Genomic DNA, 56,086 nt, shown 5'->3' with positions numbered 1-56,086 from the left:
ACGTGCAGCGGGTCCACTCGACCAACGTGCTCGGCGTCGTGAGGGTCACGCACGCCTTCCTGCCGTTGCTGCTGCGGTCGTCCTCGCCGGCCGTCGTCAACGTCAGCAGCGGTCTCGGCTCGTTCGCCGTCATGACGGACGCCGCCTCGCCGTGGTCGGCCTGGAAGGGCCTCAGCTACGCATCGTCGAAGGCCGCGCTGAACATGCTCACCGTGCAGTACGCGAAGAACTTCCCGCAGGTCGTCGTCGCCATGGCCACCGCCGGTGCGGACGGTCCCACGGGCGGGTTCTTCGACGCGAGCGGCAGGGCCCCTGGTGACGGGCGGACCCGCCGCGGGGCGCGCTCAGGCGGCACGGTCTTCAGGCGAGGTCGACGGCTTGCCCGGCCTGCTGAGGTGTGCTGTGGGCAGCGGTGATCTGCTGGTCGTGTAGGCGCGGCCCAGCGGTGTGCGATGGACGAGGGTGCCGTCGGGCGCTCTCGTCACGGTCCATGCGAACCATGTCTTGACGTTGTGGTCCCTCCGGCACCGTGGTGCGAGGTTGACGGCGGTCGTCGCGCCTCCGCGCTCCGGTCGGTCGTGGTCGAAGGGTTGGATGTGGTCGAGGTCGCAGTCGGTCGCCGGTCGGCTGCAGCCGGGATGGCTGCAGTGCTGGTCGGCGGCGACGACGTAAGCGCGCAGGCGTGCGCCCGGTCGGTAGGTGTGCGGGCTGAGGTCGACCAGCGTGCCGGTCAGGGGATCGGTGACGAGCCGTCGCCAGGCCCCGTCTGCCGCGAGGGCGCGGGCCATCGGCGCAGGGACGGGACCGTAGCCGGCGAGCTCGCCCGGCGCGTCGCTCAGCCCGAGCAGCGTCTCGAGGCTGACCGTGACGTGCACCGCGGGCTGCGCGGGCGTGCTGCGCACGAGCGACGGCAGCACGTCGGGGTCGTCGAGCGCCGTCATGAGCAGCGCGAGGGCGTCGGCCCGCAGCCGCCGCCTCGGCAGCCCGGAGGTGTGCTCACCTGGCCCGGCGAGCAGCGGGTGCAGGCCGTCAGCGCTGCCGGGCTCCGACGTGTCGCCGGGCCGGGCGCCGCCGGTCAGCTGCTCGGCCAGCAGCCCGTCGACCAGCCGGTCGAGCCCGGCCATGACCGCCTGCCCGGCGGGGGCGGGCAGCACCGCGGTGATCTGGACGAGCGCGTCCGGCAGCCGGACGAGGCTGACCCCGACCGACTCGCTGACCGCGAGCTCGTGCCGCTCGGCCTCACCGTCAGGGTCGAGCCGGGCCACCGCGCGCCGGGTCGCCCGGCGCAGCTCGGGCGCCGTCTGCTCGGGCGCCTTCCGCAGGACCGTGGACTCCACGGCCGCGACGAGAGCGGGGTCGGTGAGGACGGCGCACTCCTCGCGCACGGCCCGTGCGTGCCCGGGCGAGACGAGCCCCTCGCGGAGCAGCCACGCGGTGCCGGGGTGCGCCTCGAGCAGCCGCTCGGCTCGGTTGACCTCACCGGCGATCGACCGCGGAGAGATGCGCAGGGCGGCCGCCAGCTCCGCTGCCGCCGCTCCTTCGCCCTGCCAGCGGGCGGCGAGCGCCGGCGGGAGCATCGTCTCGACCGCGACGGCCGCGCGGGCCAGTGCCGCCTCCCGGCGCGCGGTCACCCATGCGAGCGCTCTGTCCCACGCCTGGGCGAGGCCGACCTCGAGCTCGGCGAGGTCGCGCGACGGGTCTCCCAGGCGGGACCCCGCCGCCGCGGCCCACGCCCGGCGCAGCTCGTCGTCCTCCATCGCCGCCAGCAGCGACGCGAGCCCAGCGGACGGCCGCGCTGCGGCGAGCGCGGCACCTGCGGACAGCTCGTCGACCGGCTGCGGGAGTTCGACGACGTCGGACCACTCCGCCGCCCACCTGTCGACCCAGGTGTCCGGCGCGTCCTCGCCGAGTTCCCACGGCGAGCCCCACTCGTCGTCGGACGGTAGGGGTGGCGCCAGGGTCGTCGGAGGATGTGCGACCGGACCGTGGACGGCGTCCGCGGGCGGCAGTGCGTCGTCGTGCATCGCCGCCTCCCTCTCGCGTTCGAACGTATGTTCGAACGATACCCGGCTTCGCTCTCCCTGGCAAGCGCCTCACCGGCTCCGGCAAGCACCTGCCCTGTGGTGCGCGGCTGGCGCGGGAGCCGGAGCGACGCACCCGGCGAGCGCCGCCACCTGCCCCGCCGGCGCGTACGGGCCTGTCGTCGTCGACAAGCGGTAGCAGAGGCACGCGAGCAGTAGCGCTGGGGCTGCCGCCGGCGTGCCTCCGCTACCGCTCGCACCTCGCGCGCGGCCGCCACCTTCGTCGACCCGCGTACGCGTCGGGCCGCTCGCACCGCGCGGGCCGCCGCCGACTACCCCCGCCGGCGCGTACGGGCCTGTCGTCGTCGACCAGCGGTAGCAGAGGCACGCGAGCCTTAGCGCCGGGGCTACCGCCAGCGTGCCTCCGCTACCGCTCGCACCTCGCGCGCGACCGCCGTTTCGAGGACACGGCCGCAAGCCACCCCCGCGAGCTATCCCGCCGCCGACCCGTACTCCCGCCGCAGCGCGGGGAGCAGCTCGGACTGAGACCAGTCGAGGAACTCCTCCTGCACGTCCCCGCCGATCTGCACGAGCGCGACGCCGGTGAACCCCGCGTCCACGAAGGCCCGCGCCGCCTCGACGACCGCGTCGACGTCGTCGCCGCAGGGGATCGAGCTCGCCACGTCGTCAGGGGCGACGAACTGCGACGCCGCCGCGAACGAGGCGGTGCCCGGCAGCTCGGCGTTGACCTTCCAGGTCAGCCCGAACCAGCGGAACTGGTCGTGCGCCCGCTGCACCGCGGCGTCCTCGTCGGTGCCGAACGACACCGGCAGCTGGCCGACGCGCGGCTTGCCCGTGCCGCCGGCCGCGTCGAACATCTGGCCGAGCTCCGGCTTGGGCTCCGTCGCGATCATGACGTCGGCGTACTCGCCCGCGATCCGGCACGACGACGGGCCCGAGACCGCGACGCCGATGGGCGTGAGGGAGTCGGGCAGGTCCCAGAGCTTGGCCGAGTCGACGTCGAAGTGCTGGCCGCGGTAGGTCACGTAGCCGCCCTCGAACAGCCCGGTGATGATCTCGAGCGCCTCGGTGAACATCTCGTGCCGGATGTCGGCCGACGGCCAGCCGTGGCCGACGACGTGCTCGTTGAGGTTCTCGCCGGCGCCCAGCCCGAGCGTGAACCGGCCGTCCGAGAGCAGGTTGAGCGTCGCAGCCTTCTGCGCCACGACGGCCGGGTGGTAGCGGAAGAGCGGGCAGGTCACGTACGTCATGAACGGGATCCGCTCGGTCGCCTGGGCGACGGCGCCGAGCACGCTCCAGGCGTACGGCGAGTGCCCTTGCGACGTCAGCCACGGGAAGTAGTGGTCGCTGCTGACGAGGAAGTCGTAGCCGACGCCCTCGGCCCGGACTGCGTGGCGGACCAGCTCGCGCGGTCCGGACTGCTCGCCCATCAAGGTGTAGCCGAACTCGGTCATGTGCCGAGGAGTTCCGCTCCCGGACCTCGGGCAAACGCGCTCATCCGCTGACGTTCGGCCCGGCCCGCTCGATCTCGAAGCGGATGAGGACCCGCTGCTGCTCGACCATCGCGCGGCGGTAGTCGTCCCAGTCCGGGTGCTCGCCCGAGACGCTGCGGTAGTAGTCGACGAGCAGCTCGAGCGCCTCCGGCAACGGGACGAGCTCGGCGGTGCCCTCGACCTGCACCCAGTCACCGAAGAACTCGTCGGGGAAGGCGCACAGCGAGACCCGCGGGTCGCGCCGCAGGTTCTTGACCTTGACCGCCGTCTCGCGCGAGCTCACGACCACGCGGCCCGCGGCGTCGACCGTGGCCGTCACCGGCGAGAGCTGCGGGCGCCCGTCGCGCCGGGTGGTCGAGAGAACCGCCCGGTGCGAGCGGGCGAGGAAGCGGCGGGCGTCCTCGGCGTCCACGGGAGCGTCAGCCGAACGCGCGCTGGGCCTTCTGGAGGTCGTGCTCGTGGACGATCGCAGCGGCGTAGCCGTGCGACAGCTCGTGCTCGGTGCGCAGCCACTCGACGCGCTCGTCGAAGCGGACGAGGCTCGGGCCGTCCTCGAGCGCCTTGAACCAGTCGGCCAGTCCGCGCCCGGTCGTCTCCGGGATGCGCGAGATGAGCTGTGCGTGCGTCTCGTCGGAGTGGCCGTTCGACATGTGGTGGTGCCTCCTGCGCGGGGGGTGCGGATCGGACTCCTAGCGTGCCGCTCAGCACCCTACGCGCGCAACGTGCGGCAGGATCGCCTGCCGTGGACACCGAGCGCGCCGCCGACGACCTCGAGGTCGAGACCCGGCGGGTGGTCGACCGCCTGCGCACGCTCGCCCTCGACGCGCTCGCGCGCCGTGCGGACGAGGACGCGGACGGGGACCGTACGCGTGCCGACCTCGCGCACGCGACCGCCCAGGCGCTCGCCGCCGCCGCCGCCGAGCTCGAGGGCACCGGGCGCCACGTCGTGCCGCGGCTCGCGGACAGCACGGTCGCCGACCAGGTGGCCGTCTGCGCCGCCGACCTGGCGGCAGCGGTGCGTGCGGGCGGGGGCGAGGCCCAGGCCGCCGGCGCCCTAGCCGCCCTTCGGCGCCTCCGCGGCCTCCTGTAGCGAGGGCGCCGGCTCGGCGCGCCGCCGCTGCAGCAGCGCCCACCGTCCCGCCGGGCCGCGGTCGCGACCGGCGACCTGCGTCGCCGTGACCTCGCTGCCGGCCCGGTCGGCGGCTGCGACCGCTGCGTCGGCGACGGCGCGCACGCCCTCGCCGCGCGACGGGACCGCCCCGGCGACATCGGGCACCGCGAAGCCGAGCGCGGCGAGCACGGAGGGCAGCAGGACGTCGGCGGCCCGTGCGTAGCCCTCCGACGACGGGTGGAAGCCGTCCTCGCTGAACATCGCGGCGGGGTCGGCCTCGAACTCCGGCCCGAGCAGGTCGCCGAGCGACACCGTGCGCCCGCCGGCCTCGACGACGCCGATGGTCTGCGCCGCCGCGAGCTCGCGGGAGGCGCGGCGGGCGAGCCAGCGCAGCGGCTGGGCCAGCGGCTCGAGGGTGCCGAGGTCGGGGCAGGTGCCGACCACGACCTCGCAGCCGGCCTCGCGCAGCCGCCGCACCGCCTGCTCCAGCATGCGCACCGAGACCGCCGGTGCGACCTTGTGGGTCACGTCGTTGCTGCCCACCATGACGACCGCGACGTGCGGCCGGGCGGGCAGCGCGCTCGTCACCTGGTCCTCGAGGGCGGCGGAGGTCGCGCCGACCCGCGCGACGCAGGTGAGGCGTACGGGTCGGCGGGCAGCGTGCGCCAGCCCGGCCGCGATGCGCGCGGCCGGTGCGTCGGCGGCGCGCAGGACGCCGAGCCCGGCGGCGCTCGAGTCGCCGAGCATCACCATCGAGAGCGGGGCACCGGCGAGCTGCTCGCCGTAGGTGCCGTCGCACGGCAGCGGCTTGTCGGCCGGGCCGATGCGCTTGCGCGCCATCTTCGCCTCGACGTTGACGAGCCCGTAGACCGAGGCCCAGACGGCACCGACGCCGGTGCCGCCGAAGGCGGCGGCCACCGCGATGCGCCGAGCGGTCGAGGCACGTCCCACCAGCGTCCCCTTCCGCTCGGTCCCGCGGCGGAGTCTAGGCGCCGGCGCGGGGGACGAGCCGGAGCGCCGACCACGAGCACGGGGGCAGGGCGGCGGTCAGCGACGAGCCGTCGACCGAGGCGCCCTCGAGCGGCCGGGGGGCCACCCGGTCGGGCTCGTCGGCGGTGTTGCGGACGTAGGGGTCGTCGCCGGCGACCGTCCACGTCTCGGCGAGCTCGAGGTCCGCGAAGGCGGCGAGCGGCACCGTCAGCGCGGTGGCCTCGTCGAGCGAGCGGTTGACCGCGAAGACGACCAGCTCGCCGGTCGCCTCGTCGTGGGTGGCGACGGCGTCGACGGTCGGCACCGCGCCGAACTTCGCCGTGTCGTAGGTCGGTGCGTCCACCCCCACGTGCAGCACCGTGCCGCGGGCCAGCCGCGAGGTCAGGGCGAAGGGGTGGAAGATCGTCTGCCGCCAGGCGCGGCCGCCGGGCTCGGTCATGATCGGTGCGATCACGTTGACGAGCTGGGCCTGGCAGGCGACCGTGACGCGGTCGGAGTGGCGCAGCAGCGAGATCAGCAGGCTGCCGACCACGACGGCGTCGGCGAGGTTGTAGTGGTCCTCGATGACCCGCGGCGCGACGTCCCAGGTCTCGGGCTTCGGGTCGTTCTCGAAGCGGCTGAGGTACCAGACGTTCCACTCGTCGAAGGAGACGTTGATCTTCTTCGTGCTCTTGAGCCGCGCACCCACGCTGTCGGCGGTGGCGACGACGCTGTCGACGAAGTGGTCCATGTCGCGCGAGCTCGCCAGGAAGCTGCCGAGGTCGCCGTCGAGCTCCTCGTAGTAGGCGTGCGCCGAGATGTAGTCGACCTGGTCGTAGGCCAGCTCCAGGACGGTCGACTCCCAGGCCCCGAAGGTCGGCATCCCCGAGCCCGAGCTGCCGCACGCGACGAGCTCGATCCCGGGGTCGGCGCTGCGCAGGGCGCGCGCGGTCTCAGCGGCCAGGCGGCCGTACTCGTGGGCGGTCTTGTGGCCCGTCTGCCAGGGGCCGTCCATCTCGTTGCCGAGGCAGAAGATGCGTACGCCGTGGGGCTCCTCGCTGCCGTTGGCGCGGCGCAGGTCCGAGAGCGCGGTGCCGGACGGCTGGTTGAGGTACTCGTGCGCGTCGAGCGCCTCCTGCACGCCCCGGGTCCCGAGGTTGAGCGCGTACATCACCTCGAGCCCGGCCTTGCGCGCCCAGCGCGCGAACTCGTCGATGCCGACCTCGTTGGTCTCGAGCGAGTGCCAGGCGAGGTCGCGGCGCACCGGGCGCGACTCGCGCGGGCCGGTGCCGTCCTCCCAGCGGTATCCCGAGACGAAGTTGCCGCCGGGGTAGCGCACCAGCGTCACGCCGAGCTCGCGCGTCAGCTCCAGGACGTCGCCGCGGAAGCCGTCGGCGTCGGCGGTGGGGTGGCCGGGCTCGTAGATGCCGGTGTAGACGCAGCGCCCCATGTGCTCGACGAACGAGCCGAAGGTGCGCGGGTTGACGGGTGCGACGGCGTGCGCGGGGTCGAGCCGGAGCGAGGCGGAGGGCATGGCGCGGGACCTTCTTCGCTGGAGGGGAGCGGCGACGGGGAGCAGCATAGGTCTTGCAGCGCTGCAAGACGGACCTGACGTGCGATCATGACGCCCGGGGTGGCGGAAGGAGGCAGCATGGCAGAGCCGACCCTCCGCGACGTGGCACTGCTGGCGGGCGTCTCCCCGCGCACGGTCTCCAACGTGGTCAACGGCTACGCGCAGGTCAGCCCGCAGACCCGGGCCAAGGTCGAGAAGGCCCTCGAGCAGCTCGACTACCGGCCCAACGTGCTGGCCCGCAACCTCGCCAACGGGCGCTCGGGACAGGTGGCGGTCGTCGTGCCCTACCTCGACACGCCCTACTTCGCCGAGCTGCTGCAGGCGATCATCCCGCGCGTGCGGGCCCGCGGCTTCAACGTCCTGGTCGACCAGACCGACGGGGACCGCGCCCACGAGGCCGAGCTGATCCGCCGCAAGGCGCGCGGCTTCCTCTACGACGGCATGATCCTGAGCCCGCTCGGCCTCTCGCAGGCCGACCTCGCCGGCCGCGACCCGGACCTGCCGCTGGTGATCCTGGGCGAGCGCAGCTCCGACGGCGCCTTCGACCACGTCGGCATCGACGACGTGGCGGCCTCCTGCGAGGCGGTCACGCACCTGCTGTCGCTCGGGCGCCGGCGCATCGCGGCGGTCGGCGACCAGCCGTACGCGACGGGCGAGGCGGCGCAGCGGCGCACCGCGGGCTACCGGCTGGCACACGAGCGCGCGGGCCTGCCGGTCGACGAGTCGCTCATCGTCCAGACCCCGCGCTTCAACCGGGTCGACGGCGCCACCGCGATGGCGCGCCTGCTCGACCGCCCCGACCCCCCGGACGCGGTGTTCGGCTACAGCGACCTCGTGGCGCTCGGCGCGATCCGGGTGCTGCTCGAGCGCGGGCTGCGCGTGCCCGAGGACGTCGCGGTCGTCGGCTACGACGACATCGAGGACGGCCGCTACTCGACGCCCAGCGTCAGCACCATCTCGCCGGACAAGTCGACCATCGCCGAGGCCGCCGTCGACCGGCTCCTGCGCCGCATCGAGTCGCGCGGGCCGGTCACCGGCGAGGAGTTCGTGGTGCCCTGGACGCTGGTGGCCCGCGAGAGCACCGTGGGCCGGGGCGCCCCGTAGGCTGCGGCCCGTGGACTACGTGGAGTCGGTCGTCGACCTCGTTGGCAGCACCCCGCTCGTACGCCTGCGCAGCGTCGCGGCCCACGTGGCCCCGCTGGTGCTGGCGAAGGTCGAGTACTTCAACCCCGGCGGGTCGGTCAAGGACCGCATCGCCGTGCGGATGGTCGACGCGGCCGAGGCGAGCGGCGCCCTGAAGCCCGGCGGCACCATCGTCGAGCCCACCTCCGGCAACACCGGCGTGGGCCTCGCGCTCGTCGCGCAGCAGCGCGGCTACAAGACGATCTTCGTCTGCCCCGACAAGGTGGCGGTCGACAAGCGCAACGTGCTCAAGGCCTACGGTGCCGAGGTCGTGGTGTGCCCGACCGCCGTCGACCCGGAGGACCCGCGCTCCTACTACAGCGTCAGCGACCGGCTCGCCCGCGAGGTCGAGGGCGCCTGGAAGCCCGACCAGTACTCCAACGCCGAGAACCCGCGCTCCCACTACGAGACGACCGGGCCGGAGCTCTGGCGCCAGACCGAAGGCCGCGTCACGCACTTCGTCACCGGCGTGGGCACGGGCGGCACCATCAGCGGCACCGGGCGCTACCTCAAGGAGGTGTCGGAGGGCCGGGTGCGCGTCGTCGGCGCCGACCCGGAGGGCTCGGTCTACAGCGGCGGCACCGGCCGGCCCTACCTCGTCGAGGGCGTGGGCGAGGACTTCTGGCCCAGCGCCTACGACCCGGAGGTCGCCGACGAGATCGTCGCGGTCTCCGACCGCGACTCGTTCGCGATGACGCGGCGCCTGGCGCGCGAGGAGGGCCTGCTCGTCGGCGGCTCCTGCGGCATGGCGGTCGCCGCCGCCCTGCGCGTCGCCGAGCGCGGCACCGCCGACGACGTGGTCGTGGTGCTGCTCCCCGACGGCGGCCGCGGCTACCTCTCCAAGATCTTCAACGACGACTGGATGGCGTCCTACGGCTTCCTGTCGACCTCGTCGGAGGCCACGGTCGGCGAGGTGCTGCGCGCCAAGGACCCCAGCGCCGTGCCGGCGTTCGTGCACACCCACCCGTCGGAGACGGTGCGCGAGGCGGTCGACATCCTGCGCGAGTACGGCGTCTCGCAGATGCCGGTCGTGCGCGCCGAGCCGCCGGTCAAGGCCGCCGAGATCGTCGGGTCGGTGTCGGAGAAGGCGCTGCTCGACGCGCTGTTCGCCGGCCGCGCCCACCTCGCCGACCGCCTCGACCAGCACATGAGCGCGCCGCTGCCGATCATCGGCGCGGGAGAGCCGGTGTCAGCCGCGGTCAAGGCCCTCGAGGACGCGGGGGCCGCCGTCGTGATCTCCGACGGCGACCCCGTGGGCGTCGTGACGCGGCAGGACCTGCTCGCGCACCTGACCGAGGCCTAGGCCCCCAGCACCCCGACCGGGCAGCTCACGCCGGTGCCGCCCAGGCCGCAGTAGCCGCCAGGCACCTTGTCGAGGTACTGCTGGTGGTAGTCCTCGGCGTAGTAGAACGGGCCGGCCGGGCCGGTCTCGGTCGTGACGGGGCCGAAGCCTGCTTCGCGCAGCCGCGCCTCGAAGGCCGGCTTCGAGGCCTCGAGGGCCTCGCGCTGCGCCTCGGTGGTCCAGTAGGCGGCGGAGCGGTACTGCGTGCCGACGTCGTTGCCCTGGCGGTCGCCCTGCGTCGGGTCGTGCGACTCCCAGAACACCTTGAGCAGCTCGGCGTAGGTCACCTTCGCCGGGTCGTAGACGACCTGGACCGCCTCGGTGTGCCCGGTCAGCCCGGTGCACGTCTCGTCGTAGGTGGGGTGCGTCGTGAAGCCGCCCTGGTAGCCCGCGGCGGTCGACCACACGCCAGGCACCTCCCAGAACGCGCGCTCGGCGCCCCAGAAGCAGCCCATCGCGAAGTAGGCGACCTCGAGGCCCTCGGGGAACGGGCCCTCGATCGGGTTGCCCAGCACGGTGTGCCGGGCGGGCACGGAGTAGGGGCGGGAGGCGCGCCCCGGGAGGGCGGTGTCGGCGGAGACGGGACCGGGCTTCGATCGTCCGAACAGCATGTCTCCTGCAACCGCCAGCGCCCCTCCCGGATTCCGCCTCGGCCACCCGCCACCGCGTACCGGGCCGCCAGCGCTCCGGGCTAGCGTGGCGGGCATGAGCGACGCGTACGGCTTCGAGACCCTGGCCATCCACGCGGGCCAGGAGCCCGACGCCGCGACCGGTGCGGTGGTGCCGCCCATCGTGCAGGCCTCCACCTACAAGCAGGACGGCGTCGGCGGCCTGCGCGGCGGCTACGAGTACTCCCGCTCGGGCAACCCCACGCGTACCGCGCTCGAGGGGTGCCTCGCGGCGCTCGAGGGCGGCAGCCGCGCTGTCGCGTTCGGCTCCGGGCTCGGCGCCGAGGACACCCTCGTCCGCACCGTGCTGAAGCCGGGCGACCACGTGGTCTTCCCGAACGACGCCTACGGCGGCACCCACCGGCTCTTCAACCGGCTGTGGTCGCGGTGGGGCATCTCGTTCGACCCGGTCGACCTGCGCGACCTCGACGCCGTGCGCGCGGCCGTGCGTCCCGAGACCGCGCTGGTCTGGGTCGAGACGCCGTCGAACCCGCTGCTCTCCGTCGCCGACATCGCCGGGCTGGCCGCGATCGCCCACGAGCAGGGCGCGCTGTGCCTGGTGGACAACACCTTCGCCTCGCCCTACCTCCAGCAGCCGCTGTCACTGGGCGCCGACGTCGTCGTGCACTCGACCACGAAGTACCTCGGCGGCCACTCCGACGTCGTCGGCGGTGCGCTGGTCGTCACAGACCCCGAGCTCGGCGAGCGCCTCGCGTTCCACCAGAACGCCTCGGGCTCGGTGCCCGGCCCCTTCGACTGCTGGCTGGTGCTGCGTGGCGCGCGCACCCTCGGCGTACGCATGGACCGGCACTGCGCCAACGCGGCCAAGGTCGTCGAGCTCCTCGTCGAGCACCCGGCGGTCGCGTCGGTGCTCTACCCCGGCCTGCCCGAGCACCCAGGGCACGAGGTGGCTGCGCGCCAGATGCGCGCCTTCGGCGGCATGGTGTCGTTCCGGCTGCGGGGCGGCGAGGAGGCGGCGCTCCGCGTCTGCGAGCGGGCGGAGGTCTTCACCCTGGGCGAGTCGCTCGGCGGCGTCGAGTCGCTGATCGAGCACCCCGGCCGCATGACGCACGCGTCGGTCGCGGGCTCGCAGCTGGAGGTGCCGAGCGACCTCGTGCGGCTCTCGGTGGGCATCGAGAGCGTCGAGGACCTGCTCGCGGACCTGGAGCAGGCGCTGGCCTGACCCGTTCGGGGCATCCTCGGCGCCGGGCCTACGCTGCGCCCGGACCGGACCGATCGGGACTGCCGTCAGGGTTCGCAGTCGCTGTCGACGGGTCGGGAGGTGGGCGCATGGCCGTGCCCTCCCTCGAGCCTGCGCTGCGCCCCGTGCCGGACGCCGAGCCCGCGCTCGCCGCGGTGCTCGAGCACAGCTCCGGGCTGATCTTCGTCATCGACGACGAGCGCGTCATCCGCTGGGCGAGCCCCGCGGTGCTCTCCCAGCTGCCCACGCCGACGCTGCCGCTGGTCGGCACCAACGGCAACCGGCTCATCCACCCCGACTCCGCCGCGGTCGCCCGGGCCGCGGCCGAGCGCTGCCGGCACACCGGCGAGCCGCAGGTGGTCGAGCTGTGCCTGCTGCTCGGCAGCCAGGGCGCGGAGTCGGCCTACGAGGCCAAGCGCTGGTTCGAGGTCACCTTCAGCAACCTGCTGGGCCACCCGCAGGTGCGCGGCCTCGTGGTCGACGCCCACGACATCACCGAGCGGGTCGCCCACGAGAAGGAGCTCGAGCACCTCGCCTTCCACGACCGGCTGACCGGGCTGCCCAACCGGCTGCGGCTCGAGCGCGAGCTCGCCGAGGCGTCCGACGACGGGCGGCTGCGCGCCGTCCTCGTGCTCGACCTCGACGGCTTCACGCGGGTCAACGACCGGCTCGGCGTCGCCGCGGGCGACGCGGTTCTGCGCTCCACCGCCTTCCGGCTGCGGCGCGAGGTGCGCGCCGCCGGGCTCGCCGCCTTCCTCGGTGGCGACGAGTTCGTCGTCGTGCTGCCCTCGGTGACCTCGACCGCCGAGGCCGTGCTGCTCGCCGAGCGGCTGGCCGGCGCCCTGTCCGAGCCCATCCGGGCCGACGAGGAGATGGTGACGGTCGGCGCCAGCGTCGGGGTCGCCGTCGACGAGCCCGACGGGATCCACGGCGACGAGCTGCTGCGCCGGGCGGGCACCGCGATGCACGAGGCCAAGCGGCGCGGCGGCGGCTGCGTCGCGGTCTTCGACGCCGACGGTGCCGCGCGCGCCGCGCAGCGCCTGCGGCTCGCGGCCGGGCTGGTCGAGGCCGAGCGGCGCGGCGAGCTGCTCCTGCACTACCAGCCCCTGCTGCGGCTGCGCGACGACTCGGTCGTCGAGGCCGAGGCGCTGCTGCGCTGGCAGGCGCCCGACCGCCTGGTGCCGCCCGACGAGTTCATCCCCGTCGCCGAGGAGACCGGCCTGGTCGTCGGCCTCGGCCGGTGGGCGCTGCAGCAGGCGTGCGGCGACCTCGCGGCGCTGGCGCTGCCCGGCGCCCGGCTGGCGGTCAACCTCTCGGCCCGCCAGCTGCACCACCCCGCGCTGGTCAAGTCGGTCGAGGCGGCGCTGCAGCGCTCGGGCGTCGACCCGGCCTCGCTGATCGTCGAGCTGACCGAGAGCGCCGTCGTCGAGGACCCCGACGCGGCGCAGAGCGTCCTCGGCCGGCTCAAGGCCCTGGGCCTGCAGCTGGCGCTCGACGACTTCGGCACCGGCTACTCGTCGTTGAGCTACCTGCTCCGCCTGCCCGTCGACATCTTGAAGGTGGACCGGTCGTTCGCCGCCGACCTCGCGGCCGACGACCGGACCCGCCGCCTGCTCGGCAGCATCGCCGCGCTGGCGCACGACCTCGGCATGTCGGTGACGGTCGAAGGCGTCGAGACCGAGGAGCAGCTCGCCGCCGTGCGGGCCGCCGGCGCCGACACGGCGCAGGGCTGGCTCATCGGTCGGCCGGTGCCGCTGGCCGAGCTGCGGACCCGGCTGCTCGCGTCTCCGGCATCGTGACGGCCAGCGCCGTGCACAGTGCCAGCACGACGGCCCCTGCAGCGAAGGCGGCGGGGTAGGACACCTCCTGCGCGAGCCAGCCCGCGATGACAGGGCCGGAGATCGCGCCGACGTCGCTGGCCATCTGGAAGGCCGCGACGACCGTGCCGCCGCGCCCGCGCACGATGTCGCCGACGACCGCGCCCGACGCGGGGCTGATCAGCGCGAAGCCCGCGCCCATCAGGGCCATGGCGACCAGGAACACCCACGTGCTCCCGCACACCACGAGGACCACCGAGCTCGCCGTGGCGACGGCCAGCCCGGTGCTGAGCGTGAACCGCCGCCCGCCGCTGTCGGTCAGCCGCCCGGCGGGCAGCAGCAGCAGGGCCTGGGCCGCCGACGACACGGCGAAGCCCGCGCCGGTCCACCCGGCGCCGGCGTGCAGCGCCTCGACGACGAACAGCGGGATCAGCGAGCTGCGGATGCCGAACGCCACCCAGCCGCTGCCGAGGCTCGCGCACAGCGCCGTCACGTACCCGCGGCTGCGCAGGGCCTCCGCCAGGCTCGTACGCTGCGGTGCCTCCGCGTCGCCCGCCTCCTGCTCGTCGACGCGGCTGTGCGCGAGGAACGCCATCGCGATGGCGCCGGCGACCGCGAGGGTCGCGGCGTAGACGAAGAACGGCGCGCGGATCGACCACTGCGTCAGCGGCCCGCCGAAGGCCGGCCCGGTGACCCCGCCGAGGATGAAGCCGCCCTGGTAGACGCCGGTCGCGCGGCCGCGCAGCTCGCGCGGGGTGACACGGAGCAGCAGCGCCATGGCCGACACCGTGAACATCGCCGAGCCGACCCCGCCGACCCCGCGCAGGAGCACGAGCTGCAGGTAGGACTGCGAGAGCCCGGCCAGCGCGCTCGACACTGCGACGATCGCGATGCCGACCGCGAGCACGAGCCGCTCGCCGAGGGCGTCGACGAGCCGGCCGCCGGCCAGCGCGAACGCCAGGCGGGTCAGGGCGAAGGCGCTGACGACCGCGCCGGCGGCCGCCTCGCCCACGCCGAAGTCGCGGGCGAAGACGGGGATGGACGGTGCGACGACGCCGAAGCCGACGGCCACCGCCACGGCGACGGCTGACAGGACGGCCACCTCAGCGGGGAGCCCGGCGAAGAGGCGGCGCACCGGCCGGATCCTACGTGGGTCGGCTCCTACGCAGCGCCGCGGCGTCCCCGTCGCATCCGCAGGTAGTCGCTGACGACGTAGGACCCCAGTCGGTCGGCGGAGGGCTGGAGCACCCGGCCCCCGTTGCGCCGCGCGACCTCCTGCACGAAGGCGACCAGCCGCGGGTCGTCGTCGAGCAGGAAGACGTTGAGCGGCACTCCGCGGCGCGTCATCCGGTCGACCTCCGCCACCGTCGCGGTGATCGTCTCGGGCTCCGGCGGCCACGCGAACCACGGCTGGCCGTTGGGCAGCAGGTGGGCGGTCGGCTCGCCGTCGGTGACGACGAGGACGACCGGCTCGCTGTCCTTGTGCTTGTCGAGGAAGCGCCCGGCCAGCATCAGCGCGTGCTGCAGGTTGGTGCCCTGCACCATGTCGGCGTCCAGACCGGCGAGCTCGCCGGGCTGGAGGACCCGCGCGTAGGACGAGAAGCCGATGATCTGGATGGCGTCCTGGGGGTACTGCCCGCTCACCAGCGCGTGCAGCGCGAGGGCCGTCTGCTTCGCCGCGCCCCACGTGTCGCGCAGGACCATCGAGTAGGACAGGTCGACCAGCAGGCACACGCAGGCCGAGGACCGGCGCTCGGTCTCCACGACCTCGAAGTCGTCGACCCCGACCTTCAGCCGGCCGCCCGCGTAGGCACCACGGCGTACGGCGTTGGTGAGCGTGCGCACCACGTCGATCGGCTGCTCGTCGCCGAACTGCCACTGCCGCGAGGCGCCCGTCGGCTCGCCGGCAGCGCCGGCGTCGTGCACGTCGTGGCTGCCGCGCCGCGGGGACTGCATGTCGCTGAACACGCGGCGCAGCGCGGTCTGGCCGAGCCGCCGGATCGCCTTGGCGGTCAGCTGCGTCTCGCCGCCCGAGCGCGAGAGGTAGCCCTGCTGCTCGAGCTCGCGCTCGAGCCGGCGCAGCGCCTCGAGGTCGTCGACGGCCTTGCGGCCGAGCGCCCGGCGCACGGCGTCCTCGTCGATGTCCTCGAGCGAGGCGCCGGGGTAGTCCTGGCCGAGCGACTGCTCGAGCTCGTCGAGGTCCGCGAGCTCCTGCAGGGCGCTGGTCGCGTCGCCGAGGCCCATGCCCTCGCCCTCGCCGCGCATGCGCTGGCGACCGTTCCAGTCGAGGTCGGGGCGCCGGCCGCGCAGCTGGCCCTGCAGCTGGGCCATCTGGTTGGCGAGGTCCATGTCCTGCATCGCCTGCTCCATCAGCGACTGCAGCTCGGCGCGCTGCTCGCGCGAGAGCGAGTTGAGCAGCTGCTGGGCCGCGGCCGCCCGGCGGGCGAGGGAGTCGACGAGCTCCTCGAGGTTCTCCGGCGCGTCAGGGAAGAACTCGCCGTGCTTGGCCATGAAGTCGTCGAAGTCCTGCTGCGTGTGCTCGCCGCGGGAGTCCTTGGCCAGCATCTCGTTGAGGTCCGAGAGCATGTCCTTGACGCCCTGCATCGCCGACGGGTCCTGCGACTCCAGCGCCTGCTTCATGCCGCGGAACTGGGTGTCGAGCACCTCGCGGCGCAGGAGGTCCTGCAGCTGCTCGAAGGTCTGGCGCGCCTGCGGCGACTGCCAGTCGTAGTCGGCGAGCTCCTGCACGGCGCGCGAGGTCTCCCTCGGGAGGGCGTCGAGCTGGGCCTCGCGGAAGCGGGCGTCGTCGCTCGGCCGCGGGAAGAGCTCGGCGCGCTCCTCGCCGACGGCCTTGTCGACCAGGCGGCGGGCCTCCTCGAGCGTCCCGTCGAGCCGCCCCTGCTTGCGCAGCCGGTTGCGCTGCTCGCGCGCCCGGCGCAGCAGGTCGTCGAGGCCCCGTCGCCCGTCCATGCCGCCGCGCAGCAGCTCGCGGAGCGCCTCGCGCAGCGAGGCCCCCTGCAGGACGTCGTCGCCGAGGGCGTCGAGCGCACGGCGTACGTCGTAGGGCGGCGCGAGCGGGTCGGGCCCGTCGTCGTACTGCCCGTAGCGCGCGACCACCTCAGGCCCCGTAGAGGGTGCGCGAGCCGCCGGCCGCCTCGCCCTCCTCCTTGGAGATGCGCCGGTTGAGGAACAGGCCCTCCATCGCGAACTCCAGCGCGCTGGCCGCGAAGGCGGGGGAGTCGACGTCGTCGGCCATGCCGAGCTGGCCGAGCACGTGGCCGAGCCCAGGCAGTGCGCCCACCTGCTCGAGCAGCCGGGTGCCGGGCACGAGGTCGCCGGTCTCGACGACCAGGCCCTCGTCGAACTTCTCGAGCAGCGCGGACAGGTCACTGGCGGCGAGGTGCGCGCGGAAGGTGTCGACCGTCGCGCGGCGCAGCAGGTGCATCAGCACCTGGCGCTCGTTGCCCTCCTCGCTGACCTCGAACTCCACCTTGCCCAGCAGCGTGTCGACGACGGCCGGCAGGTCGCTGTAGCGGGCGACGGCCGGCTCCTCGCCGGTGATCGCCGAGCGGCGCAGCGCCGAGGCGGCGACCGTCTCGGCGGCGGCGACGGCGAAGCGCGCCGAGACGCCGCTGCGCGCGTCGACGGAGGGCGAGTCGCGTACGAGCCGGGTGAAGCGGGCGACCGTCTCGACCAGGTGCGCCGGCACGTGCGCCGCGAGCTGCGCCTCCTGGTCGACCAGGTCGACCTCGCTGTCCAGCGAGAGCGGGTAGTGGGTGCGGACCTCGGCGCCGAAGCGGTCCTTCAGCGGGGTGATGATGCGCCCGCGGTTGGTGTAGTCCTCGGGGTTGGCGCTCGCCAGGAGCATCAGGTCGAGCGGCAGCCGCAGCTGGTAGCCGCGCACCTGGATGTCGCGCTCCTCGAGCACGTTGAGCAGGGCGACCTGGATGCGCTCGGCGAGGTCGGGCAGCTCGTTGATGGCGAAGATGCCGCGGTTGGTGCGGGGGACCAGGCCGTAGTGCACCGTCTCGGGGTCGCCCAGCGTGCGGCCCTCGGCCACCTTGACCGGGTCGATGTCGCCGATGAGGTCGCCGACGCTGGTGTCGGGGGTGGCGAGCTTCTCGCCGTAGCGCTGGGAGCGGTGCTTCCACGCCACGGGCAGGTCCTCGCCGGTCTCGGCGAGCAGCGCCAGGCAGCGCCCGCAGACCGGGGCGTAGGGGTGGTCGTTGATCTCGCAGCCCTCGACCACGGGAGTCCACTCGTCGAGCAGGGTCACCAGCGTGCGGATCAGGCGGGTCTTGCCCTGGCCGCGCTCTCCGAGCAGCACCAGGTCGTGGCCGGCGAGGACGGCGCGCTCCAGCTGGGGCAGGACGGTGTCGTCGAAGCCGACGATGCCGGGGAAGCGCTGCTCGCCGGAGCGCATGGCGGCGAGCAGGTTCTCGCGCAGCTCTTCCTTGACGGTGCGGTGGACATGGCCGTCGGCGCGCAGGGCGCCCAGGGTGGTGGCTCGGGTCACCTCCCGACCGTACGTCCGCTCCGCCACCTCTCGCGAGACCAGATCCGTCCGCGCACCGCGTAACCGTGTGGCGGCGTGGCGGGGAATGCGGCGCCGGTCGGTCGCGCGCAGATGCGCTCGACTCGTCGGAGGGACATCAGCGGTAGGGAATGCGGGCCGGCGGTAGCCGATCTCCTACCGCCCGCCCCGCGCTGCTACCGCTCACCGCTCTGCGGGCACGCGAGCGGTAGCAGAGGTACGCCGGCGGTAGCTCCGCCGCTAACGCTGGGATGCGCCCGCTACCGCTGGGCTGCGTTCGCTACCGCTCGCCTGTGCCCAGCCCCCCGCGCAGCGAGGCCGCCGTCCCCGGGAGGGGACGGCGGCCTCGACGTGCGTGCGGGTGGAACTACTCCATCGCGAAGACGGGCGCGATCTCGCTGGCCTCCTCGGCCGCCTTGTCGCTCGGCGGCACGGGACCGCGGCCCCGCAGCGGGACCTCACGGAGCAGCAGCGCGAAGACGAACGCGACGGCCGTGACCGGGACCGACCAGAGGAAGACGCTGTGCAGCGCCTGCACGAGCGACTCGACGACCTGGCCGTGCGCGGGCTCGGGCAGGGCCTGGATCGCGGCGGGGTTCTCGAGCTGCTTCGGGTCGCCGAGGCGGGAGAGCTCAGTGGCCGGCACGCGGTCGGCGATCTCGCTCGAGAGCCGCGACGAGAGCACGGCGCCGAGGATCGCGATGCCGAGCGTGCCGCCCATGGACCGGAAGAACGTCGACATCGAGGTGGCGACGCCGAGGACCGAGAAGTCGACAGCGTTCTGCACGGCGACCATGAGCACCTGCATGATCAGGCCGACGCCGAAGCCGACCACGAACATGTAGGACCCGGAGACCCAGCCGGAGGTGTCGCTCTCCATCGTCGAGAGCAGGAAGAGCCCGAGCGTCAGGATCGCGGTCCCGATGACCGGGAAGACCTTGTAGCGGTTGATGCGGGTGATGATGCGGCCCGACCCGACCGAGGCGATCATGATGCCGCCCATGAGCGGCAGCATGCGCAGGCCGGACTCGGTGGGGCTCACCCCGTTGACCACCTGCAGGTAGAGCGGGATGTAGATGGTCGAGCCGAACATCGCCAGGCCGAGCGCGAAGCCGATGACGCTGGTGACGCTGACGACGTCGTTCTTGAACAGGCTCAGCGGCAGGATCGGCTCGACCGCGCGGGTCTCGGCCCACACGAAGAGGACGCCGAGGACGAGCCCGGCGGCGAGCAGTGCGACCGAGCGGCCGGCGAACCAGCCGTAGGTGCTGCCGGCCCACGAGAGGTAGAGCAGGACCGAGGTGACGCTGGCCACGAGCAGGGTCGCACCGGTGTAGTCGATCGTGTGCTGCTGGCGGTTGCGCGGCAGCTTGAGCACGAGGGCGACGACGACCAGGGTGACCGCGCCGACAGGCAGGTTGACGTAGAAGATCCAGCGCCAGCTCAGGTGCTCGGTGAACAGGCCGCCCAGCAGCGGGCCCGCGACGCTGGCGAGGCCCCAGACACCGACGAACGGCGCCATGTACTTCGGGCGCTCCCGCGGCGGGACGATGTCGCCGATGATCGCGAAGACCAGCGCCATCAGGCCGCCGGCGCCGATGCCCTGCAGCGCGCGGGTGGCGATGAGCTCACCCATGTTCTGCGAGGCGCCGGCCAGCGCCGACCCGAGCAGGAAGGTGACGATCGCGAACTGGAAGACGGGCTTGCGCCCGAACATGTCGCTGACCTTGCCGTAGAGCGGCGTCGTGGCGGTCGAGGTCAGCAGGTAGGCGGTGGCCACCCACGAGAGCTTGTCGATGCCGCCGAACTCGCCGACGATCGTCGGCAGCGCGGTCGAGACGATGGTCTGGTCGAGCGCGGCGAGCAGCATGCCGAGCATGAGCGCGCCGATGATCGCGTAGAGCGTGCGCTGCGGCGGGTAGGTGGCGGTCGGCGCGGGTGCCGCTGTCTGGGTGCTCATGAGCGCTCCCCGGGGATGTGGCGAGTGGCGTGCAGGGAGTCGGCGGCGGAGGAGGTGTCCTCGGCCAGCCGGTGCAGCAGCTGTGCCAGCTGCGTGACGTCGGCGCGGCTCCACCCTTGGAGCGCGCCGGAGAGGAGGGACCGCCGGACGGCGGCCGCCTCGGTGAGGGTCGAGTCGCCCAGCGGGGTCGTCGCCACGCGGAACGCGCGACGGTCGTCGGCGTCGCGCTCGCGCGCGACCATGCCGAGCCGCTCGAGGACCTGGAGGTGGCGGCTGACGGTGCTGGCGTCGAGGCGCACCTCGCTCGCCAGGTCACCGGGACGCAGCGGGCCGGAGCTGCCGACCGTGTGCAGCACGCCCAGGCAGGCGCCCTCGACCGGCGTGCCGAGCGGGGCCGACTTCAGCACCCGCATCGTCTGCATCAGCGACGCGACCACCGTGTCGAGCTGCTGCTCGTCGAGGTGCTCGCCGGCGGCGCCGCCGGGGCTCGCAGGTGCAGTTGCTTGGGCCATGCAAGCAACGCTACTGCAGTTGGATGCAGCATGCAAGCAGTTTTCGGGGGACTAGCCGGCGTACGGCTTGACGTCCTTCACGACGACGGTGATCTCGCGCCCGTTGGGCGCGGTGTAGGAGGTCGTCGTGCCCACGTGCTGGCCGACGATGGCCGCGCCGAGCGGCGAGGTGGGGGAGTAGACGTCGATGTCGCCGCTGATGCCCTCGCGCGACCCGAGAAGGAACGTCTCGACGTCGCCGGCGACCTCGGCCGTGACGACCATGCCGGGCGCGACGACGCCCTCGGGAGCGGCCGCGACGCCGATGCGGGAGTTCTCGAGCAGCTGGGTGAGCTGGCGGATGCGGGCCTCCTGCTTGCCCTGCTCGTCCTTGGCGGCGTGGTAGCCGCCGTTCTCCTTGAGGTCGCCCTCCTCGCGCGCGGCCTCGATGCGCTTGACGATCTCGGCGCGCGCCGGGCCGCGCAGGTGCTCGAGCTCGGCGGTGAGCCGGTCGAACTGCTCCTGCGTCAGCCAGGCGGTCTGGGCGCTGGTCTCGCTCACGGCATCTCCTGCTGGGTCTCGCTGGTGGGTCGCGCTCCGTGCGCGGCGGTCCTCGCGGTGGACCCACGACTCTATCGTCTCAAGCCGGCGAGCAGCCGACCTCCTCGACGCTGGAGGCGCTGGTGAGCACGCGGATGTCGACGCTGGCGCCGCGGGACCGGGCCCCGGCCGGGAGCTCCAGGGCGGCGCGCCCGACGACCGCGCGGTCCTCGTCGAGGGCGCGCAGGGTGCACCGGACGGCGGCGTCCGGCGGCGCCGTCACGACCACCCGGGCGCGCACGACGCGCGGCGCGACCTCCTCGAAGCCCTGCACCTGGGCGCTGACGGGGTCGCTGCCGCCGAGCGCCACCCAGGCCACCCAAGCGACCGCCAGGACCGCGAGCAGCGCCGCCGCTGCGTACGCCAGCGGCCGGCGTCCCGTGGCCGGCCGGCCGTAGCGGTCGGCGGGCACGCCACCGCCGGCGGAGGTGGTGGAGGGGGTCGGGTTCACGGGTACGGGCTCCGGTGCAGGAGGATGGGTGCCACCGACCACGGTCGGTGCAGGACCGGCGGCAGGCGCCGGTCCGGACGCGCGGTGCGCGGGCCAGGTGCCCGTGTCATCGTCGCACGCGCGAGGAGGGCGAGTGCCGGAGCCGCTGCGACTCCTGGCGGTGCATGCGCACCCCGACGACGAGTCGAGCAAGGGCGCTGCCGCGATGGCGCGCTACGTCAGCGAGGGGGTCGAGGTCCTCGTCGCCACCTGCACCGGTGGTGAGCGCGGCTCGATCCTCAACCCGCGCCTGGCCCACGACGAGGGCGTGCTGGCGAACCTGCCCGCGGTCCGCGCCGCCGAGATGGACGCCGCCCGCGAGATCCTCGGGGTCCGGCAGGTCTGGCTCGGCTTCGTCGACTCGGGCCTGCCCGAGGGCGACCCGCTGCCGCCGCTGCCCGAGGGCTGCTTCGCCCTGCAGGACGTCGAGCTCGCGGCCGAGCCGCTCGTGCGGGTGGTCCGGGAGTTCCGCCCCCACGTGGTCACGACCTACGACGAGCAGGGCGGCTACCCCCACCCCGACCACATCATGTGCCACCGCATCACCGACGTGGCCTTCGACGCCGCGGGCGACCCGGAGGCCTACCCCGGCACCGGCGAGGCGTGGACGCCGCTCAAGCTCTACTACAACCAGACCTTCTCCCGCGGGCGCGTGGTCGCGCTGCACCAGGCGATGCTGGCCGAGGGGCTCGAGTCGCCCTACGCCGACTGGATGGAGCGCTGGGAGACCCGCGCCGAGCGTCCCATCACCACCCGCGTGCCCTGCGGCGAGTGGTTCGCCACCCGCGACCGCGCTCTGCTCGCCCACGCGACCCAGGTCGACCCCGACGGCTCGTGGTTCGCCTGCCCGCTCGAGGTGCAGCAGAAGGTGTGGCCGACCGAGGACTACGAGCTCGCCCGCTCGGTCATCGGGGTGCGTCTGCCCGAGGACGACCTGTTCGCCGGGGTGCGCGAGCACCTCGAGAGGAGCTCCGCATGACGAGCGTCGCAGCGGTCCGGCTGGCCGACACCTTCGACGAGAGCAAGGTCACCCCGGGGGTCCTCGGCTTCCTCGTGGTGGCGCTGCTCGGCGTCGTGCTGGTCCTGCTGCTGCGCTCGATGACCCGGCACCTGGGCAAGGTGCGCTTCGACGAGGACGACGTAGCGCGCGAGGACGAGCAGCGGCGTACGCCTCCGACCCCCTGAGCGCGCGACCGGGGGCAGGGGAGCGCTAGCACCCGATCGGGTGCTTGTGACGGGCGCGGCGGCGTGCCGATGAGTACGCGTCGAGCCGAGTCGCGGCTCCAGCGTCCCCCGGAGCTCTCCCGTGCCACTGACGAGTCGTGCCCGCAGCGTGTGGGCGCAGGCCGCCACCGTCGCCCTCGCGGCGCTCACCCTGACCGGCACGCTCGCCGGCAGTGCGACCGCCGGAACCGCCACTCCCACCCCCGCTCCTGCCGCCGTGACCCGCTCGGCGACCGGCAAGCAGTGCGCCGCCGCCGTCGCCGCGGCGGCCAAGGCCGAGGCGACGAAGAAGGCCGTCGCCGCCAAGAAGGCGGCTGCGGCGAAGAAGGCCGCTGCAGCGAAGAAGAAGGCTGCTGCAGCGAAGAAGAAGGCTGCTGCAGCGAAGAAGAGAGCTTCTGCAGCGAAGAAGAAGGCTGCTGCTGCGAAGAGGGCGCGCCGCGCCGCGCTGAGCGCTGCTGCCAAGAAGGCGGCCGCGGCGAAGAAGGCCGCCGAGGCCGAGAAGAAGGCAGCTGCCAAGAAGAAGGCGGCTGCGAAGAAGATCGTCGCCAAGAAGCCGGTCGCCAGGAAGCCGGTCGCGAAGCAGCCGACCCTGGCGCAGCTCTGCGCCGTGCCGGTCCTGCCGGTGGTGCCAGGCGCTTCCGGTCCGCAGCCCGGCCCGGTGTCGCAGCCCGTCGCGGCGCCGCTGGTGCCGAGCACCCAGCCGCTGGGGCGCACCTCGGCCTCGTTCTTCGGCGTGCACGGCGCGCCGAGCGCCTCGGCGCTCAACGGGTTCGCGAGCATCCGGCTCTGGGACACCGGCACCACCTGGGCCGACCTCGAGCCGGCTCCGGGGGTGTGGAACTGGGCGCCGCTCGACACGGCCGTCTCCAAGGCGGTCGCCGAGGGCTTCTCGCCGCTGCTCGTGCTGGGCCAGACGCCTGCCTGGGCGTCCTCGGACCCGACGGCCCCCGGCGTCGCACAGCGCCCGGGCGCCAGCATGCCGCCGAGCGACCCCGCGCGCTGGAGCGAGTACGTCAGTGCCGTGGCGAGCCGCTACCGCGGCCGCATCGCGGGCTACGAGATCTGGAACGAGCCGAACTTCGTCGGTGACTACTACCACGGCGACGAGGCCTCGCTGGTGCGCCTGACCGCGCTCGCGCACGACGCCGTGAAGGCGGCCGACCCGGCGGCCCTGGTGGTCAGCCCCGGCTTCGCGACGCGTACGAAGGGTCAGCAGGGCTGGGCGTTCCGCTACTTCGACGCCGTCGACATCTCCGACCTCGACGTCATCTCGCTGCACCTCTACCCGATGCCGCAGCAGCTGCCGGAGGACGCGGTGGCCCAGCTGGTCAGCGTCGTCGACGCGCTGCGCAAGCGCGGCATCTCGAAGCCGGTGTGGAACACCGAGGTGAACTACGGCGTGACCGGCGGAACGGCCGACGCGGTGCCGGTGCCCGACCCGCTGGGCGGCGCCTTCATCGCGAGAACGCTGCTCGCCGACCGGGCGGCCGGCATCGACCGGGTGTTCTGGTACTCCTGGGGCACCGCCCGCATCCTCGGCATCTCGGTCGACGAGCACGCCGACGGGCTGACGCCGGCCGCCCAGGCGTGGATGCGCACGGCCGGCTGGCTCACGCGCTCGGTGCTGGTCGGCTGCTCGCAGAGCGGTGACGTGCGGGCCTGCAGCCTGCGTCCCGACTCCGGCGGCTGGGCGCAGGTGCTGTGGTCGACCGCGGACGGCCGCTCCGTCACCGCGAGCAAGGGCACCACTGCGACGGTCGGGCTCTACGGCGACGTGCGTCCGGCCGCCGCGGGCGACTCGATCGCGGTCGGAGCCGTGCCGGTGCTCGTCGTCGGCGGGGGCGCGGACGCTGCGGCTCTGGCGGCCGCGACGCCGCGGGGCTGAGCCCGGCACGAGGTGCCGGCGGCGCGCGCCGCCGGCACCTCGTCCTGCCCGTCCGATCCGTGAGACACTGGGTCCTCCCGAGCGTGCCTAGAACCGACCGGACTCCGAGCGGAGTCGCCGTCCGGCGTTCGCCATCTCGTGCCGCTTCTCGACGTGACGCGTCGACCTGGCTGCCAGCACGTCACGCAGCCGCCGATCTGGGAGTTCCGCATGGCAGGCAAGAACAAGGGCGGCCGCGAGGCCCGCAAGCCCAAGCTCGAAGCGAACAAGAAGACCAAGGGGCAGACCCCGGTGGCCGGCAGCGGCTCCTCGTCAGCCGTCGACCGCACCAGCACCAAGAAGTGAGCCCGGGGGCACCGGCTCGACCCGCGTCCGTCGCGATCCTCTCGACCTACCCGCCCACGCAGTGCGGTCTGGCCACCTTCAGCGCCGCCCTGTACGCGCACCTGGCACCGCTCTCCTCGAGGCTCGGGGTGGTCCGCGTCGTGGACGCCCCTGAGGGCCGCCCCGGCCCCGAGGTCGTGGGCCACCTGGTCAACGGGTCTGCCCGCAGCGCGGCCCGGGCGGTCGACCTGCTCGACTCCTACGACGCGGTCCTCGTGCAGCACGAGTACGGCATCTACGGCGGCCCTGACGGCAGCGACGTGCTCGAGGTCCTCGGGGCCCTGACCGTCCCGGTCGTCTCGGTCCTGCACACCGTGCTCGAAGAGCCGTCCGTGCGTCAGCGGCACATCCTGCTGCGCCTGCTGGAGATCTCCGCCGTCGTCGTGACCATGACGCAGACCGCGCGCGACAGGCTGCTCAGCCGCTACGGCGCGGACCCCGCGAGGGTCGTCGTGATCCCGCACGGTGCCGCCGACACCGGACGCGCCGTCAGGTCGGCCGGCTCCTCCGAGCGTCCGCTGGTCCTGACGTGGGGCTTGCTCGGCCCGGGCAAGGGCATCGAGTGGGCCGTTGACGCGGTAGCCGGCCTGCGCGACCTGGACGTGCGCTACCTCGTGGCGGGCAAGACCCATCCGAAGGTCCTCGAGCGCGACGGCGAGAGCTACCGAGACGGCCTCCGGGCGAGGGTCCGCGAGCGCGGCGTCACGGGGCACGTCGAGTTCGACGACAGCTACCTCGACCTCGAGAGCCTCGCCCGGCTGGTGCGCTCGGCGGACGTGGTGCTGCTGCCCTACGACTCGGTCGACCAGGTCACCTCGGGCGTGCTGATCGAGGCGGTGGCCGCCGGGCGACCGGTGGTCTCCACCGCGTTCCCCCACGCGACCGAGCTGCTCTCCGACGGTCCCGGGCTGGTCGTGCCCCAGCGCGACGCCGCGGCCCTCGAGGCGGCGCTGCGCCGGGTGCTCACCGAGCCGGGCCTCGCCGCCGCCATGAGCGCCTCGGCCGTGCGGAAGGCGCCGGAGCTGCTGTGGGGCGCGGTCGCGCAGCGCTACCAGTCGGTCGCAGACACCCTGGTGGCCGCCGCAGTGGCCGCCGCGTGAGGGTGGCTCCACCCCTCCTGCGCCCCTCCTTCAGCCACCTCCGACGCCTCACCGACGCCGGGGGCCTCTACGAGCACGCCGAGGGCATCGTGCCTCGCACGGCGCACGGCTACTGCGTCGATGACGTCGCGCGCGCCCTCGTGGTGGTGTGCCGCGAGGCGGATCCCGAACTGTCCGGGCTGCAGGAGCAGTACCTCGGCTTCGTGGTGAGCGCCCAGAGCGAGGACGGGACCTTCCGCAACCGGCGCAGCGCCGACCTGCGGTGGTCCGGCGCCTCGAGCACCGAGGACTGGTGGGGCCGAGCGCTGTGGGGCCTGGGCGCTGCGGTACGCCGCCCCGCCAGCTCCACGGCCCGCGAGGCCGCGCTGGCCGCGTTCGAGCGCGGCGCGGTGCTGCGCTCGCGGTGGTCGCGGGCCATGGCCTTCGCCGGGCTCGGCGCCGCCGAGGTGCTCGCGGTGCGCCCGTCCGACCCGCTGGCCCGGGCGTTGCTGGCCGACGCGGCCCGCGCGGTGGGGCGACCTGCGGCGGCGGCCTCCTGGCCGTGGCCCGAGCTGCGCCTGCGCTACGCCAACGCCGCACTGCCCGAGGTGCTGGTCGCCGCCGGCTCGTTGCTGGGCGACCGCTCGCTGCTCGACGACGGCCTGCTGCTGCTCGGCTGGCTGCTCGAGCAGGAGACCCGCGACGGCCACCTCTCCGTCGTGCCGGTGGCGGGCCGCGGCCCGGCCGACCTCGGCGCCGGCTTCGACCAGCAGCCGATCGAGGTGGCTGCGCTGGCCGACGCCTGCGCCCGTGCCCTTGCCGTGACCGGCGACGACCGGTGGCTCGGCGGGATCGAGCTCGCGGCGGCGTGGTTCCACGGGCACAACGACGGAGCGACCCCGCTGGTGGACACGATCAGCGGGGGCGGCTTCGACGGGCTCGAGGTGGACGGCCGCAACGAGAACCAGGGTGCCGAGTCGACGCTCGCCGCGATCTCCACGCTGCAGCACGCCCGCGCCCTGCTGCTGGTCGGCGGGCTCTAGGACCGTGCCGCTACGCTCCGCCCGGCGGCCACGTCGGCGAACAGCGCCGCGTACTCGGCCACCATCCTGCGGGCGGTGAACCGCTCCTCGACGTCGGCCCGGCAGGCCGCCCTCGACAGGTGGGGCACCTGCGCCACGGCGGCCACCGCCTCCTCGACGTCGTCGACGAGGAAGCCGGTAGTGCCGTGCCGCACCAGCTCGGGCATCGATCCGAGCGCGAAGGCCACCACAGGCGTACCCGTCGCCAGCGACTCGACCACCGAGAGCCCGAAGGGCTCGGCGAAGCCGATCAGGTGCAGCAGCGCGAGCGCGCCACCGAGGAGCGCGTCGCGCTCCGCCGGCCCGACCGGGCCCTCGTAGGTGACGCCGTCGTGCCCGACGTGAGGGAGCACCCGCTCGGTGAAGTAGGCGTCGTCCTGGACGATGCCCGCGATCCGCAGTGGCAGGCCGGCCCGGCGGGCCACCTCGACCGCCAGGTGCGTGCCCTTGTCGGGGTGGATGCGGCCGAGGAAGAGCAGGTAGCCCTGCGAGTCTGGCCGGAAGGTGAACTGTGCGGGGTCGATGCCGTGGTGGATGGTCGCGGCGTAGCCCAGGTCCGGGTGCCGGTCGGAGCCGCTGATGGCGACGTAGTGGCTGGTGGCGTCATACCGCCGGTAGACAGGCAGGATCCGCTCGGAGGAGAAGCCGTGCACGGTGGTCACCAGTGGTATGTCGACGAGACGGCTGTAGGTCAGCGGTAGGAAGTCGAACTGGTTGGAGATGACGTCGAAGCTGTCGGCCCGCTCGAAAGCGGCCGCGATGTGCAGACCTTCGTAGACCTTTGCATCGACGGAGGGGTCCTCCTCGTAGCCGCGGGGGGCCTCGGCGTGGAGGCGGCCCGAGGTCGCGGAGTCCGCAGTGGCGAAGAGCGTCACGTCGTGGCCGAGGGCGACCAGACCCTCGGCGAGCGTCGAGGCCACCTGCTCCCAGGGGCCGTAGCCGCGCGGCGGGGCCCGGTGGGCGATCGAGGCGAGGACGGCGATGCGCAGGGGGCGTGAGCTCGGGGTGGTGGGCATGCGGCGATCGTCGCACCCGTGGCGCCGCCTCAGCCCTCACCGCGCGACCCGGAGCCGCCGCCGAGCCGGACCGCGGTGTTGACCAGGCCGACGTGGCTGAAGGCCTGAGGCACGTTGCCGACCAGGCGCTTCCCGACCGGGTCGTACTCCTCGGCCAGGATGCCGAGGTCGTTGCGCAGCCCTAGCAGCCGCTCGAAGACCTCCCTCGCCTCGGCGTGCCGGCCGATGCCGTCGAGGGCGTCCGCGAGCCAGAAGGTGCACGCCAGGAAGGCGCCCTCGCTGCCGGGGAGGCCGTCGACGCCGCCGTCGGCCTCCGGGCGGTAGCGCAGGAGGAAGCCCTCCTGCGAGAGCTCGCGCTGGACCGCGTCGACCGTCCCGACGACGCGGGCGTCGTCCCACGGCAGGAAGCCCACGCGCGGCAGGAGCAGCAGCGCGGCGTCCAGGCCCTTCGACCCGTAGGACTGGGTGAAGGTGCCGCGGTCGCCGTCGAAGCCCTTGCTGCACACCTCGGCGTGGATCTGGTCGCGCAGTGCCCGCCACCGCTCGAGAGGGCCGTCGAGGCCGTGCCGCTCGACGGCCTGGACGCCCCTGTCGACCCCGGCCCACGCCATGACCTTCGAGTGGACGAAGTGCCGCTGGTCGCCGCGCACCTCCCACAGGCTGCTGTCCGGCTCCTGCCAGTGCCCCTCGAGGAAGTCCATCAGCGCCCGTTGCAGCGACCAGGCGTCGTCGGTCGTCTCCAGACCGGCCTCCCGGCCGCGGTGCAGGGCGTCGAGCGTCTCGCCCCAGACGTCGAGCTGGAACTGTCCCGAGGCCGCGTTGCCGATGCGCACGGGCACCGATCCCGCGTAGCCGGGCAGCCAGTCGACGGAGTACTCGGTCAGGCGGCGGGCGCCGTCCACCGCGTACATGATCTGCAGGTCGGCGGGGTCGCCGGCGGCCGAGCGCAGGAGCCACTCGCGCCAGGCGTACGCCTCCGAAGTGAAGCCTCCGGCCATCAGCGCCTCGAGGGTGAAGGCCGCGTCGCGCAGCCACGAGTACCGGTAGTCCCAGTTGCGGGGGCCGCCCAGCTGCTCGGGCAGGGAGGTCGTGGCAGCGGCGACGATGCCGCCGGTGGGGGCGTAGGTGAGCGCCTTGAGCAGCACGAGCGAGCGGCGTACGGCCTCGGCCCACTCGCCCTCGTAGGTGCAGTGGGAGACCCACTCCGCCCAGAACGCGACGGTGTCCTCGAGCGCGCGCTGCGGGTCGACGGGCGTGGGCGTCGGGAGGTTCGAGGCCCGGTGGGTCAGGACGAACGGCACCCTCTCGCCGGCCGCGACCACGAACTCGCCGACCGTGCGCTGGTGCTCGCCCTCGAGCGGCACCCGCGTGCGCAGCCAGACCGCGTCGGGCCCGGCCACCGCGCCGAGGTCGCCGTCGACGTGGCGCACCCACGGCACGATGTGCCCGTAGTCGAAGCGCAGGACGAGCTCGGTACGCATCGGCACCCGCCCCGAGACGCCTTCGACGATGCGCACCACGTCGGCGGCCTCGCCGCGCAGCGGCATGAAGTCGGTGACGCGTACGGTGCCGTCGGGGGTGTCCCACTCGCTGTCGAGCACCAGCGAGTCGTCTCGGTAGCTGCGCCGGGAGCAGGCGCCGCCGGCAGCCGGCGCGACGAGCCATCGGCCGTGCGAGTCGTCGCCGAGCAGCGCGGCGAAGCAGGCGGGGGAGTCGAAGCGGGGCAGGCACAGCCAGTCGACCGAGCCGTCGCGGGCGACGAGCGCCGCCGTGTGCAGGTCGCCCAGCAGGGCGTAGTCCTCGATCGGCTTGCTCACGGGGTCCTCTCGCTCACTGGGCCAGGGTCAGGATGACCTTGACGTCCTCCGGCTGCGCCTCGAACGCCTCGGCGAAGCGCTCGACGGGCACTCGGCGCGAGACCAGGCGCTGGAGCCAGTCGACGTCGGCCTTCGCCAGGGCCTCCGCCCCGAGCTCGTAGTGGTGCAGGTTGGCGTTGACCGAGCCGAAGACCACGTCGTTCTCGAGGACGAGGTCGCGGTTCACGCCGCCCGCGTCGAGCTTGACCGTGCGCCCCCGTGACGAGACCCCGGTGAGGCAGACGATGCCGTAGGGCGCGGTGGCGCTCATCGCCCCGACGACCAGGGGTGCCACGCCGGTGGCCTCGATGACGACGTCCGGCTCACCGGCCGCCCGCAGCGCGGCGTCGAGCCCGTCGGAGTGGTAGGTCGCGCCGAGGTCGCGCACCAGCTCCGGCTTCGGCCCGTCGCCGACCTGGTCGAGGACGTGCACGTCGAGCCCCCGCTGCACGCCGAGGAGGGCGGCGAGCAGCCCGATCGGGCCGGCGCCGGTGACCAGCACGCGGTGCGGCTCGAACCACGACCGGCGCCCGATGTGCTCGACCTCGTCCCACGCCTTCGCCACGACCGTCGTCGGCTCGAGCAGCATGCCCACGTCGGCGAGCCGGGGGTCGAGCTTCACCGCGTAGCCCGGCTCCACCGTCCACCGCTCGCTCGCGTAGCCGTCGAGGGCCTTGATGCCCCGCTCGGTGTAGCGGCCGTTGCGGCACATGTCGAACTGACCGTGGGCGCAGGCACCGCACGGCACCGGGTCGGGCCGGCGCACGACGCCCACGACCAGGTCGCCGGGCGAGAAGCCGGAGCCGTCGGGGGCCTCGCGCACCCGGCCGAGCGACTCGTGCCCCAGCACCAGCCGGTCCTCGCCGGGCGGCGCCCAGCCGTAGTCGCCCGAGGCGATCTCCTTGTCGGTGCCGCAGACCCCTACCGCGAGGCCGTCGACGAGCAGGTGCCCGTCGGCGGCCGCGGGCTCCGGGACGTCGGTCACCTCCACGGAGCCGGAGGTGCCGGGCCTCACCGTCAGTGCGCGCATGGAACTCCCTCTCGTCATGTCGCGGTGCCGCGCCGGCGGGAGCCGGGCACGTCGGCCTGCCAGCCCAGCGCCCACACCTGGTCGGGCTCGTCGACCTCGGGCGCCTCGGCCGCGGCGTCGGCGAGCGCCTCGAGACCGAGCCGCAAGTGCTCGCGGGCGTCGTCGTCGAGCCGGGCGAGCAGCCGGCCGATGCCTGCCCGCCGGTGCCGGTTCATCGCCTCGAGCAGCCGCTCGCCCTCAGGGGCGAGCGAGAGCAGCACCACCCGGCGGTCGAGCTCGTCGCGCCGCCGGTCGAGCAGCCTCTTGCGGACGAGCCGGTCGATGAGCCGGGTCGCGGAGGAGCTGTCGGTGTCGAGCTCGGCGGCGAGGTCGGCGGCACGCAGCGGGCCGCGGCCACCCACGAGCACGAGCACCCGCAGCTGGGAGACGGTGACGTCCTCCGCGTAGGCCGCCAGGGCGCGGGCAGCGATGGCGACGAGCACTCGCCCGCCGCGCAGCACCTCGGTCACCGCTGTCCCGCTCACCACAGCTTCCTTTCCCCGGCGTTCCTGTCCCATGCCAAAGGTTGCATAGATGCAGACGCTGTGGGTATGCACAGGTCAGACGACGAGGAGGTGCGATGGCGACCACCAGCAGACCAGCGGCAGCCCGCACGGCGACGGCGGCGACCGCGGCGACGATCACGATGAGCGCGGCCGTCGTGCTCCTGGTCTCGGCCCTCGGGCTCTACCACTGGGCCGGCGCGGGCTCCGACCTGATCATGCGCGACGTCGTGCTCGCGACGCTGCTCGGCCTGTGCGCCGTCGGCAACCTCGTGGCGCCCCTGCGCGCGCGGCGCAGTGCCACCGGTGCGCTCGTCGTCGCCGTGGTGCTGCTTGTCGCCACTGCCCTCGAGGACTCGGACGGTGACCGGTTCGCCCGCGTGGTCTGGGTGCAGGTCGGGGTCGGGGGAGTCGCGCTGCTCTGCGCGCTCACCACGCTGGCCGCGACCGCCCGGAGCGCACACGCCCACCGCGACGCCCACGGCTCCTGAGGTCCACGCCCACCTTCGAGCGAGAGGAGACACCGATGGAGGCAGTCACGGTCTTCCGCGACAGCGGCGGCTGGTTCTGGTCGCTGCAGCACGACGAGGAGGTCCTGGGACGCAGCCCGACCTACCCGACCCGTGACCTCGCGCTCGAGAGCGCGCGCACCGCGAGGGTGGTGGCCGCACGCGCCGAGGTCCGCCTCGACGCCTCCGCGAGGGACTGAGGACCGACAGCACGCAGTCCACCACCCACCACCGGAGGACCTTCCTTGTCAGGGCTCGCACTTTCCTTGCTGCTGCTGATCTTCGCTGCCGCAGCTGCGGCGATCTGGGTCGCCGGCGTCCAGCTGTCGAACCAGACCGACGTGCTCGCGACCCGGCTGCACCTCGGTGCGGCGCTCGGTGGTCTGATCATGCTGGCGATCGCGACCAACCTGCCCGAGATCGCGATCACCGCCAGCGCGGCCGTGAGCGGCAACGTCGGGGTGGCCGTCGGCAACATCCTCGGCGGCATCGCGATCCAGACCGTCGTGCTGGTGGCGCTCGACGCGTTCGGCGTACGCGGCGACCACCCGCTCACCTACCGCGCCGCCTCGCTCGTGCTGGTGCTCGAGGGCGCGCTCGTCGTCGCGGTCCTCGGCGTCGTCATCGCGGGCAGCCAGCTCCCCGACGACCTGATCGTCTGGCGGCTCACCCCCGCGACCGTGCTGATCGCGGTGCTCTGGGTGGTGGGGCTGCTGCTGCTGCAGCGGGCAGGGACGTCGCTGCCGTGGCACGAGTCCGGCGAGGCACCCGACAACCAGGACGAGCCGCGCGGCCACTCGCAGGCCAAGGCGGAGAAGGCGGCGACGGACAAGGGCGTGAGCACCGCACGGTCGGCCACCGTCTTCGGTGTCGCGGCCCTGGTCACCCTGGTGGCCGGCGTGGTGCTCGAGCGCAGCGGCGACGCGATCTCGGAGCACATCGGCTTCTCCGGCGTGCTGTTCGGGGCGACGATCCTGGCGGCGGCCACGAGCCTGCCGGAGCTCTCGACCGGGCTCACCTCGGTCAAGGCCGGCGACTACCAGCTCGCGATGAGCGACATCTTCGGAGGCAACGCCTTCCTGCCGGTCCTCTTCCTGCTGGCGACCCTGCTGTCGGGCAAGGCGGTGCTCCCTCAGGCGCACGCCAGCGACATCTACCTCACGGCGGTGGCGATCCTGCTGACCCTGGTCTACATGGGCGGACTGCTCTTCCGGCCCCGGCGCAGGACCGCCCGCATGGGCGTCGACTCGCTGGTGGTGCTCGTGCTCTACGCCGTCGGTGTGGCCGGGCTGGTCGCCATCGCGCGCTGACCGCTGCGCTTCGCCGACCGGCGCAGGCGCAGCGCGGAGGCGAGGAAGAACACGCCGCCCAGCACGGCGTAGCCGGCGACGGAGGTGAGCTCCGGATCGTCGCCTCCGGCCATCGCGACGAAGGACGCACCGGCCAGCACGGAGATGGCCCCGCTGACCACCAGAGGCCACTGTCCGCTCGTGCCACGGATCCGTCGCGCGCCCACCGCCAGCTGCGCGACACCTGCCACTACCGCCCACGCACCCCAGACACGCAGCACGGCAGGGACTCCCGACGCGCACGCGGCGGCCAGCGCCGCGGCAGTGACCAGGCTGAGGGCGGCGTTGGCCCAGAGCCCCGAGACGACGCCCGGCCCGCGCGAGGCCCGGGCGTCGAGCGAGGTCGCCGCCGCGTCCACGAGCGGGTAGAGCACGAGCAGCGCCACCTGCAGGGGTCCGAGGTCGGGTCCGGCGGCGAGAAGGGCGACGGCCCAGACGACGGCGAAGCCGGCGCGGGCGGAGTAGAGGTTGGTCAGGGCGGCAGGAGTCATGGTGGGCGGTCCTTCGCGCATGGCGGTGAGTCGGCTCTGCAGGCAGAACGATCGTTCTGCTTGTCGCCGAGAACTGTCTCAGCAGTCGCCGCACCTGTCAAGAACGAACGTTCTGTCGCGTAGGCTCGTGGAATGACCACCCGCGAGCCGGACCTGCGTCCCTCCGCTGCCCGCGACCGCCTGCTGGCCACGGCGAGCGCGGTGTTCTACGCCGAGGGCATCCACTCCGTCGGCGTCGACCGCGTCGTCGCTGAGGCGAGCGTCACTCGAGCAACCTTCTACCGGCACTTCCCGGGCAAGGAGGACCTGGTCCTCGCCTACCTGCAGTCGGCCGACCGGTCCGTGCGGGCTCAGGTGCAGCCGCTGCTGGAGGGCAAGCTGCCCCCGGCGGAGGTGCTGCGGGCGGTCGCCGCAGCCATTGCCGACGGGATCCGGTCGTCCGGCTTCCGTGGGTGCGCGTTCCTCAACGCCGTCGCGGAGTACCCCGACCCGGCCTCGCCCGTGCACCAGGCCGTGCTCGAGCACCGGCAGTGGTTCCTCGACACCCTGGCGAGCGTCTTCGCGCGCATCGACGCTGCGACCGCTGACGCTGCCGCGCGGCACTTCGTCATGCTGCGAGACGGTGCGATGGCCGCCGGGTGCCTGTTCGACCCGGAGCTCGTGAGCGACACGCTCATCGCCGGCGTCGACGGCCTGCTTCCCGCTCCGGCCGGTGCCTAGCGCTCGGCGGGCGCGGTGATCTCGCCCTCGAACAGCCGGACGTCGCGGTGTCCGACCGTCTTGCGGACCAGGGAGACGCGCCCGCTCCACCCGGCGAGCGACCCCGTGCCCTGGAGCTGGACGGTGGGCGAGTCGGGGTCCATGCCCGTCAACGACCCGGACCCGTCGGCCAGCCAGAAGTCGAAGTAGTAGGTGTCGTCGCAGTAGGCGCCGTCCTCGTCGAAGCCGCACTCGTAGAAGTCCTGCGACTTCCACGTGCCCGCTCCGAGGTGGCGGACCCGGCCGGACCCGCTCTCCCAGATGATGCCCTCGCCGTTGTTCATGTCGTCGGTGCCCGCGGCGAGGACGGTGCCGCGGCCGATGGTGTGGTCGGCCGCCTGCGCGGCCTGCTGCGGCAGGAGGGCCGCCAGGGCGAGGGCCGCCGTGGCTGCCCCGAGAGTGCTGCGCTTCATTGCTCGTCCCCCTAGGAGCGCTGATGGCTGCCGACGACGCTAGCGCCGTCCCCGACCGCCGTCCAGAGCCCGGCGCACCCCCGTGCCATCCGGCTCGCCGGTGCCGTCTGCTGTGCTGGGGACATGGGGAACCGACTCGCCGCCTCGACCTCGCCCTACCTGCTCCAGCACGCCGACAACCCGGTCGACTGGTGGGAGTGGGGCGACGAGGCACTGGCCGAGGCGCGACGGCGCGACGTGCCCGTCCTGCTGAGCGTCGGCTACGCCGCCTGCCACTGGTGCCACGTGATGGCGCACGAGTCGTTCGAGGACCCGGCGACCGCCGCTCTGATGAACGAGCGCTTCGTCTGCATCAAGGTCGACCGCGAGGAGCGTCCCGACGTCGACGCGGTCTACATGGAGGCCACGCAGGCGATGACCGGCCACGGCGGCTGGCCCATGACGGTGTTCGCGACGCCCGAGGGCGAGCCGTTCTTCTGCGGCACCTACTTCCCGCCCCGGCCGATGCACCGCATGCCGTCGTTCCAGCAGGTGCTGAGCTCCGTCGGCCAGGCGTGGGAGACGCGGCGCGCCGAGCTGCGCAGCTCGGCCGCCTCGATCCTGCAGCAGCTCGGCGAGCGCTCGGTGGTCGCAGGTGGCACGCAGCCACCCGGCGAGCCCGAGCTCGCCGCTGCGGTCGAGGCGCTCGCTGCCGACTTCGACGCCGCGCGCGGCGGGTTCGGCGGCGCGCCGAAGTTCCCGCCGTCCATGGTGCTCGAGTTCCTGCTGCGGCACAGCGCCCGCGTCGGCGACGCCCGTGCGCTCGCCCTGGCCGAGGGCACGCTCGAGGCGATGGCACGCGGTGGCATCTACGACCAGCTCGCCGGTGGGTTCGCGCGCTACTCGGTCGACGCCGAGTGGGTGGTGCCGCACTTCGAGAAGATGCTCTACGACAACGCCTTGCTCCTGCGCGTCTACCTCCACTGGTGGCGCCTCACGGGGTCTCCGCTCGGTCGCCGGGTGGCGGAGCAGACCGGCGACTTCCTCCTCGCCGAGCTGCGCACGCCCGAGGGCGGGTTCGCCAGCTCCCTCGACGCCGACAGCGAGGGCGAGGAGGGCCGCTTCTACGTCTGGACCCGCGACCAGCTGTCGTCGGTGCTCGGCGACGACGACGGCGACTGGGCGGCCGACCTGCTCGGCGTCACGCCGCAGGGCACCTTCGAGCACGGCACCTCGGTGCTGCAGCTGCTCGAGGACCCGGCCGACGACGAGCGGTGGGCGTCGGTCCGCACACGTCTGCTGGCCGCACGGGCGGAGCGCGTGCGTCCCGGGCGCGACGACAAGGTCGTCGCCGGCTGGAACGGGCTCGCGGTCGCGGCCCTCGCAGAGGCCGGCATCCTGCTGCAGCGCAGCGACTTCGTCGAGGCGGCGGGCGCCGCTGCGGAGCTCGTAATCGGGCTGCAGTCGCGCGGGGGGCGGCTGCTGCGTACCAGTCGTGACGGCGTCGCCGGCACGAGCGCCGGTGTGCTCGAGGACTACGCCGACCTGGCGGAGGGTCTGCTCGCGCTGCTCGCCGCGACCGGGGACGCACGGTGGCTCGAGGCCGCGGCCGAGCTGCTCGACACGGCGGTCGAGCTCTTCGCCGCCGACGACGGCGGGTTCTACGACGCACCGCCGGACAGCGGGCTCGTACGCCGTCCCCGCGACCCGCTCGACGGCCCGGCGCCCTCGGGGCAGTTCGCGCTCGCGGGCGCGCTGGCGACGTACGCAGCGGTGACCGGCCGCACGCAGGCGCGGGAGGTCGCCGAGCGGGCGCTCGGGGTCGCCACGCTGGTCGCCGGCCGCTACCCGCGCGCCGGTGGCTGGGGCCTGGCCGTGGGGGAGGCGCTGCTCGCCGGCCCGCTCGAGATCGCGGTCGTCGGGGAGCCCGCCGACCCGCGCACCGTCGAGCTGCACCGCGCGGCGCTGGCCGCGACCAGCCCAGGCGTCGCGGTGGTGCGCGGCGCGCCGGGGGACGACCGCGTACCCCTCCTGCAGGACCGCCCGCTCGTGGACGGCGAGCCGGCGGCGTACGTCTGCGAGGGCTTCGCGTGCCGCCGGCCCGTCACCTCGCCCGCCGAGCTCCGCCGCCTGCTCGACGAGCTCGGCGCGCACCCGTCCGCTGTAGGAGAACCACCTTCCGATCGCGTTGTAATCGAGTAATCATTGCTTCATGACCACACCAGAGAACGACAGCGGCGCACGGCGCCGCGAGCAGGAGGAGCGGCTGCGGGGATGGTTCGTCGGGCGGCTGCCCGACGGCTGGTTCGAGGGTGCGCCCTCGGTCACCGTGGACCGCGAGGAGATCGTCGTGGTCGGCACGCTGCCGGCCCCCGACCTGGGCAGCGACGCCTCGGAGGCCGAGCGGGCCGCGGCGTTCGCCGGCCGGGCGAAGCGGTTCCGCGAGGAGACCCGCGAGCAGCGCATGGCCGTCGCCCGCGAGGCCGAGCACACCTTCGGCCGCAAGGTCGCGTGGGGCGTGTCGAGCGGCACGGAGACCCACCTGTTCACCCACCTCGCCGTCCCGGTCATGACGCGGCTGCGCCAGCCCGAGCGTCGGGTGCTCGACACCCTCGTCGACGCGGGCGTCGCGCGCTCCCGGGCCGACGCCCTGGCCTGGTGCGTCCGCCTGGTCGGCCAGCACAGCGAGAGCTGGCTCGCGGAGCTGCGCGAGGCGCTCGAGCACGTCGAGCGGGTGCGCGACCGCGGCCCCGAGCCCCGGGGGTAGTGTTCCCGCATCCGGGGCTCTGGGAGGGCGCGTGGGGCTGAGGGACGTCGCCTATGCCGCCTACGCCGCGCGGCTGGCGCGGCGGCTCGACACGGCGCGGACTCCTCACCACGTGGGCATCATCCTCGACGGCAACCGGCGCTGGGCGAAGGCGAGCGGCGAGCAGACGCACGCCGGGCACCGCCGCGGCGCCGACAAGATCACCGAGGTCCTCGGCTGGTGCGAGGAGTCCGGGGTCAAGGTCGTCACGCTGTGGCTGCTCTCCACCGACAACCTGACCCGGCCGCCGGCCGAGCTCGGTCCGCTGCTGCGGATCATCGAGGACGTCGTGCGAGAGCTGGCCGCCAACGGCCGCTGGCGCGTCCACCCCGTCGGCGCCCTCGACCTGCTCCCGCAGGAGACCGCCCGGCTGCTCAAGGACACCGCCTCGGCGACCTCCGACCGTGACGGGCTGCACGTCAACGTGGCGGTCGGCTACGGCGGGCGGCGCGAGATCGCCGACGCGGTGCGCAGCCTGCTGCAGGAGCACGCGGCCCGCGGGACCACCATCGAGGAGCTCGCCGAGGTGCTCGACGTCGAGCACATCAGCGAGCACCTCTACACCCGAGGCCAGCCCGACCCCGACCTGGTCATCCGCACGTCGGGCGAGCAGCGGCTCTCGGGCTTCCTGCTGTGGCAGACCGCGCACTCCGAGTTCTTCTTCTGCGACGCGCTGTGGCCGGACTTCCGGCGCATCGACTTCCTGCGGGCGCTGCGGGCCTACGCGACGCGCCAGCGCCGCTTCGGCAGCTGAGGTTCACCTGTTCGACGCGCGTGTTGCCGCACCCGCGGCGCCGCGAGCGGTTAGCGTCGGCTCCGACGGCGGGCAACCCGTCCGCCGCCACCGGAGGCCCACTCGTGCTCGTACCACGCGACTGTGGACGTAGTTGGGGGCCGGCACCCGGCCCTCGGGCCAGGTCCCGGACCGCCGCCGCTCGACGCTGACACGCCGGGCGCGGGGTGCGCGCCCGACCGGGAGTACTCGTGGTCACTGCTCCTCTCCCCGCCGCCGCTCTGCCTGCTGACGACGCACCGACGCGCCGCACGTACGTCCTCGACACCAGCGTCCTGCTGAGCGACCCCCGCGCTCCGATGCGCTTCGCCGAGCACGAGGTCGTCCTGCCGCTCGTCGTCGTGACCGAGCTGGAGGCCAAGCGCGCGCACCCCGAGCTCGGCTGGTTCGCCCGCGAGGCGCTGCGCCTGCTCGACGACCTGCGCATAGAGCACGGCCGCCTCGACCAGGCGCTGCCCGTGGGCGACCTCGGGGGCACGCTGCAGGTCGAGCTCAACCACACCGACGCCTCGGTGCTCCCCGCGGGCTTCCGTCTCGGTGACAGCGACACCCGCATCCTCTCGGTCGCGCGCAACCTGGCCGCCGAGGGCCGCGACGTCGTGCTGGTCTCGAAGGACCTGCCGATGCGGGTGAAGGCGTCCGCGGTCGGCCTCGCCGCGGAGGAGTTCCGCAGCGGGCAGGTCGTCGAGTCCGGCTGGACCGGCATGACCGAGTTCGAGGTCGGCGCCAGCGTGGTCGACGCGCTCTACGACGTCGACCGCGTCGAGCTGGACGTCGCCCGCGAGCTGCCGTGCCACACGGGCATACGGCTGATCTCCGAGCGCGGGTCGGCGCTCGGGCGCGTCGCGCCCGACAAGAGCGTGCGGCTCGTACGCGGTGACCGCGAGGCGTTCGGCCTGCACGGCCGCAGCGCCGAGCAGCGCATCGCGCTCGACCTGCTGCTCGACCCCGAGGTCGGCATCGTCTCGCTCGGCGGCAACGCCGGCACCGGCAAGTCGGCCCTGGCGCTGTGCGCCGGGCTCGAGTCGGTGATGGAGCGCCGCCAGCACCGCAAGGTCGTGGTGTTCCGGCCGCTGTACGCGGTGGGCGGCCAGGACCTCGGCTACCTGCCGGGCTCCGAGTCGGAGAAGATGTCGCCCTGGGCCCAGGCGGTGTTCGACACCCTGGGCGCGCTGGTCTCCTCCGAGGTCGTCGACGAGGTGCTCGACCGCGGGATGCTCGAGGTGCTGCCGCTGACCCACATCCGCGGGCGCTCGCTCCACGACGCTTTCGTCATCGTCGACGAGGCCCAGTCGCTGGAGCGCAACGTGCTGCTCACCGTGCTGTCGCGGGTGGGCCAGGGCTCACGCGTCGTGCTCACGCACGACGTCGCCCAGCGCGACAACCTGCGGGTGGGCCGCCACGACGGCGTCTCGTCGGTGATCGAGGCGCTCAAGGGCCACCCGTTGTTCGCCCATGTCACGCTGACCCGCTCGGAGCGCTCGCCGATCGCCGCGCTCGTCACCGACATGCTGGGCGACCTGCAGATCTGAGCTAGCGGCGGCCTCGGCGGGCGGTGCGCCGCACCTGGAGCAGCCGGACGCTGGCGACCAGGGCGACCAGCAGCCCGCCGAGGACGGCCGAGAGCAGCAGGGCCACCCCGAGCGGGAAGCTGCCGTCGAGCCAGAGGAACCTCACCTTCGTGCGCTTGAGGTTCTGCAGCACGAACACCAGCACGACGACCAGCACCAGACCAGCTGGCACCAGTGCCGCCCACGCCCGACCAGTGCGGTGGGGCGGGGGCAGCTGCTCGGGGTTCGACATGGCTACTCCTTCGCGGGCGCCGTCATCGAGAGCACGTCGAGAGCGGCGTCGAGCTGCTCGGCGGTCAGCTTGCCCTGGTCGACGTAGCCGCGCTCGAGCACGACCTGCCGGATGGTCTTGCGCTCGGCCAGCGACTGCTTGGCCACCTTGGCGGCCTCTTCGTAGCCGATGTAGCGGTTGAGCGGCGTGACGACGGAGGGGGAGGACTCGGCGTACTCCTTGCACCGCTCCTCGTTGGCGACCAGTCCGTCGACGCAGGTGTCGGCGAACAGCCGGGAGATGTTGGCCAGCAGGCGGATCGACTCGAGCACGTTGCGGGCGATGACCGGCAGCATGACGTTGAGCTCGAAGTTGCCTGCGGCGCCGGCGAAGGCGACGGTGGCGTCGTTGCCGATGACCTGCGCGCACACCATGCACAGAGCCTCGGGGATGACCGGGTTGACCTTGCCCGGCATGATCGAGCTGCCCGGCTGGAGGTCGGGGAGGAAGAGCTCCGTGAGCCCGGTGCGCGGCCCCGAGCCCATCCAGCGCACGTCGTTGCTGATCTTGTAGAGCGAGGTCGCGATCGTGCGCAGCTGGCCGGAGAGCTCGACCAGCCCGTCGCGCGCGCCCTGCGCCTCGAAGTGGTCACGGGCCTCGGTGAGCGGCAGGCCGGTGACGGCGGCGACCTCGGCGATGACCTTGGCCGAGAAGCCGGCGGGGGTGTTGATGCCGGTGCCCACCGCAGTGCCGCCCAACGGCAGCTCGGCGACGCGCGGCAGGCTCGCCTGCAGGCGCTCGACGCCGTAGCGGACCTGGGCGGCGTAGCCGCCGAACTCCTGCCCGAGCGTCACCGGCGTGGCGTCCATGAGGTGGGTGCGCCCGCTCTTGACCGTGGTCGCCCACTCGCGCGACTTCGCGCTGAGGGCCGCCTCGAGGTGCTGCAGGGCCGGCACGAGGTCGTTGACGACGGCGCTCGTGGCGGCGATGTGGATCGAGGACGGGAAGACGTCGTTCGACGACTGCGAGGCGTTGACGTGGTCGTTCGGGTGCACCGGCGCCCCGAGCAGCTCGGTGGCGAGGGTGGCGACGACCTCGTTGGTGTTCATGTTGCTCGAGGTGCCCGAGCCGGTCTGGAACACGTCGATCGGGAAGTGGTCGTCGTGGTCGCCGCGGGCCACCTGGTCGGCCGCCTCCTGGATCGCCTCCGCTACCGGCGCGTCGAGGATGCCGAGCTCGGCGTTGACCTTGGCGGCCGCGGCCTTGATGCGCGCGAGCGCCTCGATGTGGGCCCGTTCGATGCGCTGGCCGGAGATCGGGAAGTTCTCCACCGCGCGCTGGGTCTGCGCCCGCCACTTGGCGTCGACCGGCACGAGCACGTCGCCCATCGAGTCGTGCTCGACCCGGAAACCCTGCTGCACTGCGTCACCCACTGCGCTTCACTGCCCTCTGCTCTCGACACGCTGTCCACCGTCGACACCCATCCTGCCGGATGCGCCGGAGGTGCGTGCGTGCGACAGGGTCCGCTCGACCAACCGCCCGACCTGCTCGGCCTCGATCAGGAAGGCGTCGTGGCCGTAGGGCGAGGTGACGACGTGCAGCCCGTCGGCGTGCGGGAGCAGCCGGGCGATCTCCTCCTGCTGGGCGAGCGGGTAGAGCCGGTCGCTGTCGACGCCGCCGACGACGGTCGGCACGGGCACCTGCGACAGCGCCCGGGCCACGCCACCGCGCCCGCGGCCGACGTCGTGGGTGTCCATCGCCGAGGTCAGCGCCACGTAGCTCGCGGCGTCGAAGCGGCCTACGAGCTTGGAGCCGTGGTGCTGCAGGTAGGACTCGACCGCGAACCGTCCGCCGAGCAGCGGGTCCTCGTCGCCCTGCGGGCTGCGGCCGAAGCGCAGCGCGAGCTCCTGCTCGCTGCGGTAGGTCAGGTGTGCGATCTGCCGCGCGAGCGCGAGCCCGTGCTCGGGACGGGTGCCGGTGTCGTGGTAGTCGCCGCTCTGCCACGCCGGGTCGACGGCGATGGCCCTGCGCTGCACGGAGCCGAGCGCCACCTGGTCGGCGCTCGTCGCCGCCCCGACGGCCAGCACGAGCGCCGCGCCCACCCGCTCCGGGCGGCTGACCGCCCACTCGAGCGACCGCATGCCGCCCATCGACCCGCCCAGCACCGCCGCCCAGCGCCCGATGCCGAGGGCGTCGGCGAGCAGCGCCTCGGCCGCGACCTGGTCGCGGATCGTGGTGCGGGGGAAGCGACTGCCCCAGACAGAGCCGTCGGACCGCCGGCTCGCCGGGCCGGTCGTGCCGCGGCACCCGCCGAGCACGTTGGGCGCCACGACCCACCAGCGGTCGGTGTCGAGCGGCTTGCCCGGTCCGACGACCGCGTCCCACCAGCCGGGCGTCGGGTGGCCCTCGCCGGCCGGGCCGGCGACGTGCGAGTCGCCCGTGAGGGCGTGGAGGACCAGCACCGCGTTCGTACGGTCCGGTGCCGGAGTGCCCCACGTCTCGTAGGCGACGGTGAGGCCGGGCAGGACGCCGCCCAGCTCGAGCGGCAGGTCGCCGAGGTCGGCGAACTGCCGGTGCCCAGCCGGGCCGGCCTCCTGCCCGGCGGCGCTCACTTGCTCTTCGCGGCCCGGAAACCGGCGTCGAGGTCGCTGAGGATGTCCTCGATGCCCTCGATGCCGACGGCGAGGCGCACGAGGCCCGGGGTGACACCGGAGGCGAGCTGCTCCTCGGGCGAGAGCTGCGAGTGGGTCGTCGACGCGGGGTGGATGACCAGGCTGCGGACGTCGCCGATGTTGGCGACGTGGCTGTGCAGCTCGAGGGCGTCGACGAAGGCGCGCCCGGCCTCGATGCCGCCCTCGATCTCGAAGGCCAGCACCGCGCCGGTGCCGCGGGGCAGGTAGCGCCGGCCACGGTCGTACCACGGCGAGGACGGCAGGCCCGCGTAGTGCACGGTCTGCACCTCGTCGCGCGCCTCCAGCCACTCCGCCACGCGCTGGGCGTTGGAGATGTGGCGCTCCATGCGCAGGCTGAGGGTCTCGATGCCCTGGGAGAGCAGGAAGGCGTTGAAGGGCGAGATCGCCGGGCCGAGGTCGCGCAGCAGCTGCACGCGCGCCTTGATGATGTAGGCCAGCGGCCCGACCGCGTCGGTGTAGACGACGCCGTGGTAGCTCGGGTCCGGCGTCGTCAGGCCCGGGAACCGCTCGGCCTGCGCGGTCCAGTCGAACGACGAGCCGCTCACGATGGCGCCGCCGATGGCCGTGCCGTGCCCGCCGATGTACTTCGTCGCCGAGTGCACGACGATGTCGGCGCCGTGCTCGAGGGGCCGGTTGAGCCACGGCGTCGGGATCGTGTTGTCGACGATCAGCGGCACGCCGAGCTCGTGGGCGAGCGCCCCCACCGCCTCGGTGTCCAGCACGTGGCCGCTCGGGTTGGCCAGCGTCTCGGCGAAGAACGCCTTGGTGGTGGGCCGGAACGCGGCGCGCCACGCGTCGAGGTCGTCGGGGTCGACGAAGGAGGTGGTGATGCCGAGCTTGGGCAGCGTGTAGTGGAACAGGTTGTAGGTGCCGCCGTAGAGCCGGCTCGACGACACGATGTGGTCGCCGGCCTGCGCGATGTTGAGGATCGCCAGGGTCTCGGCGGCCTGCCCGCTCGAAGTCAGCAGCGCGCCGACGCCGCCCTCGAGCGAGGCGATGCGCTGCTCGACGACGTCCTGCGTCGGGTTCATGATGCGGGTGTAGATGTTGCCGGTCTCGGCGAGCCCGAACAGCGCCGCGGCGTGGTCGCTGTCGCGGAACGTGTATGACGTCGTCTGGTAGATCGGCAGGGCGCGGGCGTTCGTCGCGCCGTCGGGCGTCTGCCCGGCGTGCACCTGGCGCGTCTCGAAGCTCCACTGCTGGTCGTCGGTCATCGTGCTGCTCCTGTGCGGTGGGGGAGGTGGCGGGAGTCCTCGTCGCGGCGCGCAGGCAGGCGCACGCGAGGCGGGGTCGTACGCAGCGCTCGGCGCGCTGCGGGCGGTGGAGCGGGTCGCGCGGAGAGCGGGAGCGCTCAGGCGCAGCGACAGGCCGCGGCGACGACGCGCATCAGGTCGACGTGGCGGCGCGCGAACAGCGCAGGCGTCGTCGACATGGCTGCAGTGTTGTGCACCGCTCCGGTCAGGTCAAGCGAGGGCCGTAGGGGCCCAGGACCTCCGACTGCGCCGGTCGGACGACTCCGGTCGCGTTCCGTGGCGAGGCCGTCGCGCGGTGCCGCACTGTTGCTCCTGCGCGACCGACGCGCACCTGACCAAGGAGCACCCGTGAGCACCACCCGCGCCCGTCGTGGCCTCGTCGCCCTCTCGCTCGTCCTCGCCCTCGGCGGTGCCGTCGCCGTCGAGTCGCACGCCGTCGCCGGCTCGTCGCACCAGCCGGGGTCCTCGCAGGCCGGCCGCTCCTGGTCGAAGTAGTCCCTGCGCGCGGCTCAGCGCACCAGCGAGACACGCTCCGCGTAGGCGCGCTCGGCCCGCTCCATCGCGGCGGCGAGCTCTGCGTCGGCTGCCGCCCACGCCTCGTCGGGGACCGTGACGGTGGGTGGGAGCGCCAGCGCCAGCGCCAGCCGGCGTCGCAGACCGGTCGGGGGGTGGGTGGCGTCGACGGCGTGCCCGGCGCGCTCGCAGACGCGCCTGAGCCGCTCGCGCTCCGAGTCCGGCAGCTCGCGCAGGTGCCGTCGTGCCAGCGCCCACAGGCCGTGCCGGTCGCCCCTGCGCACGGCACGGTCGAGCGCGTCGAGGGTCGTGCGGTCGAGCTCCAGCACCTCGAGCAGGTCGGCCGCGGCGGCCGAGCCGGCGACCTGCACCGCGAGCACGTCGGCGTAGTACTCCGCGCGCTGCGAGGAGCGCAGGAGCACGAGCTCGAGCATGCCGGCGTAGGCGCGTACCGCCGCGTAGAGCGGCCACCCGCCCAGGCGCCAGAAGGTCTGCTCGCTCCAGTCGGCGTGCCACCGGTCGGTCGTCGTCCTCCGCTGGGGCAGCAGGAGCTCCGCCCAGGCCTCCAGCGTCGTCAGCGCACCGCCGACGACGGCGAGGTCGTGCAGGTCGCCGTTCGCCCCGTGCGCCAGCTCGTGCCCGAGCAGCGCCACGCGCGACTGCGCAGGCAGCGCCGCCCACAGCGGAGCCCCGAGGGTCACGAGCTCCCTGCGGCGCAGACCGAGCGCAGCCCGCGACGCGTTCCACTGCCCGTCGACCTGCACCACCTCGACCGGTCGCCCGCCGACGACGCCCGCGATCGCGTCGAGGACCGCGAACAGCGCGGGCGCCTCGCTGTGTGCCACGGTGTCCGGCCCGGTGCGCAGCCGCCCGAGCCGTGGACGGACGAACCATGCCAGCAGCAGGAGGAACGCGGCGACCGCGAGGCCGAGCGGCCGGCGGTCCACGGCGACTGCCGCGAGGACTGCCGCACCGGCGACCGCGACCGTGAGCCCGTGCACCGGCACGGCGAGGGCGACGGCCGCAGCACGCGCCAGGCCGAGCCGCGGACGGAGGGCGGCGGCGTCGACGGTCGCCCTGCGCGTCTGCTCGAAGAGCGCGTCCCCGAGGGAGGTGGCGAGCGCCGCGCGTCGGCGCTGCAGCCGGCCCACGGGCTCCGGGCGGGACGGCCTGGGCTCGACGTTCCAGTCGCAGGCGCGGCACCACACGACGAAGCGGGGGTCGTCGGGCAGCTGGGCCGAGCACTCGGGGCACAGAGGCGTGCTCGTCGCGGTCACCGGCCGCATCCTGGCAGAGCGCGGTGGGCGCAGGAGGCGGTTCCGGCGGGGCCTCAGTCGATCAGCTGCACCCGCAGCCGCCACACGGCCAGCCAGCCCATGGCCGCGGCGAACACGACGAGCACCGCGACGTGGCCGAGGTCGGCGAGCGGGTGCAGCCCGAAGACGGCGTGGCGCACCAGCTCGACGCAGTGGTAGAGCGGGTTGAACCGCGCCAGGGCCTGTCCCCAGCCCGGCAGCTGGGTGATGGGGAAGAACGTCCCTGCCACCAGGAACAGCGGGGTCAGCAGCCCCGAGATGATGTAGTTGAACGAGTCGATGGAGGGGACCACCGCCGAGGCCAGCATGCCGGCGAGGGCGAAGCCGAGGCCGGTGACGAAGCCGATGAGCGGCACGAGCACCATGCCGACGGACGGGTCGAGCCCGAAGCAGACCGCCACCAGCAGCGGGGCGAGGCCGTAGGCGCCGGACTTCACCGCGATGAACGACGCCTCGCCGAGGACGACCTCGTGCACGTCGATCGGGGCCGCCATCAGGGCGTCGTAGCTGTGCTGGAAGGTGCGGCGGATGAAGGTCTGGAACATGCCGGTGAAGGCAGCCGTGAACAGCACGGCGGTGGCGACGACCCCGGTGCCGAGGAAGTCGAGGTAGCGGTAGCCGCCGATGCGCCCGACCAGCGTGCCGAAGCCGGTGCCGAACGCGAGCAGGTAGATCGTGGGCTCGACGACCGAGGAGAACGTCGTCGAGCGCCAGTAGCGCTTGTAGAGCGTGGTCTCGTGCTTCCACACCCCTGCCAGGGCGGGCAGCTCGAACCGGCGCAGGGCGGCGGGCTCCGCGCGCACCCCTGCGGTCGAGGCGGTCGTCGGGTCGGTGGTGGTCACAGCACGGTCTCCCCGGTCAGCGTGACGAAGACGTCCTCGAGGTTGGCGGGGCGCTCCGAGCGCTCGCCCAGCACGCGCGCGAGCTCCTCGGGCAGGGTCTCGGCCCGCAGCACCGAGATCGAGGGTCCGGTGCGCCGGGTGGGCAGCCCGGCGCCCTGCACCTGGGCCTCGATCTCGGCCAGGCGCGGCGGCGGCCCGTAGTACTCGTAGGCGAGCCGCCCGGCGTGGGTGTCGAGCAGGGACGCCGGGTCGCCGTGGGCGATGACCGCGCCGGCCGAGACGACCGCCACCTCGTCGGCCAGCCGCTCGGCCTCCTCGATGTAGTGGGTCGACATGAGGACCGTGACGCCCTCGCTGCGCAGCCGGTCGATCAGCGACCACAGCTCCTGGCGCACCTGCGGGTCGAGGCCGACGGTCGGCTCGTCGAGGAGCACCAGCGAGGGCCGGTGGACCAGGCCGCGGGCGATCAGGAGGCGGCGGCGCATGCCGCCCGAGAGCTTCTGCACCTTGGTGTCCGCGCGGTCGGTGAGCGTCGCGATGGCGAGCGCACGGCGCACGGCTGCGGCGCGCTCGCGCGACGGCACGCGGTAGAGGTGGGCGAAGACCTCGAGGTTCTGCTCGCAGGTGAGCTCCTCGTCGAGGTTGTCCTTCTGCGGGACGACACCCATGAGCGCGCGGGCCTGCTTCGAGGCGCGCGGCACCGGCAGGCCCATCACCTCGATCTCGCCGGAGTCGGCGAGCGCCTGGGCCGTGAGCAGCCGCATGGTCGTCGACTTGCCCGCGCCGTTGGGGCCGAGCAGGCCGAAGCAGATGCCCTCGCGGACCCCGAGCGTGAGCCCGTTGACCGCGTGCACCTCGCCGAAGCTCTTGTGCACCTCGCGCAGCGAGATGGCCAGCGGTGTCGTCACGTCCGCCGACACTAGGCCCCGGCACCGACGGAGTCACCCGAGTTCTCCACAGGAGCGTCGAGACCTGTCGGAACCGGTGCGAACAGGCGTAGGTTGCACCCTGCCACCGGAGCGGGCGTCCGCTCCGACCCCAGGGAGCCCGCATGCGCCTACGCCGTCTCGTCCCCCTCGTCGCCGCAGTGGCGCTGCCCGCGGCGGCGATCGTCCCCTTCGCCGTCCAGGGCGGCGCGGCCGACGCCGGCACGGGCCCCGGCGTCCTGACCGGGGCCGACCTCGCCCGCCTGGGGGCGCCGTCGACCGGCGTGCCCGGCCCCGACTCGCCCGGCTCGTTCGACGCGACGCTGCCCAACGGCCGTCGGGTCACTCCGGCGGGCGTCAGCGTGCAGACGGGGCAGTTCCCGCTCAACTCGGTGCTGACCCCGGACGGCAGGTTCCTGCTCACGAGCAACGACGACGAGCGCAACACCCCTGCGCGCACCGGCACAGCGGTCGACCCGGCCGACACCAAGAACGGTGCGGGCACGGCGCTGTCGTCCTACGCCGTCAGCATCACCGACACCGCCACGATGGAGGTCGTCGCCTCGCTGCCCGCGCCGAAGCGCCTGGCGCCGCCGAACCCGAGCGTCGCGTCCAACGGGCGCGTCAACAGCGACGCGGCCAACGGGCTGTTCCTCGGGCTCGCGGTGCTGCCGGCGCAGGGCGGCGGCTACACCGTCTACGCCAGCGGCGGCGTGAGCGACGTGCTCTACGAGTACGCGGTGGCCGCCGACGGCACCGTCGCCCACCCGCTCGATCCTGTGCAGATCCCCATGCCGGTGCCCACCGACAAGACGCAGGCGACCTACGGCATGGCGGCGCCCGGCTGGCTCACCGTCTCGGCCGACCGCAAGACCCTCTACGTCGTCAACAACAACGGCAACTCGGTCACGCCGGTGTCGCTCGCCACCGACACGCCCGGCACGCCCGTGCCGGTCGGCTACTTCCCCTACGCCGCCCAGCAGGTCGGCAGCAAGCTGTTCGTCAGCAACTGGGGCGTCACCACGCGCACCTTCGCCGACGGCGTCGGCACCACCGACCCGGCGACCGGTACGGTCACCCACACCTACTCCCCGCACGTGGGCGGCGGGGCGACCAACCGCTACGCCAACCCCGACACCAGCCCGACGAAGTCGTCGAGCCTCTCGGTGCTGAGCCTCGGCGGCGGCCTCTCGGCGGCCAGCACGATCTCGCTGGCCCGCCCCATCGACGGGCTCAACATCGTCGGCGGCACCCACCCCTCGGCGCTGGCCTACGCGGCCCGCGGCTCGCACCGCGCGCTGTTCGTCGCCGACGCCAACGAGGACGCCATCGCCGTCGTCGACCCGGCCTCGGAGAAGGTGCTGCGCCGGGTCCTGCTCGACGAGCCGGTCCACCTCGGCAACCTCGGCTACACCGACGGCGAGAGCCCCGGCACCTACGGCCTGACGCCCGACGCGCTCGCCGTGAGCCCCGACCAGAAGACGCTCTACGTCGCCGAGGCCGGCCTCAACAGCGTGGCGGTCTACTCGCTCGGCAACAACCCGCAGCACCCGCACTACCGCGGCCGCATCCCCACCGGCTGGTACCCGACCGGCGTGACCGTCTCGCCCGACGGCAGCTCGCTCTACGTCACCAACTCCAAGGGCGCCGGCTCGCCCTACGGCTACCAGGGCACCTACACCGCCCCGGGCGTCTACACCGACCCCGACGTCAACTGGAGCTGGGGCTCGGTGCAGAAGGTCGCGCTGCGCGGGCTCGACCTCGAGGCCTCGACGGCGCGGGTCATCGCCAACACGGTCGTGAAGAAGACCTACGACAAGAAGAAGCTGGCCACCCTGCAGGCCGGCATCAAGCACGTGGTCTTCATCCTGCGCGAGAACAAGAGCTACGACACCTACTTCGGCGACGACGCCGTGCTCAACGCGCGCGGCGCCAACGGCAGCCCGGCCCACGCGCAGTACGGCCCCTACGTGCCCAACACCAGGAAGATCGCCGAGCAGTTCGTGGTGGGTGACAACAACCACGCCGACTCCGAGGAGTCCAACGAGGGCCACCAGTTCGCACTCACGGGCACGAGCAACGACTACAGCCAGAAGACGGTCCTCACCCGGTTCCAGCGCCCGTTGACCAACATCAAGAACCAGGACCCCGAGGACTACCCGCTGCAGGGCTACATCTACAACGCCATGGCCCGCAACGGGAAGTCCTACCGCGACTACGGCGACAACCTGCGCATCAGCGGGTTCGACGACGGCTCGAGCCCCGACTTCTGCAGCGACGACCCGAAGCCCGGGTGCGACAACGCGACCTACGCGTCCATCGCCGACACCACCTCGCCGACCGTCGGGCTGGGCGGCACCTACAGCGAGACGCTCCCGGCGCTCAAGGTCCTCGCCGGCCACCTCGACGAGAAGTACCCGAGCTGGAACCTGCGCATCAGCGACCAGCGCCGGGCGACGGAGTTCATCTCCGACTTCGGCAAGCTCGTCGACGCGGGCACGGCCCCCGAGTTCACGAGCCTGTGGCTGCCCGACGACCACACCGGCGGGTGCGCCGCTCCGGGGCTCACGCCCTGCACGCCGACCGCCGAGGTGTCCGACAACGACCTCGCCGTGGGCCGGGTCGTCGACTACCTCTCGCACTCGGCGATCTGGAAGGACACCGCGGTCTTCATCACGCAGGACGACGCGCAGGGCTCGCCCGACCACGTCTACGCGCACCGCACCTACACGACCGTGGTGTCGCCGTGGGCCAAGCGCGGGGCGGTCGTCCACACCCTCGGCTCGACCGTCTCGGTCCCGAAGACGATCGAGGAGCTCCTCGACCTGCCGGCGATGAGCTACGGCGACCTGCTGGCCAACGACCTGCTCGACTACTTCACGACGACCCCGGACTACACGCCCTTCACCGCGGTGCCTGCCTCACCGGCCGCCACGGCGAAGGTGCCGGCCGAGGTCTCGCGGATCTGGAAGCTGGCCGCGCCGCTGGGCCAGGGCTCCTACGACTCGGGGACCCAGCAGATCGGCGCCCTGACGAACCTCTACTTCCAGTCGCTCGAGCTCTCGAAGCACAAGTCCACGATGGCGCGAGGTGCCTACGCCGAGGAGCAGGCGCGCATCTACGCCGCCGCGCGCGCTTCGGCCCCGGGCAGGTAGCACGCGTCGATCGCGGCCACCGGGTTGACGAACCGGCCGCCGTCGGGCGCCTCCAGTCGAGGCGCCCCGACGACGGCCGGCTGGCCGGCGGCCGTGAAGCAGCCGCCGGCCTTGGCCTGCAGCTCGTAGTCCGCCTCGAGCGGCGTGCCGTCGGGGCCGAACCACGTGACGGTGCACGTCCAGGCACCGGCGCCGCGGTTGGCGCCGGCACCTGGCTTGTCGCACCTGGCACGCACGGCCAGCGCGTCGGGGGAGAGGCCCGGACGGCCGAGCAGCTGCTGCTGGCGCACGTAGAGCCGGGCGAAGCTCGAGGCCAGCGTCGACTCGAGGTCGGGCTGGGTGACGTCGTCGGGTCCGCAGCCCGCCAGCAGCGCCGTCGCGGTGGCGGCGGCGAGGAGCCCCGCTGCGGGACGACGCAGGCGGGTGCTCATCCGAGCTCGTCCCGGTCGCTGAACCGCCACCACGCGACGCCGAGCGCGGCGCAGGCGTACGCCGCGCTGACGGCCAGGGACTCGAGCACCGGGCGCAGCCCGGGCTGCTCGAGCAGCAGCGTGTGCCACGAGGTGAGGTGGAACGCCAGCAGCAGGTGGCCGATGACGTCGGAGCGGCCGAGGAACGGGTAGAGCTGCATGGCCAGCCCGACGAGGACCGGCCCGACGACCCCCACGACGCTGCTGCGCGTCACGACGCTCAGCGCCAGCGCGAGGCAGGTGAACCCGAGCACGGGCGGGAGGGTCAGAGCCCAGGAGCCGAGAACGTCGGGCAACGCGTGGCCCGCCGGCACGAGCTGGCCGGAGAGGCCCACGAGCGGCTGCCGCCCCACGACGAGCAGCCCCGCCGCCGTGCTCGAGGCCGTCAGCACGACCATGAGCACCACGGTCCAGACGACCGCGGCCAGCACCTTGCCGGCGAAGACCTCGCCCCTGCTGGTGGAGCGCGTCAGCACGGTCTTCCACGTGCCGCGCGCGTCCTCGCCGGAGAAGACGTCACCGGCCACCAGCGCCGTGAGGGCGGGCGCGGCCCACTGGGCGACGAACCCGAGCACCAGCAGGGGCAGCGCGAACCCGGACTCGGTGACCCAGCGCCCGAACAGCGAGTCCTCCGGCAGTTGCGTCTGGCCTCTCACGCCCGCGACGAAGGCGAACGGTGCGAGCAGGCAGACGAGCAGGCAGAGGCGTACGCGCCACAGCGCCGCGAACGAGCGCAGCTCCCAGCGCGCCACCACCAGCGCCCGGCTCACGACGCCGGCTCCCGGGCGCGCTCGGGCTCGGTGAGCTCGAAGAACAGCGCCTGCAGAGGCTCTGTCTGCACGCGCAGCGTGCGCACCGGCACGCCGGCCGCTGCGAGGGCCGCCACCAGGGCGTCCATCGAGCCCTGCGCCGCGCTCACGAGCAGCGCGTCGTCGCGGGTGTCGCCACGCGTGCGCGAGACCGGGAGGCCGAGAGAGGCGGCGACCTCGGCGGCGCGCGCGTCGTCGGCGGTCTCGAGCAGGTGGGCGGGCGCAGGAGCCTCGGCCCGCAGCGCGGCGACTGGACCACTGCGTGCCACCTGGCCACGCACCAGGATCGTCACGTCGTCGCAGGCCGCGGCCACGTCGGCCATGTCGTGGCTGGCCAGCAGCACCGTGCGGCCCTCGGCCGCGAGCCTGCCCACCAGGTCGAGCATGTCGCGGCTCCCGGCCGGGTCGAGCCCGTTGGCGGGCTCGTCGAGCACCAGCAGCTGGGGCTCGCGCACGAGAGCGGCGGCCATGCCCAGCCGCTGGCGCATGCCGAGCGAGAAGTGGCGCACCGGACGCCGGCGCTCCGCCGTCAGCCCCGTCGTGGCGAGCGCCTCGTCGAGCACGGCGGCCGCTCGCCCGCCGTCGAGGTCGGCGAGCATGCGCAGGTTGTCCTCGGCGCTCAGCGCCGGCCGGAACCTCGGTGCCTCGATCAGCGCGGCGACGCCCTCACGCGCCCGCGGCCCCGCGGCGGGGTCCTGCCCGAGGACGCGCACGCTGCCCGAGTCGGAGTGCACCAGCCCCACGAGGATGCGCAGCAGGGTCGTCTTGCCGGCGCCGTTGGGACCCAGCAGGCCGTGGACGGTGCCGGGAGCGACGTGGAGGTCGACCCCGTCGAGCGCGAGCGTGCCGCCGAAGCGGCGGGTCAGACCGCGTACGTCGACGGCGGGCACCACGTCAGTCCACCCGGCTCAGCGCGCCAGCCGGGCCTCGAGCTCGGCGCGGGTCGGAGGGTTGGCGCCGGCCCGCTCGCAGGTGATCGAGGCCACGGTCGCCGCCTCCAGCGCCAGCCGGCGCAGCGTCGGCTCGTCGAGCGAGCGGAGCCGGTCGAGGGAGTCGACGGAGAGCAGGTCGGCCCGGCGCAGGGCGTCGAGCAGGCCGGACATGAACGCGTCGCCCGCGCCCACCGTGTCGACGACGTCGGTGGGCAGGGCGGGCAGGTCGACCCGGACGCCGCTGGTCGAGGCCCAGGCGCCGTCGCCGCCGCGCGTGACGACGACGAGCTCGGTGCCGCCCTGCAGCCAGCGGGCCGCGACCTCGCGGAAGTCGGTGCCGGGGTAGAGGAACTCGAAGTCCTCCTCCGAGGCCTTGACCACGTGCGCGAGCGCGACGGCCTCCTCGACCCGGCGCACGAGCGCACCGTGGTCGGGCGTCAGCTTCGGCCGGGCGTTGGGGTCGTAGGACACCAGCACCCGCTCGCGCACCGCGGCCATCGTGCGCAGCACCGTCGAGGCGCCCGGCTCGATGGTCACGCCGAGCGAGCCGGTGTGCAGGGCGGTCGAGCCGGCGGCGAGCGGCAGCTCGGGCAGGTCCCAGTCGAGGTCGAACTCGTAGCTCGCCACCCCTTCGGCGTCGAGGGTGGCGGTGGCCGTGCTCGTGCGGGCGAGCCCCTCGGCCTCGCCCAGGAGCTCGACGCCCTCGGCCCGCAGGTGGGCGACCAGGCTGCGGCCGTGCTCGTCGGGACCGACCCGGGTGGCGAGGCCCACCTCGGAGCCCAGTCGGGCCAGGCCGACCGCGACGTTGAAGGGGCTGCCGCCGAGGTGGTCGGAGACGGATCCGTCGGTGCGGCGCACGACGTCGATGAGGGCTTCGCCCACGACGGTGATCAAGTGGAGGGGCCCTTTCAGCGAGCGTGGTCGAAGTCGATGGCGGAGTAGGCGCGCAGCTTGGAGAGCTGGTGCTCGGACTTGATGGTGCGGATCGTGCCGCTCTTGGAGCGCATGACGATCGAGTGGGTGTGGGCGGCGCCGTGGGAGTAGCGCACGCCGCGCACCAGCTCGCCGTCGGTGACGCCGGTCGCGACGAAGAAGACGTTGTCGCTGCTGACCAGGTCGTCGATGCGCAGCACCCGGTCGAGGTCGTGGCCGGCGTCGACCGCCTTCTGCCGCTCGGCGTCGCCCTGCGGCCAGAGCCGGCCCTGGATCTCGCCGCCCAGGCACTTGAGGGCGCAGGCGGCGATGATGCCCTCGGGCGTGCCGCCGATGCCGAGCATGAGGTCGATGCCGGTGCCTTCGCGCGCCGTCATGATGGCGCCCGCGACGTCGCCGTCGGAGATGAACTTGATGCGGGCGCCGGTCTTGCGGACCTCCTCGACCAGGCCGGCGTGGCGCGGCCGGTCGAGGATGACGACCGTCACGTCCTCGTTGCGCCCGCCCTTGGCCTTGGCGACCCACTTGATGTTGGCGCGCACCGGCGCGGTGATGTCGATGACGTCGGCGGCCTCGGGCCCGGTGGCGATCTTCTCCATGTAGAAGACGGCCGACGGGTCGAACATCGTGCCGCGCTCGGCGACCGCCATGACGGCGATCGCGTTGTCCATGCCCTTGGCGCACAGGGTCGTCCCGTCGACCGGGTCGACCGCGACGTCGCACTCGGGCCCGTCGCCGGACCCGACGCGCTCGCCGTTGAAGAGCATCGGCGCCTCGTCCTTCTCGCCCTCGCCGATGACGACCGTGCCCTGCATGCCGACGGTGGTGATGAGCTGGCGCATGGCGTTGACGGCTGCGCCGTCGGCGCCGTTCTTGTCGCCGCGCCCGACCCAGCGCCCGGCCGCCATCGCCGCGGCCTCGGTGACGCGCACGAGCTCGAGCGCCAGGTTGCGGTCGGGTGCCTCGGCACCCACGCGCAGCGTGGGGGGTACGGCGACGTCGCGTTCCATGGAGCTCCTCCGAGTTCCGGGGCGTGGCGGCACATCGTAGCGAGGTCACGATCACCGACCTCCTCGCGCGGCGCCCGGGCGCGGCATCGGGGACGATGGAGGGGTGAGCACCCCGCTGAGCAGCACGCCGCCGACCCCGGAGCCCGTCACCGACGGGGAGACCGTGGCCGAGTCGCACGCCCGCCGCGGGCGCGGCTCGGTCCGCGACCTCGTGCTCTCCCTGCTCGCCGTCCTGGCCGTCGTCGGTGTGATCGTGCTCGCCTCGCCGCGCGAGGGCGGCAGCCCGGTGCACGAGATCGACTACAGCAGCGCGCTGGCCGATGCACGGCGTACGGCGTCGTTCGCGGTCGTGGCGCCCGAGGGTCTGCCGGCCGGGTGGCGGCCGACGAGCACCCGCACCGACCGGCGCAACGGCACGACGCACTGGCACATCGGGTTCGTGACGCCGAAGGACGCCTACGCGTCGGTCGAGCAGAGCGACCGGGCGCCCTACGCGTTCGTGGGGGAGATGACCGAGCGCGGCACCACCCAGGGCGTGCTGCAGATCGGCGGCACGGCGTGGGTGCGCACGTTCTCGTCGCTGCGCGACCACCGGGCGCTGTGGAACACGACCGACGGGCAGACCACCGTCGTGGGCGGCACCGCGTCGTGGGCCGAGCTCGAGCAGCTCACGCGGGCGCTGCGGTCCTAGCTGTTCTGCCCAGTGAGGTTGGTCAACCTTGTGATGGGTGGGACTTGCCCGATGGCGGTGTGGAGCCTGTGATGGTTGTACTCGTGGAGCC

At 73.7% G+C, this 56,086-nt stretch carries 54 protein-coding genes and 1 pseudogene (1 of these 55 cut by a window edge); 23 read left to right on the top strand and 32 right to left on the bottom strand.

Annotation, left to right across the window (positions count from 1 at the left end; translation table 11 throughout):
- A pseudogene (locus tag CLV35_RS00940) lies at positions 1 to 317 on the top strand (SDR family NAD(P)-dependent oxidoreductase) (its annotated part extends 289 nt beyond the left edge of the window); the annotation flags it as partial.
- Positions 318 to 344: 27 nt separating this feature from the next.
- On the opposite strand, the gene CLV35_RS00935 reads toward CLV35_RS00940, so the two are convergent.
- The 4 genes from CLV35_RS00935 to CLV35_RS00920 all read right to left on the bottom strand — a co-directional run bounded on the left by CLV35_RS00935 (position 345) and on the right by CLV35_RS00920 (position 4,185).
- The gene (locus CLV35_RS00935) at positions 345 to 2,024 is read right to left on the bottom strand and encodes an HNH endonuclease signature motif containing protein (protein ID WP_121191558.1); all 1,680 of its coding nucleotides are present in this window, start codon (positions 2,022 to 2,024) and stop codon (positions 345 to 347) included.
- Positions 2,025 to 2,512: 488 nt separating this feature from the next.
- Positions 2,513 to 3,496, bottom strand: a complete 984-nt coding sequence (locus CLV35_RS00930) for an LLM class F420-dependent oxidoreductase (protein ID WP_121191557.1) — start codon at positions 3,494 to 3,496, stop codon at positions 2,513 to 2,515.
- A 40-nt stretch (positions 3,497 to 3,536) separates the two neighbouring features.
- Positions 3,537 to 3,947 carry a PPOX class F420-dependent oxidoreductase gene (locus CLV35_RS00925; protein ID WP_121191556.1) on the bottom strand — a complete coding sequence of 137 codons (411 nt, stop codon included), beginning with the start codon at positions 3,945 to 3,947 and terminating at the stop codon, positions 3,537 to 3,539.
- A 7-nt stretch (positions 3,948 to 3,954) separates the two neighbouring features.
- Complete coding sequence (locus tag CLV35_RS00920; RefSeq protein ID WP_121191555.1) at positions 3,955 to 4,185, bottom strand: DUF4287 domain-containing protein; 231 nt, start codon at positions 4,183 to 4,185, stop codon at positions 3,955 to 3,957.
- Positions 4,186 to 4,277: 92 nt separating this feature from the next.
- Between CLV35_RS00920 and CLV35_RS19605 the strand changes: the two genes are divergently transcribed.
- Complete coding sequence (locus CLV35_RS19605; protein WP_147431827.1) at positions 4,278 to 4,625, top strand: hypothetical protein; 348 nt, start codon at positions 4,278 to 4,280, stop codon at positions 4,623 to 4,625.
- Here the strand turns inward: CLV35_RS19605 and CLV35_RS00910 are convergent.
- A complete protein-coding gene (locus CLV35_RS00910) occupies positions 4,590 to 5,597 on the bottom strand; it encodes an SGNH/GDSL hydrolase family protein (RefSeq protein ID WP_231121270.1) in 1,008 nt (335 codons plus the stop codon). The two genes, CLV35_RS19605 and CLV35_RS00910, sit on opposite strands and share 36 nt — an antisense overlap.
- 34 nt (positions 5,598 to 5,631) lie before the next feature.
- Positions 5,632 to 7,149, bottom strand: a complete 1,518-nt coding sequence (gene arfA, locus CLV35_RS00905) for an arabinosylfuranosidase ArfA (protein ID WP_121191554.1) — start codon at positions 7,147 to 7,149, stop codon at positions 5,632 to 5,634.
- Between the two features lie 117 nt (positions 7,150 to 7,266).
- On the opposite strand from arfA, the gene CLV35_RS00900 reads away from it, so the two are divergent.
- Both CLV35_RS00900 and CLV35_RS00895 read left to right on the top strand, forming a co-directional pair.
- A complete protein-coding gene (locus tag CLV35_RS00900; protein ID WP_121191553.1) occupies positions 7,267 to 8,292 on the top strand; it encodes a LacI family DNA-binding transcriptional regulator in 1,026 nt (341 codons plus the stop codon).
- Between the two features lie 10 nt (positions 8,293 to 8,302).
- Positions 8,303 to 9,673, top strand: a complete 1,371-nt coding sequence (locus tag CLV35_RS00895; RefSeq protein ID WP_121191552.1) for a cystathionine beta-synthase — start codon at positions 8,303 to 8,305, stop codon at positions 9,671 to 9,673.
- Here CLV35_RS00895 and msrA read toward each other — a convergent pair.
- Positions 9,670 to 10,323 (bottom strand): peptide-methionine (S)-S-oxide reductase MsrA, encoded by a 654-nt coding sequence (msrA, locus tag CLV35_RS00890; protein ID WP_121191551.1) that lies wholly within the window; start codon positions 10,321 to 10,323, stop codon positions 9,670 to 9,672. The two genes, CLV35_RS00895 and msrA, sit on opposite strands and share 4 nt — an antisense overlap.
- A 94-nt stretch (positions 10,324 to 10,417) precedes the next feature.
- Between msrA and CLV35_RS00885 the strand changes: the two genes are divergently transcribed.
- The gene (locus CLV35_RS00885) at positions 10,418 to 11,563 is read left to right on the top strand and encodes a cystathionine gamma-synthase (protein ID WP_121191550.1); all 1,146 of its coding nucleotides are present in this window, start codon (positions 10,418 to 10,420) and stop codon (positions 11,561 to 11,563) included.
- Positions 11,564 to 11,670: 107 nt separating this feature from the next.
- On the top strand, positions 11,671 to 13,380 hold the full coding sequence (locus CLV35_RS00880; protein WP_121191549.1) for a putative bifunctional diguanylate cyclase/phosphodiesterase: 1,710 nt from the start codon (positions 11,671 to 11,673) through the stop codon (positions 13,378 to 13,380).
- On the opposite strand, the gene CLV35_RS00875 is transcribed toward CLV35_RS00880, so the two are convergent.
- The 7 genes from CLV35_RS00875 to CLV35_RS00845 form a co-directional block, all read right to left on the bottom strand.
- A complete protein-coding gene (locus CLV35_RS00875) occupies positions 13,316 to 14,533 on the bottom strand; it encodes an MFS transporter (RefSeq protein ID WP_183061557.1) in 1,218 nt (405 codons plus the stop codon). The genes CLV35_RS00880 and CLV35_RS00875 overlap by 65 nt on opposite strands.
- A 26-nt stretch (positions 14,534 to 14,559) precedes the next feature.
- On the bottom strand, positions 14,560 to 16,515 hold the full coding sequence (locus CLV35_RS00870; protein ID WP_121191547.1) for a vWA domain-containing protein: 1,956 nt from the start codon (positions 16,513 to 16,515) through the stop codon (positions 14,560 to 14,562).
- 1 nt (position 16,516) lies between these two features.
- Complete coding sequence (locus CLV35_RS00865) at positions 16,517 to 17,914, bottom strand: sigma 54-interacting transcriptional regulator (RefSeq protein WP_121191546.1); 1,398 nt, start codon at positions 17,912 to 17,914, stop codon at positions 16,517 to 16,519.
- Positions 17,915 to 18,299: 385 nt separating this feature from the next.
- The gene (locus CLV35_RS00860; protein ID WP_121191545.1) at positions 18,300 to 19,892 is read right to left on the bottom strand and encodes an MDR family MFS transporter; all 1,593 of its coding nucleotides are present in this window, start codon (positions 19,890 to 19,892) and stop codon (positions 18,300 to 18,302) included.
- A complete protein-coding gene (locus CLV35_RS00855) occupies positions 19,889 to 20,404 on the bottom strand; it encodes a MarR family winged helix-turn-helix transcriptional regulator (RefSeq protein WP_121191544.1) in 516 nt (171 codons plus the stop codon). The genes CLV35_RS00860 and CLV35_RS00855 overlap by 4 nt, the downstream gene beginning before the upstream one ends.
- A 51-nt stretch (positions 20,405 to 20,455) precedes the next feature.
- Positions 20,456 to 20,944: a transcription elongation factor GreA gene (gene greA, locus CLV35_RS00850; protein WP_121191543.1), complete on the bottom strand. Its 489-nt coding sequence runs from the start codon at positions 20,942 to 20,944 to the stop codon at positions 20,456 to 20,458.
- Between the two features lie 79 nt (positions 20,945 to 21,023).
- Complete coding sequence (locus CLV35_RS00845; protein ID WP_183061556.1) at positions 21,024 to 21,434, bottom strand: DUF4307 domain-containing protein; 411 nt, start codon at positions 21,432 to 21,434, stop codon at positions 21,024 to 21,026.
- A 133-nt stretch (positions 21,435 to 21,567) separates the two neighbouring features.
- Between CLV35_RS00845 and mca the strand changes: the two genes are divergently transcribed.
- The 6 genes from mca (at position 21,568) to CLV35_RS00815 (ending at position 27,088) form a co-directional block, all read left to right on the top strand.
- Entirely contained in the window at positions 21,568 to 22,452 is an 885-nt protein-coding gene (gene mca, locus CLV35_RS00840; RefSeq protein ID WP_121191542.1) for a mycothiol conjugate amidase Mca, read from the top strand.
- Positions 22,449 to 22,658 carry a hypothetical protein gene (locus tag CLV35_RS00835; protein ID WP_121191541.1) on the top strand — a complete coding sequence of 70 codons (210 nt, stop codon included), beginning with the start codon at positions 22,449 to 22,451 and terminating at the stop codon, positions 22,656 to 22,658. The genes mca and CLV35_RS00835 overlap by 4 nt, the downstream gene beginning before the upstream one ends.
- A gap of 121 nt (positions 22,659 to 22,779) precedes the next feature.
- Positions 22,780 to 24,582, top strand: coding sequence for a GH39 family glycosyl hydrolase (locus CLV35_RS00830; RefSeq protein ID WP_147431826.1), 1,803 nt, complete (start codon positions 22,780 to 22,782; stop codon positions 24,580 to 24,582).
- 153 nt (positions 24,583 to 24,735) lie between these two features.
- Positions 24,736 to 24,927, top strand: a complete 192-nt coding sequence (locus CLV35_RS00825; RefSeq protein ID WP_147431825.1) for a hypothetical protein — start codon at positions 24,736 to 24,738, stop codon at positions 24,925 to 24,927.
- Positions 24,924 to 26,066, top strand: coding sequence for a glycosyltransferase (locus CLV35_RS00820; protein WP_231121268.1), 1,143 nt, complete (start codon positions 24,924 to 24,926; stop codon positions 26,064 to 26,066). The genes CLV35_RS00825 and CLV35_RS00820 overlap by 4 nt, the downstream gene beginning before the upstream one ends.
- Positions 26,067 to 26,068: 2 nt before the next feature.
- Entirely contained in the window at positions 26,069 to 27,088 is a 1,020-nt protein-coding gene (locus tag CLV35_RS00815) for a hypothetical protein (RefSeq protein WP_231121266.1), read from the top strand.
- Here CLV35_RS00815 and CLV35_RS00810 read toward each other — a convergent pair.
- Genes CLV35_RS00810 through CLV35_RS00795 form a run of 4 tightly spaced genes read right to left on the bottom strand, consistent with a single transcriptional unit; the run spans position 27,085 to position 31,553 of the window.
- Positions 27,085 to 28,116 carry a glycosyltransferase family 4 protein gene (locus tag CLV35_RS00810; RefSeq protein WP_121191577.1) on the bottom strand — a complete coding sequence of 344 codons (1,032 nt, stop codon included), beginning with the start codon at positions 28,114 to 28,116 and terminating at the stop codon, positions 27,085 to 27,087. The genes CLV35_RS00815 and CLV35_RS00810 overlap by 4 nt on opposite strands.
- A gap of 56 nt (positions 28,117 to 28,172) precedes the next feature.
- Complete coding sequence (locus tag CLV35_RS00805; RefSeq protein ID WP_121191538.1) at positions 28,173 to 29,960, bottom strand: glycoside hydrolase family 15 protein; 1,788 nt, start codon at positions 29,958 to 29,960, stop codon at positions 28,173 to 28,175.
- Positions 29,961 to 29,973: 13 nt separating this feature from the next.
- Positions 29,974 to 31,029 (bottom strand): glucose 1-dehydrogenase, encoded by a 1,056-nt coding sequence (locus tag CLV35_RS00800; RefSeq protein WP_121191537.1) that lies wholly within the window; start codon positions 31,027 to 31,029, stop codon positions 29,974 to 29,976.
- A gap of 14 nt (positions 31,030 to 31,043) precedes the next feature.
- Positions 31,044 to 31,553 (bottom strand): MarR family winged helix-turn-helix transcriptional regulator, encoded by a 510-nt coding sequence (locus tag CLV35_RS00795; protein ID WP_183061555.1) that lies wholly within the window; start codon positions 31,551 to 31,553, stop codon positions 31,044 to 31,046.
- A 95-nt stretch (positions 31,554 to 31,648) separates the two neighbouring features.
- Here CLV35_RS00795 and CLV35_RS00790 point away from each other — a divergent pair, with 95 nt between their 5' ends.
- From CLV35_RS00790 to CLV35_RS00780, 3 genes are all read left to right on the top strand, one after another.
- Entirely contained in the window at positions 31,649 to 32,062 is a 414-nt protein-coding gene (locus CLV35_RS00790; protein WP_121191535.1) for a hypothetical protein, read from the top strand.
- A 35-nt stretch (positions 32,063 to 32,097) separates the two neighbouring features.
- Positions 32,098 to 32,280, top strand: a complete 183-nt coding sequence (locus tag CLV35_RS00785; RefSeq protein WP_121191534.1) for a hypothetical protein — start codon at positions 32,098 to 32,100, stop codon at positions 32,278 to 32,280.
- Between the two features lie 66 nt (positions 32,281 to 32,346).
- Positions 32,347 to 33,390: a sodium:calcium antiporter gene (locus CLV35_RS00780; RefSeq protein WP_231121262.1), complete on the top strand. Its 1,044-nt coding sequence runs from the start codon at positions 32,347 to 32,349 to the stop codon at positions 33,388 to 33,390.
- Here CLV35_RS00780 and CLV35_RS00775 read toward each other — a convergent pair.
- The gene (locus CLV35_RS00775; RefSeq protein ID WP_231121260.1) at positions 33,348 to 33,920 is read right to left on the bottom strand and encodes a hypothetical protein; all 573 of its coding nucleotides are present in this window, start codon (positions 33,918 to 33,920) and stop codon (positions 33,348 to 33,350) included. The two genes, CLV35_RS00780 and CLV35_RS00775, sit on opposite strands and share 43 nt — an antisense overlap.
- A gap of 132 nt (positions 33,921 to 34,052) precedes the next feature.
- On the opposite strand from CLV35_RS00775, the gene CLV35_RS00770 reads away from it, so the two are divergent.
- Positions 34,053 to 34,640, top strand: coding sequence for a TetR/AcrR family transcriptional regulator (locus CLV35_RS00770; protein ID WP_121191531.1), 588 nt, complete (start codon positions 34,053 to 34,055; stop codon positions 34,638 to 34,640).
- On the opposite strand, the gene CLV35_RS00765 is transcribed toward CLV35_RS00770, so the two are convergent.
- Positions 34,637 to 35,092 carry a tudor domain-containing protein gene (locus CLV35_RS00765; RefSeq protein ID WP_121191530.1) on the bottom strand — a complete coding sequence of 152 codons (456 nt, stop codon included), beginning with the start codon at positions 35,090 to 35,092 and terminating at the stop codon, positions 34,637 to 34,639. The two genes, CLV35_RS00770 and CLV35_RS00765, sit on opposite strands and share 4 nt — an antisense overlap.
- A gap of 123 nt (positions 35,093 to 35,215) precedes the next feature.
- Here CLV35_RS00765 and CLV35_RS00760 point away from each other — a divergent pair, with 123 nt between their 5' ends.
- The 4 genes from CLV35_RS00760 to CLV35_RS00745 all read left to right on the top strand — a co-directional run bounded on the left by CLV35_RS00760 (position 35,216) and on the right by CLV35_RS00745 (position 40,202).
- Positions 35,216 to 37,273, top strand: coding sequence for a thioredoxin domain-containing protein (locus CLV35_RS00760; protein ID WP_121191529.1), 2,058 nt, complete (start codon positions 35,216 to 35,218; stop codon positions 37,271 to 37,273).
- A 10-nt stretch (positions 37,274 to 37,283) separates the two neighbouring features.
- Entirely contained in the window at positions 37,284 to 37,838 is a 555-nt protein-coding gene (locus CLV35_RS00755; protein WP_121191528.1) for a hypothetical protein, read from the top strand.
- 31 nt (positions 37,839 to 37,869) lie between these two features.
- A complete protein-coding gene (locus CLV35_RS00750; protein ID WP_121191527.1) occupies positions 37,870 to 38,631 on the top strand; it encodes an isoprenyl transferase in 762 nt (253 codons plus the stop codon).
- A gap of 230 nt (positions 38,632 to 38,861) precedes the next feature.
- A complete protein-coding gene (locus CLV35_RS00745; RefSeq protein WP_231121258.1) occupies positions 38,862 to 40,202 on the top strand; it encodes a PhoH family protein in 1,341 nt (446 codons plus the stop codon).
- 1 nt (position 40,203) lies between these two features.
- Here the strand turns inward: CLV35_RS00745 and CLV35_RS00740 are convergent, their stop codons facing one another.
- From CLV35_RS00740 to CLV35_RS00725, 4 genes are read right to left on the bottom strand one after another with little or no spacing between them, the layout of a single operon-like run.
- Entirely contained in the window at positions 40,204 to 40,473 is a 270-nt protein-coding gene (locus CLV35_RS00740; protein ID WP_121191525.1) for a lipopolysaccharide assembly protein LapA domain-containing protein, read from the bottom strand.
- Between the two features lie 2 nt (positions 40,474 to 40,475).
- The gene (locus CLV35_RS00735) at positions 40,476 to 41,873 is read right to left on the bottom strand and encodes a class II fumarate hydratase (RefSeq protein ID WP_231121257.1); all 1,398 of its coding nucleotides are present in this window, start codon (positions 41,871 to 41,873) and stop codon (positions 40,476 to 40,478) included.
- Positions 41,874 to 41,891: 18 nt separating this feature from the next.
- The gene (metX, locus tag CLV35_RS00730) at positions 41,892 to 43,064 is read right to left on the bottom strand and encodes a homoserine O-acetyltransferase MetX (RefSeq protein ID WP_121191524.1); all 1,173 of its coding nucleotides are present in this window, start codon (positions 43,062 to 43,064) and stop codon (positions 41,892 to 41,894) included.
- A complete protein-coding gene (locus CLV35_RS00725) occupies positions 43,061 to 44,359 on the bottom strand; it encodes a bifunctional o-acetylhomoserine/o-acetylserine sulfhydrylase (RefSeq protein ID WP_121191523.1) in 1,299 nt (432 codons plus the stop codon). Before CLV35_RS00725 ends, metX begins: the two co-directional genes overlap by 4 nt.
- 387 nt (positions 44,360 to 44,746) lie before the next feature.
- On the opposite strand from CLV35_RS00725, the gene CLV35_RS19780 reads away from it, so the two are divergent.
- On the top strand, positions 44,747 to 44,893 hold the full coding sequence (locus tag CLV35_RS19780) for a hypothetical protein (protein ID WP_183061554.1): 147 nt from the start codon (positions 44,747 to 44,749) through the stop codon (positions 44,891 to 44,893).
- 14 nt (positions 44,894 to 44,907) lie between these two features.
- Here the strand turns inward: CLV35_RS19780 and CLV35_RS00720 are convergent, their stop codons facing one another.
- Genes CLV35_RS00720 through CLV35_RS00710 form a run of 3 tightly spaced genes read right to left on the bottom strand, consistent with a single transcriptional unit; the run spans position 44,908 to position 47,977 of the window.
- Positions 44,908 to 46,188 carry a M48 family metallopeptidase gene (locus CLV35_RS00720; RefSeq protein WP_183061552.1) on the bottom strand — a complete coding sequence of 427 codons (1,281 nt, stop codon included), beginning with the start codon at positions 46,186 to 46,188 and terminating at the stop codon, positions 44,908 to 44,910.
- 53 nt (positions 46,189 to 46,241) lie between these two features.
- Positions 46,242 to 47,069 (bottom strand): ABC transporter permease, encoded by an 828-nt coding sequence (locus tag CLV35_RS00715; RefSeq protein ID WP_121191521.1) that lies wholly within the window; start codon positions 47,067 to 47,069, stop codon positions 46,242 to 46,244.
- Positions 47,066 to 47,977: an ABC transporter ATP-binding protein gene (locus tag CLV35_RS00710; protein WP_231121255.1), complete on the bottom strand. Its 912-nt coding sequence runs from the start codon at positions 47,975 to 47,977 to the stop codon at positions 47,066 to 47,068. Before CLV35_RS00710 ends, CLV35_RS00715 begins: the two co-directional genes overlap by 4 nt.
- 143 nt (positions 47,978 to 48,120) lie before the next feature.
- On the opposite strand from CLV35_RS00710, the gene CLV35_RS00705 reads away from it, so the two are divergent.
- A complete protein-coding gene (locus CLV35_RS00705) occupies positions 48,121 to 51,150 on the top strand; it encodes an alkaline phosphatase family protein (protein WP_147431824.1) in 3,030 nt (1,009 codons plus the stop codon).
- On the opposite strand, the gene CLV35_RS00700 is transcribed toward CLV35_RS00705, so the two are convergent.
- The 5 genes from CLV35_RS00700 to glpX are packed head-to-tail and all read right to left on the bottom strand — an operon-like array spanning position 51,114 to position 55,304.
- A complete protein-coding gene (locus CLV35_RS00700) occupies positions 51,114 to 51,581 on the bottom strand; it encodes a hypothetical protein (RefSeq protein WP_121191519.1) in 468 nt (155 codons plus the stop codon). The two genes, CLV35_RS00705 and CLV35_RS00700, sit on opposite strands and share 37 nt — an antisense overlap.
- Complete coding sequence (locus tag CLV35_RS00695; protein WP_121191518.1) at positions 51,578 to 52,390, bottom strand: ABC transporter permease; 813 nt, start codon at positions 52,388 to 52,390, stop codon at positions 51,578 to 51,580. The genes CLV35_RS00700 and CLV35_RS00695 overlap by 4 nt, the downstream gene beginning before the upstream one ends.
- Complete coding sequence (locus tag CLV35_RS00690; RefSeq protein WP_231121253.1) at positions 52,387 to 53,319, bottom strand: ABC transporter ATP-binding protein; 933 nt, start codon at positions 53,317 to 53,319, stop codon at positions 52,387 to 52,389. The genes CLV35_RS00695 and CLV35_RS00690 overlap by 4 nt, the downstream gene beginning before the upstream one ends.
- Before the next feature lie 18 nt (positions 53,320 to 53,337).
- Positions 53,338 to 54,243, bottom strand: a complete 906-nt coding sequence (locus tag CLV35_RS00685; RefSeq protein WP_231121251.1) for a carbohydrate kinase family protein — start codon at positions 54,241 to 54,243, stop codon at positions 53,338 to 53,340.
- Positions 54,244 to 54,269: 26 nt separating this feature from the next.
- Positions 54,270 to 55,304 (bottom strand): class II fructose-bisphosphatase, encoded by a 1,035-nt coding sequence (gene glpX / locus CLV35_RS00680; protein ID WP_121191515.1) that lies wholly within the window; start codon positions 55,302 to 55,304, stop codon positions 54,270 to 54,272.
- Between the two features lie 103 nt (positions 55,305 to 55,407).
- On the opposite strand from glpX, the gene CLV35_RS00675 reads away from it, so the two are divergent.
- Entirely contained in the window at positions 55,408 to 55,995 is a 588-nt protein-coding gene (locus CLV35_RS00675; protein ID WP_183061550.1) for a DUF4245 domain-containing protein, read from the top strand.
- The last annotated feature ends 91 nt before the right edge of the window (positions 55,996 to 56,086 follow it).

It is taken from the genome of Motilibacter peucedani, from assembly GCF_003634695.1.
Taxonomy (GTDB): domain Bacteria; phylum Actinomycetota; class Actinomycetes; order Motilibacterales; family Motilibacteraceae; genus Motilibacter; species Motilibacter peucedani.
The sequence above is the reverse complement of the archived record's forward strand: the minus strand, read 5'-3'. Positions and strand labels throughout refer to the sequence as shown.

What these genes read in the sequence shown, in the direction of transcription:
- CLV35_RS00935 (WP_121191558.1), bottom strand. Translation starts at nt 2,024, where the DNA reads ATGCACGACGACGCACTGCCGCCCGCGGACGCCGTCCACGGTCCGGTC.
- CLV35_RS00930 (WP_121191557.1), bottom strand. Translation starts at nt 3,496, where the DNA reads ATGACCGAGTTCGGCTACACCTTGATGGGCGAGCAGTCCGGACCGCGC.
- CLV35_RS00920 (WP_121191555.1), bottom strand. Translation starts at nt 4,185, where the DNA reads ATGTCGAACGGCCACTCCGACGAGACGCACGCACAGCTCATCTCGCGC.
- arfA (WP_121191554.1), bottom strand. Translation starts at nt 7,149, where the DNA reads ATGCCCTCCGCCTCGCTCCGGCTCGACCCCGCGCACGCCGTCGCACCC.
- CLV35_RS00900 (WP_121191553.1), top strand. Translation starts at nt 7,267, where the DNA reads ATGGCAGAGCCGACCCTCCGCGACGTGGCACTGCTGGCGGGCGTCTCC.
- msrA (WP_121191551.1), bottom strand. Translation starts at nt 10,323, where the DNA reads ATGCTGTTCGGACGATCGAAGCCCGGTCCCGTCTCCGCCGACACCGCC.
- CLV35_RS00885 (WP_121191550.1), top strand. Translation starts at nt 10,418, where the DNA reads ATGAGCGACGCGTACGGCTTCGAGACCCTGGCCATCCACGCGGGCCAG.
- CLV35_RS00880 (WP_121191549.1), top strand. Translation starts at nt 11,671, where the DNA reads ATGGCCGTGCCCTCCCTCGAGCCTGCGCTGCGCCCCGTGCCGGACGCC.
- CLV35_RS00860 (WP_121191545.1), bottom strand. Translation starts at nt 19,892, where the DNA reads ATGAGCACCCAGACAGCGGCACCCGCGCCGACCGCCACCTACCCGCCG.
- CLV35_RS00855 (WP_121191544.1), bottom strand. Translation starts at nt 20,404, where the DNA reads ATGGCCCAAGCAACTGCACCTGCGAGCCCCGGCGGCGCCGCCGGCGAG.
- CLV35_RS00835 (WP_121191541.1), top strand. Translation starts at nt 22,449, where the DNA reads ATGACGAGCGTCGCAGCGGTCCGGCTGGCCGACACCTTCGACGAGAGC.
- CLV35_RS00800 (WP_121191537.1), bottom strand. Translation starts at nt 31,029, where the DNA reads ATGCGCGCACTGACGGTGAGGCCCGGCACCTCCGGCTCCGTGGAGGTG.
- CLV35_RS00790 (WP_121191535.1), top strand. Translation starts at nt 31,649, where the DNA reads ATGGCGACCACCAGCAGACCAGCGGCAGCCCGCACGGCGACGGCGGCG.
- CLV35_RS00785 (WP_121191534.1), top strand. Translation starts at nt 32,098, where the DNA reads ATGGAGGCAGTCACGGTCTTCCGCGACAGCGGCGGCTGGTTCTGGTCG.
- CLV35_RS00775 (WP_231121260.1), bottom strand. Translation starts at nt 33,920, where the DNA reads ATGACTCCTGCCGCCCTGACCAACCTCTACTCCGCCCGCGCCGGCTTC.
- CLV35_RS00770 (WP_121191531.1), top strand. Translation starts at nt 34,053, where the DNA reads ATGACCACCCGCGAGCCGGACCTGCGTCCCTCCGCTGCCCGCGACCGC.
- CLV35_RS00765 (WP_121191530.1), bottom strand. Translation starts at nt 35,092, where the DNA reads ATGAAGCGCAGCACTCTCGGGGCAGCCACGGCGGCCCTCGCCCTGGCG.
- CLV35_RS00760 (WP_121191529.1), top strand. Translation starts at nt 35,216, where the DNA reads ATGGGGAACCGACTCGCCGCCTCGACCTCGCCCTACCTGCTCCAGCAC.
- CLV35_RS00755 (WP_121191528.1), top strand. Translation starts at nt 37,284, where the DNA reads ATGACCACACCAGAGAACGACAGCGGCGCACGGCGCCGCGAGCAGGAG.
- CLV35_RS00740 (WP_121191525.1), bottom strand. Translation starts at nt 40,473, where the DNA reads ATGTCGAACCCCGAGCAGCTGCCCCCGCCCCACCGCACTGGTCGGGCG.
- CLV35_RS00725 (WP_121191523.1), bottom strand. Translation starts at nt 44,359, where the DNA reads ATGACCGACGACCAGCAGTGGAGCTTCGAGACGCGCCAGGTGCACGCC.
- CLV35_RS00705 (WP_147431824.1), top strand. Translation starts at nt 48,121, where the DNA reads ATGCGCCTACGCCGTCTCGTCCCCCTCGTCGCCGCAGTGGCGCTGCCC.
- CLV35_RS00700 (WP_121191519.1), bottom strand. Translation starts at nt 51,581, where the DNA reads ATGAGCACCCGCCTGCGTCGTCCCGCAGCGGGGCTCCTCGCCGCCGCC.
- glpX (WP_121191515.1), bottom strand. Translation starts at nt 55,304, where the DNA reads ATGGAACGCGACGTCGCCGTACCCCCCACGCTGCGCGTGGGTGCCGAG.